The sequence below is a fragment of the Paenibacillus bovis genome, from assembly GCF_001421015.2.
Lineage (GTDB): Bacteria > Bacillota > Bacilli > Paenibacillales > Paenibacillaceae > Saccharibacillus > Saccharibacillus bovis.
The window spans coordinates 4,644,777-4,700,000 of the sequence record NZ_CP013023.1 but is presented as its reverse complement, the minus strand read 5'-3'; the positions used below and the strand labels follow the sequence as shown (position 1 = coordinate 4,700,000).

At 48.4% G+C, this 55,224-nt stretch carries 45 protein-coding genes, 10 tRNA genes, 2 rRNA genes and 1 riboswitch (2 of these 58 running past the window's edge); of the genes, 53 read left to right on the top strand and 4 right to left on the bottom strand.

What is annotated here, in order from left to right; translation table 11 throughout:
• The 29 genes from AR543_RS20005 to AR543_RS19865 all read left to right on the top strand — a co-directional run.
• Window positions 1-1,985 (top strand): 23S ribosomal RNA (locus tag AR543_RS20005); it begins 939 nt to the left of the window's first position.
• Between the two features lie 72 nt (window positions 1,986-2,057).
• Window positions 2,058-2,174: ribosomal RNA gene (rrf, locus tag AR543_RS20000) — 5S ribosomal RNA — on the top strand.
• Window positions 2,175-2,213: 39 nt separating this feature from the next.
• Window positions 2,214-2,289, top strand: a tRNA-Asn gene (locus AR543_RS19995).
• A 3-nt stretch (window positions 2,290-2,292) separates the two neighbouring features.
• A tRNA-Ser gene (locus tag AR543_RS19990) sits at window positions 2,293-2,384 on the top strand.
• A gap of 85 nt (window positions 2,385-2,469) precedes the next feature.
• Window positions 2,470-2,541: transfer RNA gene (locus AR543_RS19985), tRNA-Glu, on the top strand.
• Between the two features lie 11 nt (window positions 2,542-2,552).
• Window positions 2,553-2,628 (top strand) — tRNA-Val (locus AR543_RS19980).
• 19 nt (window positions 2,629-2,647) lie between these two features.
• Window positions 2,648-2,721, top strand: a tRNA-Met gene (locus AR543_RS19975).
• Between the two features lie 7 nt (window positions 2,722-2,728).
• A tRNA-Asp gene (locus tag AR543_RS19970) sits at window positions 2,729-2,804 on the top strand.
• Between the two features lie 99 nt (window positions 2,805-2,903).
• Window positions 2,904-2,978 (top strand) — tRNA-Gly (locus tag AR543_RS19965).
• Between the two features lie 4 nt (window positions 2,979-2,982).
• A tRNA-Arg gene (locus AR543_RS19960) sits at window positions 2,983-3,059 on the top strand.
• Between the two features lie 26 nt (window positions 3,060-3,085).
• A tRNA-Leu gene (locus tag AR543_RS19955) sits at window positions 3,086-3,165 on the top strand.
• Between the two features lie 6 nt (window positions 3,166-3,171).
• Window positions 3,172-3,245 (top strand) — tRNA-Pro (locus tag AR543_RS19950).
• Window positions 3,246-3,504: 259 nt separating this feature from the next.
• Window positions 3,505-4,008 (top strand): crossover junction endodeoxyribonuclease RuvC, encoded by a 504-nt coding sequence (gene ruvC / locus AR543_RS19945; protein ID WP_017813427.1) that lies wholly within the window; start codon window positions 3,505-3,507, stop codon window positions 4,006-4,008.
• Window positions 4,005-4,625, top strand: a complete 621-nt coding sequence (gene ruvA, locus AR543_RS19940) for a Holliday junction branch migration protein RuvA (protein WP_060536127.1) — start codon at window positions 4,005-4,007, stop codon at window positions 4,623-4,625. The genes ruvC and ruvA overlap by 4 nt, the downstream gene beginning before the upstream one ends.
• An 88-nt stretch (window positions 4,626-4,713) precedes the next feature.
• The gene (locus AR543_RS19935; RefSeq protein ID WP_227871790.1) at window positions 4,714-4,971 is read left to right on the top strand and encodes a DUF1720 domain-containing protein; all 258 of its coding nucleotides are present in this window, start codon (window positions 4,714-4,716) and stop codon (window positions 4,969-4,971) included.
• 87 nt (window positions 4,972-5,058) lie between these two features.
• On the top strand, window positions 5,059-6,075 hold the full coding sequence (gene ruvB, locus AR543_RS19930) for a Holliday junction branch migration DNA helicase RuvB (RefSeq protein ID WP_017813430.1): 1,017 nt from the start codon (window positions 5,059-5,061) through the stop codon (window positions 6,073-6,075).
• Between the two features lie 819 nt (window positions 6,076-6,894).
• Window positions 6,895-9,051, top strand: a complete 2,157-nt coding sequence (locus AR543_RS19925) for a SpoIID/LytB domain-containing protein (RefSeq protein WP_227871789.1) — start codon at window positions 6,895-6,897, stop codon at window positions 9,049-9,051.
• 6 nt (window positions 9,052-9,057) lie between these two features.
• Window positions 9,058-10,086 carry a tRNA preQ1(34) S-adenosylmethionine ribosyltransferase-isomerase QueA gene (queA, locus tag AR543_RS19920; RefSeq protein WP_060536126.1) on the top strand — a complete coding sequence of 343 codons (1,029 nt, stop codon included), beginning with the start codon at window positions 9,058-9,060 and terminating at the stop codon, window positions 10,084-10,086.
• Between the two features lie 163 nt (window positions 10,087-10,249).
• Entirely contained in the window at window positions 10,250-11,389 is a 1,140-nt protein-coding gene (tgt, locus tag AR543_RS19915; protein WP_060536125.1) for a tRNA guanosine(34) transglycosylase Tgt, read from the top strand.
• A 132-nt stretch (window positions 11,390-11,521) separates the two neighbouring features.
• The gene (gene yajC, locus AR543_RS19910; protein ID WP_060536124.1) at window positions 11,522-11,839 is read left to right on the top strand and encodes a preprotein translocase subunit YajC; all 318 of its coding nucleotides are present in this window, start codon (window positions 11,522-11,524) and stop codon (window positions 11,837-11,839) included.
• A 217-nt stretch (window positions 11,840-12,056) separates the two neighbouring features.
• Window positions 12,057-13,361: an ArsB/NhaD family transporter gene (locus tag AR543_RS19905; RefSeq protein ID WP_064505698.1), complete on the top strand. Its 1,305-nt coding sequence runs from the start codon at window positions 12,057-12,059 to the stop codon at window positions 13,359-13,361.
• Between the two features lie 154 nt (window positions 13,362-13,515).
• Window positions 13,516-13,800: a post-transcriptional regulator gene (locus tag AR543_RS19900; RefSeq protein WP_060536122.1), complete on the top strand. Its 285-nt coding sequence runs from the start codon at window positions 13,516-13,518 to the stop codon at window positions 13,798-13,800.
• 215 nt (window positions 13,801-14,015) lie between these two features.
• The gene (gene secD, locus AR543_RS19895; protein WP_060536121.1) at window positions 14,016-15,485 is read left to right on the top strand and encodes a protein translocase subunit SecD; all 1,470 of its coding nucleotides are present in this window, start codon (window positions 14,016-14,018) and stop codon (window positions 15,483-15,485) included.
• Entirely contained in the window at window positions 15,475-16,386 is a 912-nt protein-coding gene (gene secF, locus AR543_RS19890; protein ID WP_060536120.1) for a protein translocase subunit SecF, read from the top strand. Before secD ends, secF begins: the two co-directional genes overlap by 11 nt.
• A 76-nt stretch (window positions 16,387-16,462) precedes the next feature.
• Window positions 16,463-17,446, top strand: a complete 984-nt coding sequence (locus tag AR543_RS19885; RefSeq protein WP_060536119.1) for a cation diffusion facilitator family transporter — start codon at window positions 16,463-16,465, stop codon at window positions 17,444-17,446.
• Between the two features lie 11 nt (window positions 17,447-17,457).
• Window positions 17,458-19,872, top strand: coding sequence for a single-stranded-DNA-specific exonuclease RecJ (recJ, locus tag AR543_RS19880; RefSeq protein ID WP_060536118.1), 2,415 nt, complete (start codon window positions 17,458-17,460; stop codon window positions 19,870-19,872).
• A gap of 27 nt (window positions 19,873-19,899) precedes the next feature.
• On the top strand, window positions 19,900-20,418 hold the full coding sequence (locus AR543_RS19875; protein ID WP_060536117.1) for an adenine phosphoribosyltransferase: 519 nt from the start codon (window positions 19,900-19,902) through the stop codon (window positions 20,416-20,418).
• A gap of 499 nt (window positions 20,419-20,917) precedes the next feature.
• Complete coding sequence (locus tag AR543_RS19870; protein ID WP_060536116.1) at window positions 20,918-21,412, top strand: cation:proton antiporter regulatory subunit; 495 nt, start codon at window positions 20,918-20,920, stop codon at window positions 21,410-21,412.
• Between the two features lie 2 nt (window positions 21,413-21,414).
• Window positions 21,415-22,608 carry a cation:proton antiporter gene (locus tag AR543_RS19865; RefSeq protein ID WP_060536115.1) on the top strand — a complete coding sequence of 398 codons (1,194 nt, stop codon included), beginning with the start codon at window positions 21,415-21,417 and terminating at the stop codon, window positions 22,606-22,608.
• Window positions 22,609-22,894: 286 nt separating this feature from the next.
• On the opposite strand, the gene uraA is transcribed toward AR543_RS19865, so the two are convergent.
• Entirely contained in the window at window positions 22,895-24,214 is a 1,320-nt protein-coding gene (uraA, locus tag AR543_RS19860) for a uracil permease (RefSeq protein ID WP_060536114.1), read from the bottom strand.
• 432 nt (window positions 24,215-24,646) lie between these two features.
• Here uraA and AR543_RS19855 point away from each other — a divergent pair, with 432 nt between their 5' ends.
• Both AR543_RS19855 and dtd read left to right on the top strand, forming a co-directional pair.
• The gene (locus AR543_RS19855) at window positions 24,647-26,827 is read left to right on the top strand and encodes a RelA/SpoT family protein (protein WP_060536113.1); all 2,181 of its coding nucleotides are present in this window, start codon (window positions 24,647-24,649) and stop codon (window positions 26,825-26,827) included.
• Between the two features lie 104 nt (window positions 26,828-26,931).
• The gene (gene dtd, locus AR543_RS19850) at window positions 26,932-27,387 is read left to right on the top strand and encodes a D-aminoacyl-tRNA deacylase (protein WP_060536112.1); all 456 of its coding nucleotides are present in this window, start codon (window positions 26,932-26,934) and stop codon (window positions 27,385-27,387) included.
• A gap of 190 nt (window positions 27,388-27,577) precedes the next feature.
• Here the strand turns inward: dtd and AR543_RS19845 are convergent, their stop codons facing one another.
• The gene (locus AR543_RS19845) at window positions 27,578-27,805 is read right to left on the bottom strand and encodes a DUF378 domain-containing protein (protein WP_060536111.1); all 228 of its coding nucleotides are present in this window, start codon (window positions 27,803-27,805) and stop codon (window positions 27,578-27,580) included.
• A 200-nt stretch (window positions 27,806-28,005) separates the two neighbouring features.
• On the opposite strand from AR543_RS19845, the gene AR543_RS19840 reads away from it, so the two are divergent.
• From AR543_RS19840 to crcB (AR543_RS19795), 10 genes are all read left to right on the top strand, one after another.
• Window positions 28,006-28,512, top strand: a complete 507-nt coding sequence (locus AR543_RS19840; RefSeq protein WP_017813448.1) for a type 1 glutamine amidotransferase domain-containing protein — start codon at window positions 28,006-28,008, stop codon at window positions 28,510-28,512.
• Between the two features lie 142 nt (window positions 28,513-28,654).
• Complete coding sequence (locus tag AR543_RS19835) at window positions 28,655-29,113, top strand: hypothetical protein (protein WP_060536110.1); 459 nt, start codon at window positions 28,655-28,657, stop codon at window positions 29,111-29,113.
• A gap of 893 nt (window positions 29,114-30,006) precedes the next feature.
• A complete protein-coding gene (hisS, locus tag AR543_RS19830; protein ID WP_060536109.1) occupies window positions 30,007-31,251 on the top strand; it encodes a histidine--tRNA ligase in 1,245 nt (414 codons plus the stop codon).
• 97 nt (window positions 31,252-31,348) lie between these two features.
• Window positions 31,349-33,130: an aspartate--tRNA ligase gene (gene aspS, locus AR543_RS19825; RefSeq protein WP_060536108.1), complete on the top strand. Its 1,782-nt coding sequence runs from the start codon at window positions 31,349-31,351 to the stop codon at window positions 33,128-33,130.
• A gap of 132 nt (window positions 33,131-33,262) precedes the next feature.
• Window positions 33,263-34,018, top strand: coding sequence for a tRNA threonylcarbamoyladenosine dehydratase (locus AR543_RS19820; protein ID WP_060536107.1), 756 nt, complete (start codon window positions 33,263-33,265; stop codon window positions 34,016-34,018).
• A gap of 307 nt (window positions 34,019-34,325) precedes the next feature.
• A complete protein-coding gene (locus tag AR543_RS19815) occupies window positions 34,326-35,621 on the top strand; it encodes an NCS2 family permease (protein ID WP_060536106.1) in 1,296 nt (431 codons plus the stop codon).
• Window positions 35,622-35,878: 257 nt separating this feature from the next.
• Window positions 35,879-38,035 carry a HelD family protein gene (locus AR543_RS19810; RefSeq protein ID WP_060536105.1) on the top strand — a complete coding sequence of 719 codons (2,157 nt, stop codon included), beginning with the start codon at window positions 35,879-35,881 and terminating at the stop codon, window positions 38,033-38,035.
• A 469-nt stretch (window positions 38,036-38,504) separates the two neighbouring features.
• On the top strand, window positions 38,505-39,824 hold the full coding sequence (locus AR543_RS19805) for a replication-associated recombination protein A (protein ID WP_060536104.1): 1,320 nt from the start codon (window positions 38,505-38,507) through the stop codon (window positions 39,822-39,824).
• A 52-nt stretch (window positions 39,825-39,876) separates the two neighbouring features.
• Window positions 39,877-39,945, top strand: a riboswitch (Fluoride riboswitch).
• 67 nt (window positions 39,946-40,012) lie between these two features.
• Complete coding sequence (gene crcB, locus AR543_RS19800) at window positions 40,013-40,405, top strand: fluoride efflux transporter CrcB (RefSeq protein ID WP_060536103.1); 393 nt, start codon at window positions 40,013-40,015, stop codon at window positions 40,403-40,405.
• Window positions 40,395-40,760, top strand: coding sequence for a fluoride efflux transporter CrcB (crcB, locus tag AR543_RS19795; protein ID WP_060536102.1), 366 nt, complete (start codon window positions 40,395-40,397; stop codon window positions 40,758-40,760). The genes crcB (AR543_RS19800) and crcB (AR543_RS19795) overlap by 11 nt, the downstream gene beginning before the upstream one ends.
• 311 nt (window positions 40,761-41,071) lie before the next feature.
• Here crcB (AR543_RS19795) and eno read toward each other — a convergent pair whose 3' ends face one another.
• A complete protein-coding gene (gene eno, locus AR543_RS19790; RefSeq protein WP_060536101.1) occupies window positions 41,072-42,343 on the bottom strand; it encodes a phosphopyruvate hydratase in 1,272 nt (423 codons plus the stop codon).
• 449 nt (window positions 42,344-42,792) lie between these two features.
• Entirely contained in the window at window positions 42,793-43,917 is a 1,125-nt protein-coding gene (gene mnmA / locus AR543_RS19785) for a tRNA 2-thiouridine(34) synthase MnmA (RefSeq protein WP_060536100.1), read from the bottom strand.
• A gap of 248 nt (window positions 43,918-44,165) precedes the next feature.
• Between mnmA and cymR the strand changes: the two genes are divergently transcribed.
• The 12 genes from cymR to AR543_RS19725 all read left to right on the top strand — a co-directional run.
• Window positions 44,166-44,585 (top strand): cysteine metabolism transcriptional regulator CymR, encoded by a 420-nt coding sequence (cymR, locus tag AR543_RS19780; RefSeq protein WP_060536099.1) that lies wholly within the window; start codon window positions 44,166-44,168, stop codon window positions 44,583-44,585.
• Window positions 44,586-44,833: 248 nt separating this feature from the next.
• Complete coding sequence (locus tag AR543_RS19775; RefSeq protein ID WP_060536098.1) at window positions 44,834-45,979, top strand: cysteine desulfurase family protein; 1,146 nt, start codon at window positions 44,834-44,836, stop codon at window positions 45,977-45,979.
• A 123-nt stretch (window positions 45,980-46,102) separates the two neighbouring features.
• The gene (locus AR543_RS19770; protein WP_060536857.1) at window positions 46,103-46,609 is read left to right on the top strand and encodes a PRC-barrel domain-containing protein; all 507 of its coding nucleotides are present in this window, start codon (window positions 46,103-46,105) and stop codon (window positions 46,607-46,609) included.
• Window positions 46,610-46,753: 144 nt separating this feature from the next.
• Window positions 46,754-46,960, top strand: coding sequence for a hypothetical protein (locus AR543_RS19765; protein WP_017813463.1), 207 nt, complete (start codon window positions 46,754-46,756; stop codon window positions 46,958-46,960).
• Between the two features lie 495 nt (window positions 46,961-47,455).
• Window positions 47,456-50,083, top strand: coding sequence for an alanine--tRNA ligase (gene alaS / locus AR543_RS19760; RefSeq protein WP_060536097.1), 2,628 nt, complete (start codon window positions 47,456-47,458; stop codon window positions 50,081-50,083).
• Window positions 50,084-50,596: 513 nt separating this feature from the next.
• On the top strand, window positions 50,597-50,857 hold the full coding sequence (locus AR543_RS19755; RefSeq protein WP_017813465.1) for an IreB family regulatory phosphoprotein: 261 nt from the start codon (window positions 50,597-50,599) through the stop codon (window positions 50,855-50,857).
• Between the two features lie 16 nt (window positions 50,858-50,873).
• Window positions 50,874-51,290 (top strand): Holliday junction resolvase RuvX, encoded by a 417-nt coding sequence (gene ruvX, locus AR543_RS19750; RefSeq protein ID WP_017813466.1) that lies wholly within the window; start codon window positions 50,874-50,876, stop codon window positions 51,288-51,290.
• A gap of 11 nt (window positions 51,291-51,301) precedes the next feature.
• Entirely contained in the window at window positions 51,302-51,598 is a 297-nt protein-coding gene (locus tag AR543_RS19745) for a DUF1292 domain-containing protein (protein WP_017813467.1), read from the top strand.
• Window positions 51,599-51,602: 4 nt separating this feature from the next.
• Window positions 51,603-51,911 carry a DUF1292 domain-containing protein gene (locus tag AR543_RS19740; RefSeq protein ID WP_060536096.1) on the top strand — a complete coding sequence of 103 codons (309 nt, stop codon included), beginning with the start codon at window positions 51,603-51,605 and terminating at the stop codon, window positions 51,909-51,911.
• 98 nt (window positions 51,912-52,009) lie between these two features.
• Window positions 52,010-53,083 (top strand): endolytic transglycosylase MltG, encoded by a 1,074-nt coding sequence (mltG, locus tag AR543_RS19735; protein ID WP_060536095.1) that lies wholly within the window; start codon window positions 52,010-52,012, stop codon window positions 53,081-53,083.
• A gap of 215 nt (window positions 53,084-53,298) precedes the next feature.
• Window positions 53,299-54,228: a peptidase U32 family protein gene (locus AR543_RS19730; RefSeq protein ID WP_060536094.1), complete on the top strand. Its 930-nt coding sequence runs from the start codon at window positions 53,299-53,301 to the stop codon at window positions 54,226-54,228.
• A 130-nt stretch (window positions 54,229-54,358) separates the two neighbouring features.
• A protein-coding gene (locus AR543_RS19725) for a peptidase U32 family protein (RefSeq protein ID WP_060536093.1) crosses the window boundary here: on the top strand, window positions 54,359-55,224 show its 5' portion. 493 nt of this gene lie beyond the right edge of the window; only the first 866 of its 1,359 coding nucleotides appear in the window; it begins with the start codon at window positions 54,359-54,361; its stop codon lies off the right edge, out of view.

Below are 55,224 nucleotides of genomic sequence, written 5' to 3'. Positions count from 1 at the left end.
GTTACCAAGTTCAGTCAAACTCCGAATGCCGCAGACTTTATTCCGGGAGTCAGACAGTGGGTGCTAAGGTCCATTGTCAAAAGGGAAACAGCCCAGACCATCAGCTAAGGTCCCCAAGTGTGTGTTAAGTGGGAAAGGATGTGGAGTTGCTTAGACAACCAGGATGTTGGCTTAGAAGCAGCCACCATTGAAAGAGTGCGTAATAGCTCACTGGTCGAGTGACTCTGCGCCGAAAATGTAACGGGGCTAAACACACCACCGAAGCTATGGCTTGATACATTCGTATCAGGGGTAGGGGAGCGTTGAATTTAGGTTGAAGGTGTACCGTAAGGAGCGCTGGACAGAATTCAAGTGAGAATGCCGGTATGAGTAACGAAAAGATCAGTGAGAATCTGATCCGCCGAAAGCCCAAGGGTTCCTGAGGAAGGCTCGTCCTCTCAGGGTAAGTCGGGACCTAAGGCGAGGCCGAAAGGCGTAGTCGACGGACAACAGGTTGAAATTCCTGTACCACCGAAAGCCGTTATGAGCAATGGGGTGACGCAGGAGGGTAGTGACGCGGACTGATGGATGTCCGTCTAAGCAGTGAGGCTTGCATGTAGGTAAATCCGCATGCTCCAAGGCCAGGCTGTGATGGGGAGCGAAAATTGTAGTAGCGAAGGTCATGATCTCACACTGCCAAGAAAAGCCTCTAGCCAGGAAGCAGGTGCCCGTACCGCAAACCGACACAGGTGGGCGAGAAGAGAATTCTAAGGCGCGCGGAAGAACTCTCGTTAAGGAACTCGGCAAAATGACCCCGTAACTTCGGGAGAAGGGGTGCCCCGGTAGTGTGAATAGCACGAGGGGGCCGCAGTGAAAAGGCCCAAGCGACTGTTTAGCAAAAACACAGGTCTGTGCGAAGCCGCAAGGCGAAGTATACGGGCTGACGCCTGCCCGGTGCTGGAAGGTTAAGGGGAGTGGTTAGCGCAAGCGAAGCTATGAACCGAAGCCCCAGTAAACGGCGGCCGTAACTATAACGGTCCTAAGGTAGCGAAATTCCTTGTCAGGTAAATTCTGACCCGCACGAATGGCGTAACGATTTGGGCGCTGTCTCAACGAGAGATCCGGTGAAATTTTAATACCTGTGAAGATGCAGGTTACCCGCGACAAGACGGAAAGACCCCATGGAGCTTTACTGCAGCTTGATATTGAACTGGGGTGCGATTTGTACAGGATAGGTGGGAGCCTACGAAGAGGGAGCGCAAGCTTCCTTGGAGGCGCCGTTGGGATACCACCCTGATCGCATCTGAGTTCTAACCTGGTACCGTGATCCGGTACAGGGACCGTGTCAGGTGGGCAGTTTGACTGGGGCGGTCGCCTCCTAAAATGTAACGGAGGCGCCCTAAGGTTCCCTCAGAATGGTTGGAAATCATTCGAAGAGTGTAAAGGCATAAGGGAGCTTGACTGCGAGACCTACAAGTCGAGCAGGGACGAAAGTCGGGCTTAGTGATCCGGTGGTACCGCATGGAAGGGCCATCGCTCAACGGATAAAAGCTACCCTGGGGATAACAGGCTTATCTCCCCCAAGAGTCCACATCGACGGGGAGGTTTGGCACCTCGATGTCGGCTCATCGCATCCTGGGGCTGAAGTAGGTCCCAAGGGTTGGGCTGTTCGCCCATTAAAGCGGTACGCGAGCTGGGTTCAGAACGTCGTGAGACAGTTCGGTCCCTATCTGTCGTGGGCGCAGGAAATTTGAGAGGAGCTGTCCTTAGTACGAGAGGACCGGGATGGACGCACCGCTGGTGTACCAGTTGTTCCGCCAGGAGCATCGCTGGGTAGCTACGTGCGGACGGGATAAGCGCTGAAAGCATCTAAGCGTGAAGCCCCCCTCAAGATGAGATTTCCCAACTAGTAAGACCCCTTGAAGACGACGAGGTAGATAGGTTGGGGGTGGAAGTGCAGCAATGCATGGAGCTGACCAATACTAATCGGTCGAGGGCTTATCCAAATAAAGCTTTCTAAAGCAGCGGTGTTTCGTTTCGGATTCAGTTTTCAGGTGATCAACCTGGTAAGCAAGACGTTTGGTGATGATGGCGGAGGGGTTCCACACGTACCCATCCCGAACACGACCGTTAAGCCCTCCAGCGCCGATGGTACTTGGACCGCAGGGTCCTGGGAGAGTAGGACGTTGCCAAGCGAAAACAGCAAGACTTCCGCTCACACGAGCGGGTATTATTCCCTGATAGCTCAGTTGGTAGAGCACTCGACTGTTAATCGAGTTGTCACAGGTTCGAGTCCTGTTCGGGGAGCCATATGGAGAGGTGTCCGAGTTGGCCGAAGGAGCACGATTGGAAATCGTGTAGGCGTCACAAGCGTCTCGAGGGTTCGAATCCCTCTCTCTCCGCCAGAAAGATTATTTAATTTTAAATATGCAAAATTGGTTGTTGATTTGTAAATTACATGTTAGTATAAAATATATTGCTTATTATCAAGGCCCGTTGGTCAAGGGGTTAAGACACCTCCCTTTCACGGAGGTAACAGGGGTTCGAATCCCCTACGGGTCATCTACATTTATGGAGACTTAGCTCAGCTGGGAGAGCATCTGCCTTACAAGCAGAGGGTCGGGGGTTCGATCCCCTCAGTCTCCACCATAGATGTTTTATATGACGACGCGGGGTGGAGCAGTCCGGTAGCTCGTCGGGCTCATAACCCGAAGGTCACAGGTTCAAATCCTGTCCCCGCAATATCTTTGGAACCGTGGTGTAGGGGTTAACATGCCTGCCTGTCACGCAGGAGATCGCGGGTTCAAATCCCGTCGGTTCCGCCATTTTTTCTGAATTATTCTTCATAGAATAATTTGAGGAAATTATGATAATCAGTTTGATTATCGGTACAGCATATTCAAGTTGGTTAAAAAGTTTAGTTTGCGGACGTGGCTCAGCGGTAGAGCATCGCCTTGCCAAGGCGAGGGTCGCGGGTTCGATTCCCGTCGTCCGCTCCAATATGCGCCCTTAGCTCAGCTGGATAGAGCGTTTGACTACGAATCAAAAGGTCAGGAGTTCGAATCTCTTAGGGCGCGCCATTTTTACTTTGAAAGTCCACATACTTGCCGGTGTGGCGGAATTGGCAGACGCGCGCGACTCAAAATCGTGAGGGAAACCGTGGGGGTTCGAGTCCCTTCACCGGCATATCATCGGGATGTAGCTCAGCTTGGTAGAGCACCTGGTTTGGGACCAGGGGGTCGCATGTTCAAATCGTGTCATCCCGATATGTAAAAGCATCACTCTTTATGGAGTGGTGCTTTTTTATTTTATTAATATGTTTTTAAGTAGCGACTATTCCTTTTAATATAACAAAAAAATGATACATATGTTCGCCTATTTGCCCTATCATGTAGTATGATAAATGGAAGAGATGTACTTGTAATATTGAATAATAGATACAGATATAATGGAATATATAAATATGAAGGTACACAGATAACAAACAGGCAGATCATAGATGTGCAGAATGAGGGAGAGATCGGTTTGCGTATATTGGGGATTGACCCGGGGATTGCAATTGTTGGTTTTGGATTTATTGATAAGAATGGAAGCAAGCTGACACCTGTTCAGTATGGATGTATCCAGACAGAGGCGCACACGCCCGAAGAAGAACGCCTGATGCATGTATATGAGGGGATGGTACAGTTGATCGATAAGTACAAACCCGACGCCGTTGCCTTTGAAAAATTGTTTTTTAGTCGGAATGTGACTACTGCCATGTCCGTCAGTCAGGCGCGTGGCGTATCGATTCTAGCAGCTGCGCAGCGTGGCCTACCTATAGGGGAATATACACCAATGCAGGTTAAGCAGGCAATTGTAGGGTATGGTAAAGCAGAAAAACGACAGGTTCAAGAAATGGTGCGCATGTTTTTGAATCTGCAAAAAGTTCCAAAGCCGGATGATGTAGCCGATGCCCTGGCTGTTGCTGTTTGTCATGCTCACTCTTATGTATTAAATTCTAAATTAAATGAGGTACTCAAAAAATGATCGATTATTTGCGCGGGCCTCTGGTCCACTTGGAGAATGAATACATTGTAATGGATGTTAATGGTATTGGATATCGTGTATTTTGCCCCAATCCTTTTGCCTGGGCGAAGCATACAGGAGAGATTACGGTCTATACCCATCATCATGTCCGTGAGGATGCAATACAGCTATTTGGGTTCCCCAGCCGTGATGAACAGAAGCTGTTTCGTAAATTGATTGAAGTATCCGGAATCGGTCCACGGGTAGCCCTTGGGATTCTAAGTGGTGGCAGTCCGGAAGGGGTAATCACAGCTATTTATCAGGAGAATATTACCTTCCTGACCAAGCTACCTGGAATCGGCAAAAAAACAGCTCAACGCATGATTCTGGATCTCAAGGATAAGCTGGATGGGATCGGAGATGCACTTATTGCTACAGGTTTATTTGCCCAGACGGAACTGCCAATGGCAGCCTCTGGAGATGTATGGCCGGAAGTGCGCGAGGGTCTCAAAGCTCTTGGTTACACCGAATCAGAGCTGGATCGCATGTGGCAAACGCTCAAGCATGAAGTCTTTCCGGAAGATACAGCAGATTCTGTTATGAAACGGGCTTTGAAAATGCTGTATACTGGATCATAAGTATAAGTCATGATGTACGGGAGATAATCTGTAAATAAAATAAATTTTCGTAATATAGATTCAAACATATGGCTTGAACGGGCTGTAGTTGATACAGGATACAGGATACAGGATACAGGATACAGGATACAGGATACAGGATACAGGATACAGGATACAGGATACAGGATACAGGATACAGGATACAGGATACAGGATACAGGATACAGGATACAGGATACAGGATACAGGATACAGGATACAGGATACAGGATACAGGATACAGGATACAGGATACAGGATACAGGATACAGGATACAGGATACAGGATACAGGATACAGGATACCAATAGTGTGCGTATACTAGTGCTGATTAAAATAAAGATATACACACGGGGTATCAGGCATTGGGGCCCTAACAAGATATGAATTGTAATGAAAGGAAGCGATAAAGATGACGGATGACCGCATCATATCGGCTAACTTGATGATGGAAGACCAAGCGGTGGAACTCAGTCTGCGTCCCCGCTATCTGGCGGAATACATCGGTCAAAGCCGGGTAAAAGAAAACCTGAAAATTTATATTGAAGCGGCCAAAATGCGTGGTGAGGCACTGGATCACGTTCTGCTTTACGGTCCACCGGGACTCGGTAAAACGACGCTCGCTAATATTATTGCCAATGAGCTCGGAGTTAATCTTCGTACTACTTCTGGACCGGCGATTGAACGGCCTGGTGATCTCGCAGCATTGCTGACCAATTTGCAGGATGGAGACGTTCTATTTATAGATGAAATTCATCGATTGAACCGTTCGGTAGAAGAAGTATTATATCCGGCAATGGAGGATTCAGCGCTGGATATTATGATTGGCAAAGGGCCGAGTGCGCGCTCAGTGCGTCTGGATTTGCCTCCGTTTACATTGATTGGAGCAACGACAAGAGCGGGTCTGCTGTCAGCTCCACTACGCGACCGATTTGGCGTCGTTAGTCGTCTGGAATTCTACACAGTGGATGAATTGACCTTTATCGTCAGTCGTGGTGCGGATATTCTCGGAATTGAGATACTGGGAGACGCTGCCGAGGAGATTGCACTGCGTGGAAGAGGGACTCCGCGGATTGCAAATCGTTTGCTCAAACGGGTAAGGGATTATGCACAGGTACGTGGAGATGGTATTATCACACCGGAGATTGCTGAAGAATCACTGAATATGCTGCAGGTTGATCCGTGCGGATTGGATCAGATTGACCATAAAATGCTGGAAGCGATGATTCATAGTTTCCGTGGGGGGCCGGTAGGTTTGGATACAATCGCGGCTACCATTGGCGAAGAAGGGCAAACGATCGAAGATGTATACGAGCCTTACCTGCTACAGCTGGGGTTCTTGCAGCGTACTCCACGCGGACGTGTGGTTACGCCAAAAGCTTATAGTCACCTTGGAATTCCCATGCCGGAAGACTTGAAAGGTAAATAAGCACAAGTCATGTTATAATAGAGGCTCTGATACGTAGATAGAACCTCTGAATAGCGCAAAGCCTGTTATTTATAGAGTGTCATCTTCTATAAATAACAGGCTTTTTTATCATGTGAATCTGGATAAATCGCTTCTATAGATAGCTAAATATTGCATAATATCAAGAGTTTTGCTAGGCTTTCGAAGTCTTGAAGTCTTGAAGTCTTGAAGTCTTGAAGTCTTGAAGTCTTGAAGTCTTGAAGTCTTGAAGTCTTGAAGTCTTGAAGTCTTGAAGTCTTGGTGTTTTATTGTATGGATACTATAAAAGTATTCATTCCGAGATACAAACGAGTTGATACCCTGTTAGGAGCCAAGGGGAAGGCGAACTGAACTTTAGCCAAAATCATTTGGATTTTTGCAAAAATAGATATTGTCTTATCTATTGTATTCCTATTCTGTCTGATTTCTTTGTATTTAAGAAGTCGATTATATGGAAATAAAATAGATAAGACAAGCAGCAAGTCATTTAAATAGTTTATGCGTATAAAGAATAATGATCTTTCAAAAGTAATTACTTTAGTGAACAGCGAGAGGAAGGTAGCAATGAGGAAATTTGCAATGCTGCGAAGACGGAATCGGGAAAAAGCTGCTGTGGAGAATCATAATTACTATAATGGACAGCAGAATACAGATTTCAAATCAGTAAACCATCATATAATAGGTGCTAATCATGTAATAGGGTGTGAACATGTAATAGGATCTGAACATGGTTCGAGTCTGCACAGTATAATCATAGAATCGTCTGGGTGCACTGTTTTGCAACGGAGACAGGATAAACAAATGAAAAGTGCACAAAACAAATTAAAAGCAGCAGTGTTGGAGTCAACGAGCAAGAAGCAGGTGAATGCTCCATTTATGCTTCGCAAGCGGGTTGTACGTACTGCAGGTGCATTGGCACTGGCAGCCCTACTGATGACGGGGTATGCTATGCCTTCCTATGCGGCTGGATCATCGGATGAAGAGATTCGGGTCGGAATATTTTTTAATGGAGGCAGTACGTATACATCGATCGTACCTGTAGTTAATGTAAAATCAGCAAGTGATCTGGAACTCGGTGAAATGAGCGGACAGATATTTGATTCCTGGCTGTCGATTGGCAAGCAGGCCAGCTTTGGTATTGATGGATATCGCGTCAAAGTGATGGAAACGACAGATTTTGCTACCGCGGCGGCAGGCATCAAGCTACTGCAGCCAACCAGCGACAAACCGATCGTACTGACTTCTTCCAAAAATGGCAGTACGATCTACCAGCTATATACCGGCATGTATGCTACCGAAGCAAATGCCACTACAGCCGCTGCTCGCGTAAGCTCTACCGTACGCTCTCTGTTGAGTGGTCAGGCACCTTCTGTCAAAGGGAGCATGCATTTGTCTGCAGGCAGCTATGCAAATGAATCCCAGGCCCAGTCTGCGCTGATGACTGCGCAAAATGCCGGTCTGGATGCTTTTATAGCATTGACACATAGCGGCGGTCAGCTGACCTATAATGTATGGGTAGGCGAGGAAGCGAATAGTGCCGGTCTGGCTGCTGTAAAAGCGGCCGCTGCTACTGCACTGCCTGATGTGACTTTAACCACGGTAAACAGTACGGAATCGGCACTTATTGTCCGGCAAAATGCCACATCAAGCATTACAAGTCCTGCTCCGATTGATCATTATATTGTGAGCGGCAGCAAAGCCGTGATGCGTCTCAAAGGAAGCGATGCCGGAACCCAGGTGACCGAGAGGTCCGCCCGTTCCTATCGTGGAGACTTTGAAATTAGCAACTATAATGGTCAGCTGGCCTGGATTAATGTGCTGCCGATGGAAGACTATCTCTATTCTGTAGTAGGCGGTGAAGTATCGGCTTCCTGGCCTGCCGAAGCGCTCAAAGCGCAGGCTGTAGCAGCACGCAGCTATGCAAGATCGCAGGAAGGTACCTCCCGTTTCAAAATAGCGGATGTCGTCGATGGAACACTCAGCCAGGCTTATAACGGAGTCAGTGCCGAAGACAAGCGCATTATCAAAGCGGTAGACGATACTGCCGGTGAAGTCGTCATGAAAAATAATAAGGTGCTGGAGACCATATTCTCCGCCAATGCTGGTGGGATGAGTGCCGATAATTCGGAAGTGTGGAAAGGCAGCGGAGATGCTTATGTTAGTGTCGTCTCGGACGGAGATGCAGCTGCCCAGGCCAACCTCAAAAAATGGTATCATGTCCTGCTCGATAACGGCGAATCCGGCTATATCCGTGAAGATAATGCCAAACTCGCAGGCAAGCAGACAGAAGCAGGACTGGACTATATGACGGTAACTACCAAAAACACCAATGTGCGTGCACTGCCTGTTGTACAAAACAGTGTCAAAGCGGTTGCCCAATTGAATCCGGGAGATCAGGCGGTTGTGCTGGAGATTGTACCGGAATCGAATAGCTATGAATGGATTCGCGGACCGTATACGTCTGCCCAGCTGCTCTCTGCCCTCAAAGGCAAAACGACATCCAGTCTGCCATCGACGATCACCTCGATTCAGGTAACCGAACGTGGACCATCCGGACGTGTAACCGAGATCAAGGTCAATGGCAGTGTAGTCAGTGTCAAATATCCGGATATTTTCCGTTCGGCGCTAAATGGTCTGCCTAGCACGCTGTTTGATGTAGTTCAGACCGAGAAGTACACTGTGATCGGAGCAGGCAGCAGTCAGGACGAACTGCCTGCAGCAGGAGTCGTTATTTTGGGTGCTTCTGGACAAGGTAAAGGATCTTCCTCTACTGTTATCATGAATGGGGAAGGCAATGCGCGGGTTACCGAGCCGGGAGGCTTCCTGTTTACCGGACGCGGCAATGGCCATGGACTAGGGATGTCCCAATGGGGGGCCAAAGGAATGGCGGATAAAGGCTCCACGTACAAAGAAATTTTACAGCATTACTTTAAAGGTGCAGTAATTACGAAAGGATAAATGAAAATGAAAGTAGATATGTATGATTTTAACCTGCCGGAGCATCTGATTGCGCAGGTACCGCTCAAAGAACGTACAGCGTCCCGTCTGTTGACGCTAAATAAAACAACCGGTGAAATACAGCATGAGCATTTTGCCGATATTATTAACTATTTCCATGAAGGAGATACTCTGATTCTGAATGATACACGCGTTATTCCTGCGCGCCTGTTCGGAACAAAAAAAGATACAGGAGCCAAAGCGGAAATTCTGCTGCTCACTCAACTGGAAGGTGATCGCTGGGAAGCACTCGTAAAACCGGGCAAAAAAATCAAAGCCGGCGCGGTGATTCATTTTAGCGATGAGCTTGAAGCGGTCATTGAAGAAGAAGGCGATATGGGGATGCGTGTGCTTTCTTTCCGGTACGAAGGCATTTTCCAGGAGATTCTGGATCGTCTGGGCGAAATGCCACTGCCTCCTTACATCAAGGAAACGCTGGATGATCGCGAACGCTATCAAACGGTCTATGCCAAAAATGAAGGATCGGCGGCCGCTCCGACAGCTGGCCTGCATTTCACTACAGAACTGCTGGATCAGATTCGTGCCAAAGGCGTACAGATCGGCTTTGTCACACTGCATGTCGGTCTGGGGACATTCCGGCCAATGAGTGCGGAGACGATCGAAGAGCATGTTATGCATGAAGAGTATTATTCACTGCCTGCGGAGACGGCAGCGCTGCTGAATGAGACTAAGGCACGCGGTGGCCGCGTAATCGCAGTAGGGACTACTTCGGCACGTACCCTGGAGACAGTCGCTCGCGATTTCCAGGATCGTCCGCTGGAAGCAGCAAGTGGATGGACGCAGATCTTTATTTACCCTGGACATACCTTTGGATTGGTCGATGCGATGATCACTAATTTCCATCTGCCCAAGTCAACGCTGGTGATGCTGGTCAGTGCACTGGCTGGACGTGAGCATATTATGGCAGCGTATCACGAAGCGATTGAACGGGAATACCGCTTCTTCAGCTTTGGCGATGCGATGTTTATCTACTAATAGATGGATAAATACCTGTAAATAATAAATATATCAGTACGAACATATATTGTGCTTGATAGGGTTGCTCCGTTATAATTAAATGTCGGTTGATTGCAGGACCGGTTCTGCCGGTCCTTTCTGTTTTGCCTATTAAATGACCAGAAGGATGAGAATAAATACTATGTCTGGACCTATAACGTACGAACACATCAAAACCTGTAAACAGTCAGGAGCCCGGCTTGGACGGGTTCACACTCCACACGGTATTATCGAGACACCCGCTTTTATGCCTGTCGGCACCCTGGCAACTGTTAAAACCATGAGTCCCGAAGAACTCAAGGAAATGGATGCCCATATTATTCTGAGCAATACGTATCATCTGTTCCTGCGTCCCGGTCATGATCTGATCAAGGAAGCTGGCGGACTGCACAAATTCATGAACTGGGATCGCCCGATTCTGACAGACAGCGGCGGTTTTCAGGTATTTAGTCTTAGCGAAATGCGCAAGATTACCGAAGAAGGCGTACATTTCCGTTCCCATCTGAATGGAGACAAGCTGTTCCTGTCACCGGAAGTAGCCATGGAAATCCAGAATGCGCTCGGTTCCGATATTATGATGGCATTTGATGAATGTCCACCGTATCCGGCAGAATATGATTATGTCAAAAAATCGCTGGAACGTACGACCCGCTGGGCGGAACGTTGCCTGAACAGCCATGCCCGTCCACAGGATCAGGGATTGTTCGCTATCGTGCAGGGTGGTATGCATGAAGACCTGCGCCGCCAGAGTGCACTTGATTTGACTTCAATGGATTTCCCGGGGTATGCTATTGGTGGACTGAGTGTAGGAGAGCCCAAGCATTTGATGTATGAAGCTCTGGAATATACCATGCCATTTTTGCCAAGTAACAAGCCTCGTTATCTGATGGGTGTCGGTTCTCCCGATGCACTGCTCGAGGGTTCGATTCGTGGTGTGGATATGTTTGATTGTGTACTTCCTACACGTATTGCGCGTAATGGTACGACAATGACCAGCGAAGGCCGTGTTGTTGTACGTAATGCCAAGTATGCCAGAGACTTTGGACCGCTTGATCCCAATTGCGACTGCTACACCTGCCGCAATTATTCCCGTGCATATTTGCGCCATCTGATCAAAGCGGATGAGACTTTTGGTCTGCGCCTGACTACGTATCACAATCTGCACTTTCTGCTTAACCTGATGAAAAATGTACGCCAGGCGATCATGGATGACCGTCTGCTTGATTTCCGTGATGAATTCTTCGATCAATATGGACTGCATGATAATGATAAAGGCTTCTAAGCCGAATACTGCATCATAAAGAACATTGAATGATGTACCGGATCATCGTTGTATATTTGCCGAACAACAGCTGGAAACACTTCGGGTACCGGAACTCCGGTCCCCGGTTTATATTAAAAAGGGGGCAATACCATGTTTAATTTAGCAGCAGCCGCTGGTGGCGGCACCGGGATTTTGGGGGCTATCGTTCCATTTGTATTGATGTTTGTTGTATTCTATTTCCTGCTGATTCGTCCTCAGCAAAAGAAACAAAAACAACGCAATATGATGCTGAACACACTCGGTAAAGGCGATAAAGTGGTAACGATCGGTGGTCTTCACGGCACGATCACTGAGATTACAGATGATATTGTTGTTCTGCGTGTAAACGATGTCACCAAGCTGACATTTGATCGTTCGGCAATCAGCCATTCTACTGCGAAGGATACAGCTCCGGCTGCCAAAGTCTAAGCGAATCCCGAGCAACCGTAACGATATACGAAATAATACAGAAGCGGACCTGCCTGCAGGTTCGCTTTTTTGTTGTTGCAATGCCGATTTAAGCTTTGCTATCCGCGGGGAATTTCATTATGATAGGAAATTGAGCCGGAACATCATAGGAAGCCGCACAGTAGATAAACCGGATAATTAGTTTGGAGAAAGGATGTGTACCGTGCAAGTATCGGAGATGATGACATGGCAGCCGACAGCAGCTATCGTTATTTTTCTAATTATATATGCCATATGGATCACGGATCAGCTGAACCGGGCGATGATCGCAGTGATTGGTGCTGTACTGTTTCTGCTGCTCGGTCTTGTACACTGGCAAAATGCCTATACCACCCATATCAATTGGGACACACTGCTGCTCTGGATGAGCATGCTGGTGATAGCCGGTGTGATGAGTCGCAGCGGTCTTGTGCATTATGCAGTGCTGCAAAGTCTAAAATGGACACGCAGCAGTCCGCTGCTTCTTTTCATCGTTCTGACGATATGGACAGCTGTAGGAGCTGCACTGCTTGATCATGTAACGATTATTATTTTGATGGTGCCTGTTATTTTTATTGTGACGAATCTGCTGAAAATGAATGCTGCTCCGTGGTTGATAGCAGCGATCATGACCAGCAATATTGGAGGTACAGCAACACTGATCGGCAATCCGGCCAATATCTGGATCGGTACCGCCAATCCGCAGCTGACTTTTGTATCTTTTATTGCGATGATCGGACCATTAATGCTTATTCTGCTGGCAGTAAATCTGCTGCTGATTGTCCTCTTTTACTGGAAAAGTTTCCGTACTGCAAGTCATACGGCGAGAACATTAAAGCTTGAACACGAAATAACAAGTTCTATCGAGAACCGCAGACTGGCTTTTGTAGTGCTGATGGTATTTGTACTGGTGATAGCCGGACTAGTGATCGGATCCTGGCTGGATCTTCGTTTATCTCTGATGGCAGCAGCCGGAGCAGTAGTTATGATGCTGGCAGCAATAATAACCGGAGCCAAGCCGATATCGGTAGTGCGTCATCTGGAATGGGATACTTTACTGTTTTTTGCCGGATTATTTATTCTGGCTGGAGGACTTGCCGAGACTGGCTGGATTCAGGCAGGAGCCCGTTATCTGATTGAACTGACGAATGGCAATATGTCGTGGATTGCTCTGATCCTGCTGTGGACAACCGGGCTATTGTCTTCGGTTATGGATCATATGCCATGGGTTGCAGTCATGATTCCGCTTATTCAGGAGACCGCTGTACAAATGGATGCTTCTACGCCGGCAGTGATCAATCCATTGTGGTGGGCATTATCTGTAGGTGCAGGCGTAGGAGGAAGTGGAACCCTACTGGGCTCAGCTGCCGGATTGATCGCTGCATCGATGGCAGACCGCCGCCAGCAGCGTCTGGGTTATCTGGAATTTCTGAGAGTGGGTCTACCGCTTACGCTTATTTCGTTGCTGATTGCCTCCTGGTATATGTATGTTATGGTGCTGTAGCCAGAAATTTCCCCATTATTATGCACATTATACTAGGCGGCTGGCAGGAATTAGGGTACAGTTGAAGAATGTGTAACCTGTATAGGTCAGAAAACAGCAATAAGGACAGTTCAATACAAGGTAGTCATAAGCAACAGGAAGGTAGCTGGTGGACATGGACGAATTAAGCAATGCGGAATTGACCGAACTGATTGACTCGCTCTGCCAGAGCAAAATAGAAGAATTTGCGATGCTGGGATATGAGCAGCTGACTTCGGAAGAACTTTGGGACTGCCTGAACAACAAGTACGAAAAGCAGGGCATGCCCCGACTGTACGAGCTGGTCAATGATATTTTATCAATGAAACCCAATCAGCTGATGCATTATCTGACGATGTCTTCCTATAAGAAAATGGAAAGCACGGATATGCAGGAATTCAGGCCTCCATATGGCGGATAATTGGTTTGTGAGAAATACGGTATTGCGCAGATCGTCTGCCAGATGGTAAGGTGTGTTCGCAGGTGAATTTGATTGACTCATTGGACCAAGACCAAGCTGGGCCGGTGTCGGACAGGCATCAGCCTGTTTGTTTTGCCGACCACTGGTAAATTGACTGTCATTTGCCGCATCGCTATAATAGGAATATTGAGAATGAAAGGGGAACCACATACGGGATGAACAGAATCATCAGCTTCGTAGTCGTCATACTTGTCGTGGCCGGTATTATCGGTACAACGACCCCGCTATTTAAAGATGTCCGTCTGGGACTCGATCTTAAAGGCGGTTTTGAAATCTTGTATCAGGCTACGCCAACCACGCAGGGGGAAGCAGTTACCAGAGAATCTCTGACGCAGACTGCAAGAAGTCTGGAACAACGCGCCAATGCCCTTGGTACAAGTGAACCGGAAATTACAACAGAGGGTACGGATCGTATTCGTCTGAGAATTGCCGGTGTTACAGATGAAGCAACAGTCCGCAAAACTATGAAAGAACCTGCTGAATTGACTTTCCGTAGTATGGACGGTTGTTCAACAGATGCTTCAAAACAATCGGGAATCCCATCTGCCGAGAAGCAGGGCCAGGATACCAGCAAGTCCAAAGCTGCAGACAAAACCAGCAGCACTGATAGCAAATCTTCGGACAGCAATGCAGTATCTGCACAGACCGAAGGATTGCCGCAGGGAGTGACCGTAACTCCTGACACAGGAGCCGCCGGCACTACAGCTACAGAAAATACTTATGCCAATGAAGATCCGGCAAAACTTTACTGTAAAATAGAATTGACTGGTGATGACTTCAAGGAAAATGGGGCATCGGTAGTGTATAACTCACTGCAGCAGCCTGAAATTACTATCGAAGTCAAAGATGCCAAAAAATTCGGAGAGATTACCAAACGTCTGATCAATCAGCCGCTCGGAATCTTCCTGAATGGCCAACTGTTGTCCGCACCAACTGTAAGAGCTGAACTGACAGATGGCAAAGCCAGCATTTCCGGCAGCTACACCGTTCAGGAAGCACAGCAGCTCAAAGACCAGATCAATCTGGGTGCACTGCCGCTGAAACTGAACGAAATCTATTCCCAGAGTGTAGGAGCTTCCCTGGGACAGCAGTCTCTGAACGAGACACTGAAAGCCGGTGTAGTAGCTTCTATTATCATTCTGATCTTTATGATTCTGGTATACCGTATTCCGGGACTGATCGCCGGATTCAGTATTATCACTTATGTATGGCTCACAGTTATGATCTTCGTTGCAGGTGATTTCACATTGACATTGCCGGGTATCGCAGCCTTTATTCTGGGTGTAGGTATGGCAGTCGATTCCAATATCATCACCTATGAGCGTATCAAGGACGAGATTCGTAACGGTAAGAGTATCTCGTCTGCTTTCAAAGCAGGAAGCAGAAGTTCATTCGGTACCATTATGGATGCCCAGTTAACTACCATTATTGCTGCTGCCGTAATGTTTGCTCTGGGTACAGGTGCTGTAAGAGGCTTTGCATTGGTACTGATTTTCAATATTCTTGTAAGTATCGTTACCAACGTGTTCTTCTCTCGCTTTTTACTGTCCCTGCTTGTTAAAGGGAGACTGGTTAACAAACCGGAGTATTTTGGCGTAAAGGAGAGTGAACGCGATGCGCTTTAAGTGGAATTATGACTTTGTAAAGCTGAGTAAGTATTTTTATACATTCTCTATTATTCTGACGATTGCCGGTATTATCTCCTTAGCAGTTGCAGGATTGAATTATGGCGTTGATTTCCGTTCAGGTTCCAATGTCGATGTGACACTGACCAAGCCACTGACAGAAGCGCAGGTAGCTCCTGTAGTGGAAAGTCTTAATTTGAGCAAGGATCCAAGTATCAGTGTGGGCGGTGACGGACGCATGTCGATCCGTTTCGAAACCGTACTGACCGATACACAGGAAAATCAGCTGAAACAGGCATTTAACAAACAGCTGGACAGCGGTGCTTCATTCGAAGTGAATACTGTTGATCCAACTATTGCCAAAGAGCTGGAACGTAACGCGCTATGGGCAGTATTGCTCGCCAGTCTCGGAATTATCATTTACGTAACGATCCGGTTTGAATGGCGTTTTGCGGTAGCTTCTGTTGTAGCGCTGCTGCATGATGCATTCCTGGTCATCTCGGTCTTCTCTATTTTCCGTCTGGAAGTAGATCTGACCTTTATCACTGCTGTATTGACGATTATCGGTTATTCCCTGAATGATACGATCGTTATCTTTGACCGTATCCGGAGTAATCTGCGTTTTGCCAAACAGAGAAAACGCGGAGATGTTGCCGATATTGTGAACAAGAGTATTTCTCAGACAATGACACGCTCCCTGAATACGGTATTGACTGTATTTATCGCCTGTCTGCTGTTATTCATTATGGGTAGTGAGTCCATCCGTATGTTCTCACTGGCTATGATGATCGGTCTTGCTTTCGGAGCTTACTCTTCGATCTTCATCGCAAGTCCGCTGTGGTTGGTACTCAAAAACAGACAGAAACCAAAAGCGAAAGCACCGTCGAAGACGACGGCCTAACATCGCAAGCTAACCTGCCTGAAGCCGCGTCCTGGTCCTCATACCGACGCGGCTTCATCTTGTCTTAGGAGGAAGTATGGTGAGAAACAACGATATCCGTCAGCAGGAAAAAGTATTCTGGACATCCATACTGGCTGGATTGATACTGGCTATAGTGAAAGCAGTCACTGCCTATGCAGCCAGCAACAAAGCACTGATGGGCGATGCGCTCTATACGGCTTCCAGTGCAGTCAGCAGTCTGGCAGAACGACTGTCCAAAAAATATCGGCGTTCACGTACCCGGACAGAGGAAGATCGTACAGCAGCCAAAGAACGCTACAATAAAACGGCTGCTCCATTTACGAATCTGCTGCTGACGGTGTTGCTGCTGCTCGGTGGTCTGGAAATTGCCATATCTGCGGTACGTGATCTGATGTCCGAGCATACTCCCGATCCCAAGCCCTACGCGATTGTAGTTGTTTTTCTGGCAATGGCAGTCAATGAAGCGCTATTCCGCTATCGCTATCGTTATACGAATAAACAGAGATCTGCAAAGCTGGCCGAGGAGATCGATACGCATCGGTATTCGCTGTATTCCTCGATTCTGGTACTGGCAGGTATGCTCGGTACGATTGCGGCGCTGGAACTGCAAATGGATAAGCTGTATTATATAGAGCCGGTCTCTGCGATTCTGGTAGCTGCGATTCTGTGGCGTCAGGGCTACCAGATAGCCAGGCAGACGGTGTATGGTTCGCTGGTACAGGATCTGGAGCGTGAAGATGCAGCAGCTTTTATGGAGACTGTGCAGCGCGTACGAGGCGTGATCACGATTGAAGATCTCAAAGCGCAGGAGTACAGTGACGGTATCCGTATTCATTTGAAAATAGGGGTCAATCCCCAGATCAGTGTACAGGCTGCAGCTGAAATTGCAGACTATGCCAAAAATCTGCTGCTTACCCGGTTTGCTCATGTAAGCAGTGTAGAAGTACAGGTTCTGCCGTATACGGGAGGCTATCCGTACAAGTCCAATTACGAGTGGACACAGAGCCGTGAACAATCCGGCGACGGCATGATTCATTAAGGAGGCACATCATGATTCATTCACAATATCACTGGAATGTACATTATCCCGATCCGGCTGAAGCCCAGAGGCTCAGTGCAAAGCTGGGGATCTCGGAGCTAACGGCTTCGCTGCTGGCTGGCAGAGGATATACGGGAGAAATGGAAGCGGCCGAATTCCTGTCGGGCAGCCGCAGTACATCGCATGATCCTTATCTGCTGGCCGGTATGAAGGAAGCGGTAGAGCGGATACGCCAGGCTTTGTCGGCAGGCGAGAAGATATGGATCTATGGCGATTATGATGCTGACGGTGTATCCAGTACATCACTGATGATTCAGTTGATGCGTCATCTGAACGCCGATTACGATATTTATATTCCCCATCGCTCCAAAGAGGGCTATGGTCTGCATAACCATGCGATTGATCAGGCACATGCACAGGGAGTGACGCTGATTGTTACGGTCGACACCGGGATCAGTGCAGTGTCCCAGATTGCCCATGCTGCAGCGCTCGGAATCGATGTGGTCGTAACCGATCATCATGAGCCGCCGGCAGAGCTGCCTGCTGCCTGTGCGCTCGTGAATCCGAAGCTTGAATACTGCACGTATCCTTTTAAAGGATTGGCTGGTGTAGGTGTGGCCTACAAGCTGGCACAGGCACTGCTCGGCAAGGACCAGGTACCGGAAGAGTGGCTGGAGATCGTCTCGATCGGTACAGTGGCCGATTTGATGCCGCTGGAAGATGAGAACCGGATGATGGTGCGTACGGGTGTAGAGCGGATGAAGCACAGTGCATTTGCCGGTGTACGCGCACTGATGAATATTGCAGCGATCGATCCGGCGCAGATGTCGGCGACCCATATTGCTTTTGCTATGGCACCGCGCATTAATGCCAGTGGACGCATGGAGCATGCCAAACGCGCAGTGGAGCTGCTCACGACTACCAACCAGGCAGAAGCCGATCAGATCTCTTTTGAACTGGATCAGCTGAATAAAGAACGGCAGGATCTGGTAAACCGGATGGTACAGGAGGCCATTATCATGCTGGAAGCCGAGAAAGACATGAACAATGGCAGCATTCCGCATGTAATTGTCGTAGCTGGCGAAGGCTGGAATCCCGGGGTTGTCGGTATAGTGGCATCCAAACTGCTAGATCGTTATTACCGGCCTACGATTGTGCTCGGTACCGACCCGCAGACAGGCATGAGTAAAGGCTCCGCACGTTCTATCCCCGGCTATGATATCTATAAGGCACTGCTGGATTGCGAGGATGTGATGGATCATTTTGGCGGTCATCCATCGGCAGCAGGTATGAGTCTGCACCGGGATCAGCTGAACGAATTCCGGCGGCGGCTGAATGAACGGGCAGCAGGCATGCTGACCGAAGAAGATCTGGTTCCCCAGACAGCAGCGGATCATGAATGCACGCTGGATCAACTCACCCTGTCTGCGATCGAGGAGCTGGATCAGCTGGCTCCCTTTGGCATGTCCAATCCTTTGCCGCGTATTGTTCTGCGCGGTGTGACCGTGACCCAGGCCAAAGCCATCGGCAAGACGCTGGATCATCTGCGGCTCGTTGTAGAGCAGGATGGAACCATGATGGAAGGCATTGCTTTTGGCAAAGGCGAACTGGCTGAGCTGCTGTCCGAGGGTGACCGGATTGATATACTGGCCGAGACCAGCATTAACGAATGGCGTGGCAATCGCAAGCCGCAGCTGATGGTACAGGATCTGGCTGTGCCTGGACTTCAGGTCTGGGATCGGCGCAGTTCCGGTCAGTGGGAGCAGCATCTGAAGACCATCCGGCAGAAATGGTCGCGTTATATGGGCGTGGAAGGTGGCCAGCTGGGTGTGCTGTGCAGCGAAAATCGGGTGGAAACTTTAAAAACCCAATTGTCGGATGTATCCCTTTGGGGTTATGATAGAAAAGTTGATATCGCAGCTTGCAATCATGTCTCCACACAGTATGGGGCAGAAGCTATACGCACATTATGTCTGTTATCATTACCGGCGCATATCGAGCAGCTGGATACTATTTTCGAACAGTTCACTTCTCTTGAAAATATCGTCCTGCTTCATGATCGGCCGCAGCAGCAGGAACGTCTGCAGATACCCGACCGGGACCGTTTTAAACTGATATACGGGTGGCTTGTCAAATCCAGCGAGACGATCGCGGAGGAAGCGAAGCTGGTTCCCTATCTAAGTCAAAAAACCTCCAGCTCGGTAAGAATGGTACAGATGATGCTGGAAGTGTTCGAGGAACTGGAGTTTATTATCCGTCGGGATGGACAGGTTATGCTGAATAACGCTCCGGTAAAACGTCCGCTCGACAGCTCACAGCTGTACCGGGAACTTGGCGAACTGGCTGAAATGGAATATATGTTATGTGAAAGTGATCTGCCGCAATTAACTTCATGGATGATTTCCCGCATGCAAGGCGCATCATAACCGATCTATTTTTAGGAGGAGATTTTTTTGGATTTTAAAGAGCATATTCGTGTGATTCCGGATTTTCCGCAGGAAGGAATCAGTTTTAAAGATATTACAACCCTGCTGCAAAATGGTGAAGCTTACAAGGAGTCTATCGATGAGCTGAAAAAGCTGGTGAAAGAACTGAAAATCGATGTGATTGCCGGACCGGAAGCACGTGGATTCGTAGTAGGTGCACCACTTGCTTATGCGCTGGGTGTAGGCTTTATTCCGATTCGCAAAACAGGTAAACTGCCTTACAAAACGATCCAGGCTGAATACGCGCTGGAATACGGCAAAGATGTACTGGCTATGCATGTGGACGCAATTACAGAAGGTCAGAACGTACTGATCGCCGATGACCTGCTCGCTACAGGCGGCACAATCGCAACCTGTGTAGACCTGATTCGTCAGGTGGGCGGTAATGTAGTAGGTGCAGCATTTATGATCGAGCTGCAGGATCTAAACGGCCGTGAAAAACTGCCGGATGTGGAAGTATTCACGCTGACACAATATCCTTTCTGATTTCAGCAACAGTCTGAACGGATACAGACCATACAAAGAGCATGGGGAGCAGGACTCCTCGTGCTCTTTTTTATTTTCTTCGATGGGGTTGGATAGAAAACCAAAGAGATTTTCTCTGCAAGGAGATCCTTTTCGTTTCGCATAGGAAGTAAAGTGAATATACAAATATACAGATTTGGTCTTGTCATATTTTCCGCATAGGGAGAAATGCAAAAATATACATATTTAGCGTTAATAAAGTCTGTAAAATGCATATTTTATTAAAATATGCATTTTGGGTTTCATCGGAATCATCTTTAGATCTACTCACCATGAAGAACGTCATTTTATGAAAATCGCCTTTTTTGGCGTTTTTTGAACAAAAAAGGCAGAAAATCGCCTTTTTATTGAAACCATCCGGCCCCGGCCCCGTATAGTGTAGAGAGGCATGCTGGGAGTGTGGCATTATGCATACACTGTATATGGCAATGTTAACCTATACAAAAAAGGAGGGGGAAGTATGGCTATTATTCGTGAGACGGACTTGCCCGGTATTGGAAGGAAATTTATGGTGGAGACGGATGATCGCGAGAAGGTGGCGATTGTAGTCCATGAAGATGGCAAGCGCGAGGTGTATCACAGTTCACCGGCAGCTCCGGATGATCATGAGCTGGTGATGACGCTGAATGATCGTGAAGCCCGTCAGGTTGCCAGCATTATCGGTGGTATGAGTTATCAGCCGACTGCACTGGAGCAGGTAGAGTTTTCTATTTCCAAGCTAAGTATTGAATGGTACAAACTTCGTAAAGGCATGCACTGTATTGGCAAAAGTATCGGTGAGCTCGCCATTCGCGAGAACACAGGAACCGTCATTATTGCCAGTCTGGAATCGGCACAGCAAAAGATCAGCCCGGGACCGGAATATGTACTGCAGGATGGATATACACTGGTTATTGCCGGAGAACGCAATGATATTCACTCGCTGAAAATGCTGCTTGAGAGAGGGGGCAGCTGAGGATGGATTATATTGTATTTGAGATTGGAATTGCTGTACTGCTGGTCGCTCTCGCTGGCCTGCTCGCTTCGAAGCTGCGCTTTTCGGTCGTTCCTTTTTACATTCTGGCAGGGATGGCGGTCGGTCCGCATGCTCCTGTATTCGGGATTGTGGACTTCCGGTTTATCCAGAGTGCGGAACTGATCGAATTTATGGGCAAAATCGGTGTCATTTTCCTGCTGTTCTATCTGGGACTCGAATTCTCGGTAGGCCGGCTGGTCAAAGCAGGGCGCTCAATCGCTCTGGGCGGTACCATATATATCGGTATTAACTTTACACTGGGTCTGTTGTATGGATGGGCGACCGGATTTGAACTCAAGGAGATTCTGGTTATTGCAGGTATTACGACGATTTCCTCCAGTGCGATTGTAGCCAAGGTACTGGTCGATCTGAAGCGTACAGCCAACCCGGAGACCGAGATGATTCTGGGTATTATCATGTTCGAAGATGTATTCCTCGCTGTTTATCTATCCGTACTATCTGGACTGCTGCTTAGTGGAGCAACTTCTATTGGTGGTATTCTCATATCGGCAGGTATTGCACTCGGTTATATGCTGCTCATCCTTATTATTGGCCGCAAAGCAGTACCGCTGCTCAACCGGCTGCTGAATATTCCGTCCAATGAAATATTCATGTGCGTGATCTTCGCTGCACTGTTCATGATTGCCGGTTTCTCCGAAACGATCCACGTAGCCGAAGCGATTGGCGCGCTGCTGGTCGGACTGGTACTGGCAGAGACATCGCATATGCACCGGATAGAAAAGATTATTTTACCGTTCCGTGATTTCTTCGGCGCACTGTTTTTCTTTAGCTTTGGATTAACGATTGATCCATTGTCGCTCGGAGGCAATGCGGTATGGCTGGCTATTGGGGCTGTGATTCTGACCATGATCGGCAATTATACAGCCGGCATGATGGCAGGCAAAACCGCCAATCTCTCGCCGCAGGCTTCAGCCAATGTAGGGTTAACGATTATGTCGCGTGGAGAATTCTCTATTATCGTTGCCAATCTGGGTGCAGCAGGAGCATTATCTGCCATATTGCAGCCATTTGCCGCAATTTATGTACTGATACTGGCTATTCTCGGTCCACTACTGACCAAAGAATCCAAATGGATATACAAAGGAATCGCCAAAGTATTCCGACTGAACAAATAATATTTCCATGACCAAAGACAGAAGCAAATTATTTTCCTATAATGCGTACGCCGTACACTATTTCCATGAATCGGCACAGACTATTCTGGGACGATCGTATTATAAGAAAATCACTTGCTCGGGATGGTTCGGATGAACCAGGATATCCCAGGGGGAAATACAAAGTGTTTATATTCAGGACAGAACAGTCTGGCTATAGACAAAAAAAATCACCAAAAAAGGTGCCTGCGCATTTAGTCGCGAGGCACCTTTTTCAGTGATAAGCAGAATCTATATTTTTTTCTGATTAATCCGGAATCTTGGCAGGCGGAGCTTCGTCGTTTTTGTCATTGGACAAGCCCGTCACCTGTAAAATGCGGAAGAACAGACTGAGCAGAATACCTACGATAGTCGCCAGAGCCATTCCTTTGAGCTGTACAGAGCCCAGGGTAATAGTAGCGCCGCTCAGACCGGTGATCAGCACGACAGTCGTTAGCAGCATATTCTGCGCTTTGGAGTAATCGACCTTTTGCTCGACCAGAATACGCAGACCCGAGGCTGCAATAACACCGAACAGCAGCAGTGACACACCACCCATGACCGGGGCCGGAATCGCAGCTACCGTACCGGTAAACGTACCGGAAAAGGAAAGCAGAATCGCGATAATCGCCGCGCCGCCAATTACATAGACTGAGTAAACGCGAGTTAATGCCATAACGCCTATATTCTCGCCGTACGTAGTATTCGGGGTAGAACCGACAAAGCCGGACAGAATCGTGGATACGCCGTTACCCATCAGGGAGCGATGCAGTCCAGGGTCTTTGGACAGATTCTTGCCGACGATATTGCCAGTCACGAGCAGATGCCCGATATGCTCGACAATAACGACGAGCGCAACCGGTATGATCGTCAGAATCACGGACCAGTTAAATGAAGGAGTTACCACATGCGGTACCTGCAGCAGACTGGCTGTGCGGATCGCTGTAGTATCGATCAGTCCAAGCGGGAAAGAAAGGGCGTAGCCCACCACAATACCGATCAGAATATGTATGATTTTGGGGAAACCACGGAAGGTGACGGCACCGATCAGCGTCACACCGAGTGTCACCAGAGACAGTGTAATGACTTTTTTATTGGGCATCCATGTTGCGGCATCTACGCCTGCAGGAGCGATAAATCCGGCCATCTGGGCAGCTACAGGAATCAGCTCCAGACCGATCAGAGCGACAATCGCTCCCATCGCTGCCGGTGGGAATACGATATCAATCCAGCGCGTACCAGCGAATTTGACGATTAATGCTACGATTATAAAGATAATCCCTGTCACAATAAAGGCACCGAGTGCCAGCGAATACCCCTGATCATTATAACCGTGCTGTGTCAGTACAAGGGATACTGGTGCAATAAAAGCAAAGCTGGAACCCAGATAGGCAGGGATTTTCCCCCGGCAGATCCAGATATACAGCAGTGTCCCGATTCCGTTCATTAACAGAATCATTCCCGGATCGACCTTGAACAGATTGGGAACAAGTACGGTACTTCCGAACATGGCAAAAAGATGCTGCAAGCTTAACAGCAACCCTGGCCCAAGCGGCAATTTCTCATTAACCTGAATTTCACGCTGCAATGTATCCACTCCTTCGTCTCTATACTTTCGATTCTCTTCGTTGCATCCTTAATAGCTTAATGAGTTTGCATCGTTTTTTCAATAACGATTTTCAAAAGGGGCTGAATTCTTTATGAACCCTTCATTTAATACGGTTGACGCGGCTATGCGCAAGAGGCATAATTATAGGAAACCCCTTTTAGGGACCTGTTGCCGCAGTAGGATGAACAGGTTCCATTTTGAATTTGTAGGCGGCAGAAGTATTAATATAGAAGCCAAAATTTACAAGAATCCTTATGGTAGCGTACGAAGCTGTCCAAAAAAGCGTTCTACAGGTGTAGAGATAGACTCGTTCTACCATTCATTTTAATAGATATAGACCACTTTCATTACATTTAAGAGAAACACGGCTTAGATGTTATTCATGAATAGAAAGGATACGACAACGATTCCATGGGCATAGAGCGATTACTTGAAAAGGCGTCCGCCTACATTAAAGAGAAGGATCTTGAGCGTATCAAAGAAGCCTATGAGTTTGCCGATCAGGCCCATCATGGACAGGTGCGCAAATCAGGAGAACCTTATATTTTGCATCCATTGGCAGTTGCAGATATCGTCGTTGGTATGGAGATGGATACCATCTCGATCATCGCTGCGCTTCTGCATGATGTTGTTGAAGATACAACCGTATCCCTGGAGGAAATCCGCAGTCGCTTTGGTGATAACTGTGCGATGCTCGTTGACGGCCTGACCAAGCTGGAGCGGATCAAATTCCGTTCCAAGGAAGAACAGCAGAACGAGAACTATCGTAAAATGTTTATCGCCATGGCGCAGGATATTCGCGTTATTGTAATCAAGCTGGCAGACCGTCTGCATAATATGCGTACGCTCAAATACCAGTCCGAAGAAAGCCAGCGCCGTATCGCGTATGAGACACTGGAGATTTTCTGTCCGGTCGCTCATCGCCTCGGTATTTCCGCGATCAAATGGGAAATGGAAGATATCGCACTTCGTTACCTCAATCCCCAGCAGTATTACCGTATTGCCAACCTGATGCACAAGAAACGTGCAGAGCGTGAGCAGTATATCGATAATGTTATTGATCGTATTCGCGAGAAGCTCAAAGAAATGGGCATCGATGCGGATTTGTCCGGACGCCCGAAGCATATTTACAGCGTCTACCAGAAAATGACAACCAAAAACAAGCAGTTTAATGAAATCTATGATCTGCTGGCGATCCGGATTATCGTTGATAATATCAAGGATTGTTATGCAACACTCGGCATTATTCATACATTATGGAAGCCAATGCCGGGCCGGTTCAAAGACTATATTGCAATGCCCAAAACAAATATGTACCAGTCTCTTCATACGACGGTGGTTGGTCCTACCGGAGAACCGACCGAAGTACAAATCCGTACGTGGGATATGCACCGTACAGCAGAGTTTGGTATCGCTGCTCACTGGGCATACAAGGAAGGCTCTACAGGTGGTAATATCGAGAACAAAGTTCCTTTTTTCAAAGAGATTCTGGAGCTTCAGCATGAAGCACAGGATGCATCCGAGTTCGTCGAATCGTTGAAAATGGACTTTTTCTCGGATCTGGTCTTTGTATTTACACCAAAAGGCGAGGTAATCGAGCTGCCAAATGGCTCGGTTCCGCTGGATTTTGCCTACCGGATTCATACCGAAGTTGGTAACCGGACGATTGGAGCCAAGGTTAACGGCCGTATCGTACCGCTGGATCATCGCCTCAAAACCGGTGATATTATCGAAATTCTGACCTCCAAGCATTCTTATGGACCAAGTCAGGACTGGCTGAAAATTGCCCAGTCCTCCCATGCCCGCAGCAAAATCAAGCAGTGGTTCAAAAAGGAAAAACGCGAAGAGAATGTACAAAAAGGCCGGGATGCTCTCGAACGCGAGATGAAGCGTCTCAACCTGGAAGCTTCGGTCTGGCTGACCGATGACAAGCTGTCCGAAGTCGGCAAAAAATTCGCTTTCCATGATATCGAGGATATGCTGTCCGCGATCGGTTTTGGCGGAATTACCGCTGCCCAGATCTGTACGCGTCTCACGGAAAAGATGCGCAGAGAGCAGGAGGAAGCCAGCATTATCGAGTTGACTTCCCAGGTCAAAGAAGTTAAAACAGCGCCGGAACAGCAGAAGCGCAGCCGTCCAACCCATGGTATCAGTATCAAGGGTGTAGACAATCTGCTCGTTCGCTTTGCACGGTGTTGTAATCCGGTACCGGGTGATGATATCGTCGGCTATGTTACACGCGGCCGTGGTGTCTCTATTCACCGTAGCGATTGCACCAATGTACCGGATGTGAGTGACAACAGCGAAGCAGCACGGATCATTGAAGTGGAATGGGAATCTGCTGTGGAAGCGAACTACAACGTGGATATCGAGATTACCGGTCATGATCGCCGCGGCCTGCTGAACGAAGTGCTGCAGACCGTAGCTGAGAGCAAGACCAATATCTCTGCCGTATCCGGACGTTCCGACAAAAATAAAATGGCCATGATTCATATGACTATTATGATTCGCAATACCGATCATTTGCAGTCGGTTGTAGACAAAATCAAGCGCGTGCAGGATGTATATACCGTGCACCGTATTATGCAGTAGAGCAGTTTGGCAAAATGGTTTGATCAGAGGAGCCAATCCCGGTGATACGCGGTGATTGGCTTCTTTGCTACATATTCATCTATACCGAAAAGGAGACAGGAAATATGAGAGTAGTCATCCAGCGCTGCAAGCAGGCATCTGTAACGGTGAACGAAGAGATTGTAGGTCAGATTGGCAAAGGGTTAATGGTACTGGTAGGTGTAACACATGGAGATACGGTGGAAGATGCCCGTTATCTGGCAGGCAAAGTAGCCGGCATACGCATTTTCGAAGATGATCAGGGCAAAATGAATCTGGGTCTGTCCGATATTGGTGGACAGGTACTGTCGGTATCGCAGTTCACCCTGTATGGAGATTGCCGCAAAGGCAAGCGCCCGAGCTTTATCGAAGCTGCACGGCCGGAAGCAGCTATTCCTGTGTACGAAGCGTTCAACCAAGCGCTGCAAGAGCAGGGACTGGATGTAGAGACAGGCATATTCGGCGCAGATATGGATGTGTCGCTGACCAACTGGGGACCGGTTACACTGATTGTTGACAGTCCAGCCAGAATGACCGAATAATAAACAAGTTCAGACATAGAATTAATAAATATCAGCAAAATGAAAAATAACTGCACACAACAACTATGTTCCCAAAAAAACGCAGCAAAAAAGGTCTCTCTGAATGTTTTGTGTTCAGCGGGACCTTTTTTGTATGGATTGCTCTGTATAAGTAGTTTGCAGTTTGACCAAATAGCTCATTCCTTTTACATTATACTCTTGTTGTAGTGTTATCTGTTCTTGTATTTCGGGAAGAAGACAAGAATTTCAGACAGTACAGGGCACACAAACCTACGACAACATAGATGATTCGGGACAGGATGGAATCTTGCCCTCCGAAAATGGAAGCAACGAGGTCGAATTGGAAAAGACCTACCAGCAGCCAGTTAATACCACCCACGATCAGCAGAATCAGCGCAACAATGTCCAGAGTTCTCATTAGACTTCACCTCCTATTATGTTAAATGTTAGCAGTCGTTGACAATGTTAATATACCCTATTGCAGAGCTCCGAATCATTTCTGTATAACTGTTTAGATCAGCCTTGAAACCGGGTAATAACAGAGCGATCACCTCTATCCAGTACAAAAATAGAGGAACTGAAAATACTATGCATAAGCCTTGAAAGGAGAACTATCCCATGAGTAAAATCGCCTTTTTATTAGCAAATGAATTCGAAGACTCCGAAATGCAGGTGCCTTATGATGAATTGAAAAAAGCAGGCCACGAAGCCGATATCATCGGTCTTGAAAAAGGCCAAAAGGTAACCGGCAAAAATGGCAAAGCCGAATATACAATTGAAAAAGCTATTACCGAAGTAAGTGCATCCGATTATGATGCGCTGGTGATTCCAGGTGGTTCTTCACCGGAAGCGCTGCGTCTGGACCCGAATGTACTGAACTTTGTTACCGAAATCAACAACGCCAAAAAAACAATCGGTGCGATCTGCCACGGTCCACAAATCCTGGCAAGTGCCAATCTACTGGAAGGCCGTACGATTACTTCATATCCACCGCTTAAAGTGGATATGATCAACGCTGGCGCTACTTTCAAAGACGGAGAAGCGATTGTAGACGGCAACTTCATTACATCGCGTACTCCGGATGATGAACCTGCCTTTGTACGTGAATTGTTGAAAGTACTGTAAAAGGACTAACTGGTGCTATTTATATAGTGTCCACAGTCACAAAGCAGTCAGTCTGTGATGAAGATCATCCGCATTTTGTAAGCCTATCAAATAAAATACTGGGCAGAATTACGATTCTGCATACAGTAAGGAGGCCATTATTATGACCAAACATATTCAGGCTTATTTCCGTACCGAAGATCAGGCAGAGAGTGCCAGAACATCGATTCAGACGTTTGATGCCAAAAATCTGGAAGTCGGTCGTCTGGACAAGCAAATCAGTCAGGGAAGCCGGGTAATGGTTCCACTGCTGCCGCTTAATGCAGGAGCAGGTGGAGTAACCGGTAATTCCGCAGGTGTATCCGGTGGAGCGGGCCCGGGAACGATTATCCCGCCAACTGCTATTATCGACAATGACGGCAAGCGTAACGAAGTCACAGATGACGATACTGCGGTGCGTCATGATAATGATGACACAGACGCATGGAGTGCCATCAATGCGACTGACAAAGATTATGATGATCTGAAGTATGTATTGTCCGCTACCGTTATGGAATCGGATGTAGAGAATGTTGTACAAAAGCTGCGTACCAATAATGCTTTTGTCGAGATTCTCGAATAGTCGGAGAAACCGAACAGACATTGTATGAACAGAGGGATTTACAGCGGCAATAACCAGGTAATGGGGAATGAGAAGCTGTGAGAAAACAATCGGTATACGCCGTTTTTACACAGGTTTTACCTATTGTAATAGAACTGTAATATAGGAAACATCTTTTCTTAATAATCAGCCTCTATAATGAACCTATGACCCCCTTTTAACATACTATGTTGGCCTGCAGCCCGTTGCTGCAGGTTTTTTTCTGTGCTTCTGGCAGCTTACTTGTACGAAAGGTATTGACTTTAACACAGCGGTTCATTAAAATCGTTAAATATAACATCGTGCTGACTTTGTGATCAACATAGCAGAGGACGATGATTGTGCAATTGAATGAATGATTCATGGACGGGAAAAGTATCATCGGTACTGTACAGTTCCTTTACCGGAAAAGAGAGGCATTCCCTTGGGCTGCAAGGAATCCCTGGACAACGATGTGAAAAGACCTCCCCGAGAACATGATGTGAAAGATGGAAAAGCGTATCCTGCCTGCAGCAGATTCTGCTCATGGTACCGAGACATTCCGTAATTTCGGAAAAGCTCGATCCGCTTTTGGAATCCAAGTAACTTCATGCGTAGTCAGCGGGCGTTAACCGCTTAATGAAGCGAATGTATACCGGTAAAGTCATTTGAAATACCGGACTGCCGCTGTACTTGCTGCCTGATTTCGATCGTATAGGTGCATACAGCAAAAGTAAAGGCAGCTGCATTCGAAATGTGGGTGGCACCACGGGTGAATGGTATATCCAGTCCCTCGTCCCTGTTTGTTTACGAACAGTGACGTGGGGCTTTTTTGTGCTTTTTTATAAAGTCAGTATCCGCAGTCACTGGATGAGTCGAATGAAGGAGGAGATCGTATGGCATTTCAAAAACCAACAGGCACACAGGACTTCTTGCCAGGCAAGGTAGAAAAGTGGCAGTATGTCGAAGAGAAAGCAAGAGATTTGTGCAGAAGATTCAATTATCGCGAGATCCGCACACCATTGTTCGAACAAACCGAGCTGTTCCAGCGCGGTGTGGGCGAGACGACGGATGTCGTACAAAAGGAAATGTATACCTTTGAAGATAAAGGCGGCCGTAGCATGACGCTTCGTCCGGAAGGTACCGCCGGCGTTGTACGTGCTTATGCAGAGAATAAACTGTACGGCGAGCCGGATGTTACCAAGCTGTATTACATGGGGCCTATGTTCCGTTACGAGCGTCCGCAGGCTGGTCGTTACCGTCAGTTCCACCAGTTCGGAGTGGAAGCATTCGGTTCGGTTGATCCGGCGATCGATGTAGAGATTATCGCGCTCGGTCTGCAATTTTTCAAAGAGCTGGGTCTGCAGGGCGTATCGGTCGAGATTAACTCGGTAGGTACATCGGAGACACGCGCAGCCTATAATGAAGCGCTGCTGGGCTTCCTTCGTCCAATGAAAGATACACTGTGCAGAGACTGTCAGCAGCGGATGGAACGTAATCCAATGCGCGTGCTTGACTGCAAAGTGGATCAGGATAAATTTGTCGGTGCACCGTCTATTCTGGACAGTCTGGATGAAGAGAGCAGCTCTTACTTCCAGCGTGTACAGGATTACCTGACAGCGATGGACGTGGAATTTACAGTGAATGAGCGTCTGGTACGCGGCCTGGATTACTACACGCATACGGCTTTTGAGTACAAAGCGCAGGGAATCGGCGCGATTGATACCATCGGCGGCGGTGGACGGTATAACAAGCTGGTATCCGAAGTTGGCGGACCGGAACAGCCGGGAATCGGCTTCGGTATTGGGCTGGAGCGTCTGCAGTTGATTCTGGAAAGTCAGGGCGTGGAAGTGCCTGCCATCAAGCGTCTGGATATTTATCTGGTGGCACTGGGTGAAGCGGCAGAGCAGGAGACCGTTCGTCAGCTGTTCAAGTTGCGTACACTGGGCTTCTCGGCGGAACGGGATTATCTGGGACGCAAGATGAAAGCACAGATGAAATCGGCCGATCGCTTCCAGGCGCGTTATACGGCTATTCTCGGCGAGGATGAGCTGGCTAACGGCGAGATTGCACTGAAATCGATGGATACCGGAGAGCAGCAAAATGTGAAGCTGGACGAGCTGGCGGATCATTTGAAATAAAAAAAGCACAGAATGAGCTATCGCTGTACCAGGGCATACGCTCTGCTGCAGTGATAGTGTCCATACTTAATTATTTACAATCAAAGGAGACGATAACATGCTAAGGACTCATAAATGCGGTCAACTGACTGCAGCGAACATCGGCGAGACAGTAACACTGAACGGTTGGGTACAGACCCGTCGTGACCTGGGAGGCGTACTGTTTATTGATCTGCGCGACCGCAGCGGATTGGTACAGATCGTATTTAACCCATCCTTCTCCGGGGATGCCCTGCAGGTAGCAGACCGTGTACGCAGTGAATATGTACTGGCTGTCAAAGGTGAAGTTGTACGCCGCGAAGAAGAAACGATCAACCCGAATATGGAAAATGGTGATATTGAAGTACGTATTACCGAAATCGAAGTCATGAACGCCGCCAAAACACCTCCATTCTTTATTGAAGATGGCGTGGAAGTAGACGAATCCCTGCGTCTGAAATATCGTTATCTGGATCTGCGTCGTCCGGAAATGCAAAAAACACTGATGCTGCGCTCCAAAGCAACCAAGATTTTCCGTGACTTCCTGGACGAGAACGGCTTTATCGATGTCGAAACACCGATTCTGACCAAGAGTACTCCGGAAGGCGCCCGCGACTATCTGGTACCAAGCCGTGTGCACGAAGGTGAATTCTATGCGCTGCCACAGTCTCCGCAGATCTACAAGCAGCTGCTGATGGTGAGCGGACTGGAGCGTTACTACCAGATCGCCCGTTGTTTCCGTGATGAGGATCTTCGTTCCGACCGTCAGCCGGAATTTACCCAGGTCGATATCGAGACTGCCTTTATGGATCGTGACGAGCTGCTGGGCATGATGGAGCAGCTGATGGTGAAGCTGTTCAAAGAAACAATCAATGTAGATATCCCGGTACCGTTCCAGCGTATTACCCATGCGGAAGCGATGGACAAATACGGTTCGGACAAACCGGATCTGCGCTTTGGCCTGGAACTGGTCAATGTCAGCCATATCGTAGCAAGCAGCGGTGCCAAAGTATTCGCATCCGTAATCGAAAAAGGCGGCGAAGTCAAAGTACTGAACGCCAAAGGCTGCGGTACATGGACTCGTAAAGAGATCGACAGCCTGGAGCCTTATGCGAAGCGCTACGGTGCCAAAGGTCTGGCATGGATTCAGATCAAAGAAGGCGAATTTAAAGGCCCTATCGTGAAATTCCTGAGCGAAGGCGAAATTCAGCAAATTCGCGAAGCCACCAATGCAGAAGAAGGCGATCTGCTGCTATTCTCCGCCGATACCAAACAGGTTGTCGCTGATGTACTCGGCGCAATGCGCGTGAAAATCGGACGTGATCTGGGTCTGATCGATGACAATGTATACAAATTTGCATGGGTCGTAGACTTCCCGCTGTTCGGTTACGACGAAGATGCCAAACGTTATGTGGCTGAACATCATCCGTTCACACGTCCTTACGAAGAAGATCTGGAACTGTTCAACACCGATCCAGGCAAAATTCGTGCCCAGGCGTACGATATCGTTCTGAACGGTTATGAAGTGGGCGGCGGTTCCCAGCGTATCTACAAACGCGAACTGCAAGAGCAAATGTTCGAAATGCTCGGATTCACACCGGAATCCGCGCGTGAGCAGTTTGGTTTCCTGATGGATGCATTCGAATACGGTACGCCTCCACACGGTGGTATTGCATTCGGTCTGGACCGTCTGATCATGCTGCTGGCAGGACGCACCAACCTGCGTGAGACTATCGCATTCCCGAAAACAGCCAGCGCTACCGATCTGCTGATGAACGCTCCCGCACCGGTAGATGGAGCACAGCTGGATCAGCTGCATATCCGTTTGGCACCGCCAAAGCCAGTGGTAGATAAAAACTGAGGCAGGTAAATACCCTTTAAGCACGACCACCAGAATGATCTTCTGCTGCAAAGGTGTGTGATGCACCATTTGCAGCAGTTGTTTTGTGTAGGGAGTCGAAGACAGTACAGAAGGTGAAAGGAGCGAATCATGATGTTGAATCAATTTTCACGTACCGAGCTGGCTTTTGGACCGGAAGGTATTGAAGTTATGAAAAACAGTACAGTCGCTGTACTCGGTATTGGCGGCGTGGGTTCTATTGCCGTAGAAGCACTGGCGCGTACCGGTGTCGGCAAAATTATCCTGATTGACAAGGATGTTGTTGATATTACCAATATCAATCGCCAGATCCATGCCCTGACCACTACTGTGGGACAGAAAAAAGCAGATCTGATGGTCGATCGGGTAAAACTGATTAATCCGGAATGTGAAGCGATTGCCCTGAATATGTTTTACACCGAAGAAACGTATGAAGAGCTGTTCAAATATGACCTGGATTATGTGGTGGATGCTTCGGATACGATCATTTACAAAGTGCATTTGATCAAAGAATGTCTGCGTCGCAAAATTCCGATTATCTCCAGTATGGGAGCTGCCAACAAAGTCGATCCGACACTGTTCCAGGTAGCCGATATTTCCAAAACCCATATGGACCCGATTGCCCGCGTCGTACGTACCAAGCTACGCAAAGATGGTATCCATAAAGGTGTTAAAGTCGTCTTCTCGACCGAGCAGCCTAAAAAGCCGCGTCAGGATGTCACCGAGAAGATCGTTCCCGAGAATGCACCGGAAATCCGTAAAGCACAGCAGCCACCAGCAAGTAATGCTTTTGTGCCGCCTGTGGCAGGACTGATTATGGTGAGTGTAGTCGTCAAGGAAATGCTGGCCAAGCACGGTATTGAAATTTAATGTAATGGCAGTGGATACACTTACTGCCCCAGGTTATCAGAGCGTGCCTGTCCATTCGCGGAAGGCACGTTTTTTTGGGCTGGAAGTCATTCGTAAATTCCTGTGTGGGCAGATGTGGATAAAAATCTATTGCATCTGGCTATAAAGTCCGGCGATTCACAACCGAAGATTATTCATATACATGCAAAAAGTTATACATTAGAAAATGTCTGCAAGCCCTGGTCGTTGGCTTGACTTGGCTTAGCTTGGCTTGGCAGACAGATTATCTCTGTTACAGGGGCTAATCATACAGAGAGGGAGTTATATGATGCGTGAGAAGTTACAGCGGATGCTGGGCTTTATGCCGGCCCGTGATGTGCTGCGCAAAGAAATACTGGCCGGTGTCGTCGCTTATTTTGCCGTCGTCTATATTGTACTGGTCAATGCCACGATTCTGTCCGACGCAGGCATTCCGCTCAAGGCAGGAATGGCAGCGACGCTATTGATTTCCATTATCAGCTGTTTGGTAATCGCTTTCCTCGGCAAGTCGCCAATTATTGTTGTTCCGGGTATGGGAGTCAATGCCTTTTTCACCTATACGCTAGTACGATCGATGGGACTCAGCTGGCAGGAAGCGCTGATGGTTGTCACGGTGTCGGGCTTGTTATTTGCCATAGTGGCGTTTACATCCCTGCACCGGCTAATCAGTCAGGCGATTCCGGCTATGCTGCAGCTGGGAATCACAGTAGGGATTGGATTGTTCCTGACTTTTGTCGGTCTGCAAAAAAGCGGTATTGTAATCGCGCACCAGACGACCTTTGTCACGATTGGTCATTTTAATGATCCACAGGTTATCGTATCCTGTGTAACTCTGCTGGTCGCTGTAGTACTTGTTATTCGCAATGTTCCCGGTGGACTGCTGATCAGTATTCTGTTCGGGACGATTATGGCACATCTGCTCGGTGTGGGCAGTGCGGCGAATATCGGAGACGGCAGTGTAATCTCGGCGTATACGCCTTTATTCGGTGCGTTTACGCTGGAAGGAATGCTTCGTTTGCCGTTCTGGATCGCCGTATTCCTGCTGCTGCTGATTCTTGTATTTGAAAACATCGGGTTAATAGGTGCGCAGACCGATATGGCCAAACGTCCGGAGACGTTCAAGGGCAGTCTGCGGGCATTGTCCATCTCCAATATCCTGGCGGGTCTGATCGGCTCCAGTCCGACAGTCGCAGCTGCAGAATCCACTGCCGGTATCGCAGCAGGCGGACGCACGGGTATTACACCGCTGATCACGGCCGTATTGTTCGGCGCGACTTTCTTCTTTATTCCGTGGCTTGGCTATATTCCGGACAGTGCACTGGCACCGGTGCTGATCGTAATTGGAGCAATGATGACGCAGGCGATCCAGGAGATCAAGTTCAGCAATTTTGCTGACTCGTTCCCGGCGTTTCTGATCATCGTCATGATTCCGTTTACGTACAGTATTGTCGACGGTATGGCATTTGGCTTTATTGCTTATCCGGTGGTGAAGTTAGCACAGGGTAAAGGCAGAGAAGTACCAAAGATTCTGTACGGTATCGCAATTTTGTTCCTGGCCAATTTTGTGGTCAATGCGCTGCTCTAGGCAAAAATAAGGATTGGGCGAAAGGATGGAATACATCGGATAGATGGTATTTCCACGTATTTTTGCTGGTATTTCCATTCTTGCTGTGATATATTGAAATTCCTTTGTTCATGGTAAAAACTATAAACAGAAGCGCTAACATACAAGAGTACATCAGGCACAGCCCGGTCATATCGAAGACCGGGAATGACTGGTGTGCTCTTTGCTTGTTATTGCCGGACAAAGAGACCCAAGCATTTCTTAGGAGGTAACTGAAATTGGAAAAGGATTTTCAAAGTGCCTATCAAGAAGAGAAGCACAAGCTGCAGCATACACTGGATGAGGTCGATGCACAGCTGAACCGGCTGCAGCAGATTCCCGTCTATACCGGACATGACTTTACCGAACAGGTACTCGAAGCCGGACGTGAAGAGCAGCGGAAGACTCTGGCAAAAAGCGCACGTGAACCTTATTTTGGACGGCTTGATTTTGCGGAAAATGGCAGCGGTGAACGTCAGCCGCTCTATATCGGCAAAGTAGGTGTTGGCAAATCGGAGATTGATGACCAGCCGCTGGTAGTGGACTGGCGCGCACCGGTTGCCAGCCTGTTTTATTCCTTTACCGGTGGCGAAGAAATGGCGGAATATGAGTCACCGGAAGGTCTGATCGAAGGCCTGGTGTATCTGAAACGCAATATCGTAATTCGTCAACGTCTGCTGGAACGGCTGGCTGATACCTATGACCGGGAAAGTACAGAGCCGGTCGTGACGGACGAATTCCTCGTCTACCGGCTCGGTGAAAACAAAGACAACAAACTGCGGGATATCGTCTCTACGATTCAGGCCGAACAGGACCGGATTATCCGGGCAGTGAAAAATACTGCCCTGGTTATTCAGGGCGTCGCCGGCAGCGGGAAGACGACTGTCGCGCTGCACCGGCTGGCTTTTCTGCTGTATCAGTATCAGGAGCAGGTATCCGCAGAGAAAATGATTATTTTTGCACCGAATAATATGTTCCTTGATTATATCTCGGAAGTACTGCCGGAGCTGGGAGTAGGCGATATCCAGCAGAGTACATTTGCCGATTGGGCGCAGAGTATTCTGGACAGTGATATCCGGCTCATCCCTGCTTCGGAGACGTATGAATACTGGTTCGAATCGCCAGACCGACCGGAAGTCAGCGAAGAGACGCCATCGCGATTCAAAGGTTCGATTGGCTTTATGAAGCTGGTTCGGGAATTTGTCGAGCGGCTGGAAAGGACAGCCGTGCCGGAAATGGACTTCAGTCCATGGGATGGTGCGGTACTGAGCAGGGATGAGATTATGGACTGGTTCAGTAATGAATACCGCCATTATCCACTCGCCAAGCGCAAAGAGCGGGTGATCGCCCGTATTCATCGCTGGGTAGAGATGAGACTCAAAAAGGCCCCTTCTGAAGCGATTCGCAAAGAGCGCAAGAAAAAAGCATCCCAGCGCGAGAAATCGTACGGTAATAAATGGCCCAAATACGAACCGCTGGCACTGTACAAGCAGCTGTTCAAAACCGGCAAAATTACCGGCGATGCCGAAAGTCTGGCAGCCGTATGGGAACAGATTCCAGCTCCGATTCTCAAAAGCGTATCCGCCGAGCTCAAAAAAGACCGGATTCGGGATGAAGATCTGCCGGCGCTCGTCTATATTCATACCCTGCTGAATGAAATGGATGGCAGCCGTCGATTCGACCATGTGGTTATCGATGAAGCCCAGGATTTCTCGCCATTTCATGTGGCACTGCTGGATCTGTATGTACGCGGCAGTTCCTTTACGATTCTGGGCGATCTGTCCCAGGGAATCCATGCTTACCGCGGAGTACAGGCATGGGAAGAAATGAGCAGTCTGTTCCCGGAAGAAAATACCGACTATTTCCCACTGACCCGAAGCTACCGGTCAACGATGGAAATTATCGAATTTGCCAATATCATTCTGGAACGCGGGGTACGTAACGGCATTACGGCTGTACCAGTCTTCCGCAGCGGCGATCCGGTTCGTATGCTGGAATGTACGCCGGACAATCGCCCGGCAGTTATTGCCGATTACTGGCAGCAGCTTCAGGCGAAGGATTATCGCACAACCGCAATCCTGACCCGTACCCTGCATGAAGCGCAAGCGCTGCATGAACAGCTTACCGCAGCCGGTCTTGATATCCATCTGATCGACGGCGGCAAAGCTGCTTATCAGGGGGGACACTCGATCCTGCCGGTCTATCTGTCCAAAGGGTTGGAATTCGATGCGGTTATCGTTACCGATGTAGACACCGACCATTACCGGAATGACTCCTGGGATGCCAAGCTGCTCTATGTCGGCTGCACCCGTGCACTGCACGAACTGTGGCTGCTGCATGGAGAACAGCTGCCGGAGTATGTGACTGCCGAAGCGGATCAGTCAGCAGCCCAATAATTCGTCATTAGCATTCACTAAGCGTTTTGTCGATATTGCTTTTCTACATTATCTCATCCTACAAATAGAAATAAATAATATTTCCCTGATTGTGCGTAACAGCCGAGAGGTTCCAGTGTTTACTGGAGCCTCTTCTTTTTCATTTATACACTTCAGTGGTAAAATATATAGGTTGATCTTTATAACTATCATACAAATATCTCTGAACAGGTAATCGATTCTAAATGATGTCTGTCTACCTGATAAAACAAATTCGTATCTACAAAGTATACCCAGGAGCATAGCGCAGAGAAGAGAATTTTATCCAGGATCGACCTTTGTGAATAAAGACGCATCGCTGTAAGCAGTTGTTCCAGATCTCTATTCTTAACGGGAAGGCGTGATAGAGTCTCTTCCCGGAGCGATTGAAATATACACTGATAATTTATCAAGCCAATCATACACTAACCAAAGACAGGATGTGATCCTTATGGATTTGTTTTCCTTTAACGAGAATAGCAATACCGGCTCGGACGGAATGGGCGTGCTCGCCGACCGGGTACGTCCACAATCGCTGGACGAATATATCGGTCAGGAAGATATCGTAGGACCGGGCAAGCTGCTGCGCCGTGCGATCGAAGCGGATCAGGTCACTTCCATTATCCTCTACGGGCCACCGGGCTGCGGCAAGACTACACTCGCTCATATCATATCCAAACATACCAAGGGCGAATTTGTCCGTCTCAATGCAGTCGATGCGACAGTCAAAGAAGTACGCGAAGTGATTGAGCGTGCCCAGACGAACAAGTCGCTGTATGGCACCAAAACGATCCTGTTTCTGGATGAGGTGCACCGGTTCAACAGCTCCCGTCAGGATGCACTGCTGCCGGCTGTAGAGAAAGGTACGATTATTTTTATCGGGGCGACGACCGAGAATCCTTTTCATTATGTAAATGGTGCCCTGATGAGCCGCTCGACGCTGTTCCAGCTGCATCCCCTCACCAAGGAGCATTCCCTGATCGCTATGCGCCGTGCTCTGGATGATCCGGAAAAAGGCTTGGGCTTTATGAAGCTGCAGGTGGATGAAGCTGCACTGGATCATATCGCTTCAATGGCGAATGGAGATATCCGCCGTGCGCTGAATGCACTGGAACTGGCAGCACTCACTACACCGCCAGAGGTAGACGGCACGATTCATCTGACGCTGGACGTAGCGGAAGAGTCGATCCGCCGTCCGACCGTGCGTGCGGATGAATCAACCCAGTATGATGTATTGTCCGCTTTTCATAAAAGTATCCGCGGTTCCAGTGATGCGGCGTTGTTCTGGTTCCTGTATGCGGTAGAGAAGCTGGGTATGGACCCAATGACCTTTATCCGGCGCCTGATTGCTGCCAGCAGCGAAGATATTGGGCTGGCCAATCCGCAGGCGATGGTGCAGGCACTAGGCGCACTGGATGCTTACCGGACCAATGGCTGGCCGGAAGCCAAGCTGAATATTGCACAGGCCATTCTATTTGCGGTCGAGAGTCCCAAGTCCAATGCTGTCTATACGGCGATCTCCCGCGCGATGTCTGCCATGGATGAGATCAAATCTGCCGAGGTGCCGCTGCATCTGCGCGATACCCATTACAAAGGCTCTGCCCAGCTCGGTCACGAAGGATACAAATATCCGCATAATTTCCCGAATCATTATGTAGAGCAGGAATACCTTCCCAAAAATCTGTCCCGGCGTGTATTCTACAAAGCGACCGATCAGGGCAATGAATCCAAAATCCGGCTGAATCAAGAACGGCGCAGAGGAACTACCTAAGCACTTCTGGAGAGGCATTTACACCGGTACCGGAATAGGCTATATTGTAAATAATTGAATCGGTGATGGAGTTCGCCGTTAACCGCTGGCATAATAATCAGCTGATGACTCCTACCTGTTGAGCCAACGTATGATACGGCTCTATTCAGGTAGGAGTCATTTTTTGTGGAAAAGGAGAATGAAAAATCATGCTTTATGTACTTGTAGCTCTGTTTGGCGTACTGGGCGCGGTATGCCGCTATCTGATCAGCGTGCTAATCCCGAATCATGGATTTCCGCTGGCGACACTGCTGATCAATCTGGCAGGCTCTTTTCTGCTGGCTGTAATCATGAAGTATCTATCCCGGCTGCCCCGGTTCTCACCCATGCTTATTACAGCGATAGGAACAGGCTTTGTCGGTTCATTTACCACGTTCTCGACATTCAGTGTAGAGAGTATCCAGATGATCGAGAAGCAGTGGTACGGATTCGCTGCGCTGTATATTATGATCAGTCTGGTTGGTGGCCTGCTGGCTTCCCGGCTGGGCTTTTACCTGAGTGAACGCTGGTTGAAGCGGGAGGAGGCACCGCATGTTCGTTAATATTGTACTGGTTGCGTGCGGAGCCGTATTGGGTGTACTGACCCGGCTGCTCTTGTCCAATTGGATCAAGCGTAAATGGCCGATGGATTTTCCGCTGGCGACATTTCTGATCAATCTCACCGGGTCCTTTTTGCTGGGATTGCTGGTTGGGTCTGGTGCAGACAGCCATATACAGCTGCTGATCGGCACCGGGTTTATAGGCAGCTATACCACATTTTCCACCTTCAAACTGGAAAGTATCGAACTGCATCTCAAAAAGAAGCACACTACGCTGTTCAGCTACCTGGGGCTATCCTACGTGTGCGGTATTCTACTGGCAGGACTGGGTATCCTGCTTGGTCATCTTTATTTATAAAATAGAACAAAGCCAGTTCGTCAGACCGCCTATCCAACTGCGCATAGCAAAAAAAACGCATACCAAAAGCTTCCTTATCCATAACCGGAGAGGAAGCTTTTTAATAATCATGTAAATGTTAAAATGAAATAAGTAAAATAAACAGGATTTTTCAGGGAAAGAAATTTTGTTCAAGCGCTTTGCAGACAGTCTGTTCTCACGTCATATGATGCGACCTGTTTAGGCTATCTTCATTTGTAAGCAGCAATAAAGTGTCCGTCAATCTATAGAAAAAATCGATTCTGTTCGTCTTATTCTATCCTGACTGCTGTTTACTGCCCCGGATAAACAAAAGAAGCCATTCGTGCGTATTTGCTCAACTCTTCCTCGATCCGCAGGAACTGATTGTACTTGGCTACGCCTTCGGTACGTGCTACAGCGCCGGTCTTGATCTGTCCTGCACTCATACCGGTAGCAAAATCAGCGATAAAAGTATCTTCTGTATCCCCGGAGCGGTGAGAGATCATCGTCGTATAGCCGGCCTGTCTTGCTATTTTGATCGCTTCCATAGATTGGGATACGGTGCCAATTTGATTCGGTTTGATCAGAATAGAGTTGCCGATTCGCTTGCGGATGCCTTCACGGAAAATCGATGGGTTGGTAACGAAAATATCATCGCCGACCAGCTGCACACGCTGTCCGAGGCGCTGGGTCATCGCCTGCCAGCCGCTTTCATCCTTTTCCGACATGCCATCCTCTATAGAAATCACCGGGTATTTCTCTATCAGCTGTTCATAATAATCACTCATCTCACTGCCGGTCCACTGGTTTCCTTCAAAATGATATAGCCCGTCCCGGTAAAATTCACTTGCTGCCGGATCAAGTGCAATCGCAATATCTTTGCCCGGTTCATAACCTGCCTGCTGAATAGCTTCTACCATCAACTGAACAGCTTCTTCGCTGGAATTCAGCTGGGGCGCGAATCCACCTTCGTCGCCTACCGAAGTAGCGAGTCCGCGAGCAGACAGGAGAGAGCCAAGCATATGATACGTCTCAACGACCCGTTCCATCGCTTCACGAAAATGCACAGCACCTATCGGCGTAATCATAAATTCCTGAATCGCGATGCCGGTCTTTGCATGCTTGCCACCATTTATAATATTGAAAAAAGGAAGCGGCAGTTCGCTGTCCACTCCGCCCAGATAACGGTAAAGAGGCATTCGCTGCGATTGCGCTGCTGCGCGACATACCGCCATCGATACACCGAGAATCGTATTGGCACCGAGCCGCGATTTATTCGGCGTTCCGTCCAGATCGATCATCACCTGATCGACAGCCGCCTGATCAAAAGGTGAGTGGCCTTTGAGCGCTTCGGCAATCGTTTCATTTACATGGCGCACCGCCTGAAGCACACCTTTACCGCCAAGCCGTTTGCCGCCGTCCCGCAGTTCTACCGCTTCATGTTCACCTGTGGATACACCGGAAGGAACCGCTGCCCGTCCCCAGGTACCGTCACCGAGCAGTACATCCACTTCCAGAGTAGGATTACCGCGAGAATCAAATATTTCCCTTCCTTGCATCGCGCAGATTGTAGCATTGGGCATAATGGGAAACCTCCTGTAGATAGGATGCTGGAGCTGGAACAACGAATGATAAACGAATGTTTAATCAAAGGAGAGAGTGGAAGAAAAGTAATCCGATCCATATACATAATAATTATCCCGAAAAAGGTTTATGCCTATCACGACAAAAACGTTAATCCGTAAAAGTAAAAGTAAAATTTAGAAGTAACTACGTCAATAAATACAAAACGCTCCCTGAACTGTACACCAATCTCCAAAATCAGAGCATGGTATCAGCAGGGAGCGCTGTTTTCAATACAAGGTATATCTCAGGAATACATTCTGTCCAACCAACAATCAACCGTTACTCTCCCTGTATTTGTTTTACACGATCTATCTCCATGCCAAACGATAAAACAGGAAAAAAATGGATTTGATTACGGTTTTGCCAAGCAGCATTTTGGAAATGCACTGCAACTGTCGAAATACAATTACACAAGCGCCTCATAAGGCACTTTTTCCACAACATCAATTGTACCGCCACCCAGACACAGATCGCCGTCATAGAATACGACTGCCTGTCCCGGTGTGATAGCTTTTTGCTGTACATCGAATTGTACATGCACGGTTCCGTCTTCCTGCCAGGTCAGGGTTACGCCCTGATCCGGTTGGCGGTAACGGAATTTGGCAGCACATGTAACTGTAGTGCCGGCTGCCGGTGTAGAGCCGTCGATCCAGTTCACGCCGGAAGCGATCAGACCGGTCGAGTAGAGGCTTGGATGAGCGTCACCCTGTACGACGTACAAAATGTTCTTTTCCAGATCCTTGTCGGCCACGAACCATGGATTACCATTGCCCGAACCGCCGATTCCCAGTCCCTGACGCTGTCCGAGTGTGTAGTACATCAGACCGTCATGTCTGCCTTTGACTTCACCAGTAGCGATATCGACCATTTCGCCAGATTTGGCAGGCAGATAATTGCTCAGGAATTCACGGAAATTGCGTTCCCCGATAAAGCAGACACCGGTGCTGTCTTTTTTCTTGGCGGTATACAGATTGGCTTCGGCTGCGATACGGCGTACTTCCGGTTTCGGCAGATGGCCGATCGGGAACATCGCTTTGGATAGCTGCTGCTGGCTGAGTGCATTGAGGAAATACGTTTGATCCTTGTTGTTATCCACGCCACGCAGCAGTTTGTATTGTCCGTCTTCTTCAATAACACGCGCATAATGGCCTGTCGCTACATAATCGGCGCCCAGATCCATCGCCTTGTTCAGGAATTCGCCGAACTTGATTTCACGGTTGCACATAACGTCTGGATTCGGCGTGCGTCCGCGCTTGTACTCATCCAAGAAATAGGAGAATACTTTGTCAAAGTATTCCTTTTCAAAATTCACGGTGTAATAAGGAATGCCGATTTGTTCGCAGACACGGCGTACATCTTCTGCATCGTCCTCAGCGGTACAATTCCCGAATTCATCGGTATCATCCCAGTTTTTCATAAAAATACCGATTACGTCGTAGCCCTGCTCCTTGAGCAGCAGCGCAGTGACGGAAGAGTCGACGCCGCCGGACATACCGACGACGACACGTGTATCTGATATTGCTTTGGTCATGGCTGATCACTTCCCTGATAAAAGAATTGGGCTGTCTCCCGGACAGCTCTATATGTCGTTAAAACTCGAATAATGAATAATTTCCCATACCCTGCATATCTATGTTACGATAGGTAAGAATAAAGATCGGAATACACTGAATTATTGAAAGTGCGTAACGGATATGCAACTGCTAATTATAATTCCTCTTACTAAATAAAGCAATAATCTTTCGTGATTTTGGTCAAATCTAAGATGAGGTGTTCTTAATGAAAATTTCAACCAAAGGACGTTATGGTCTGACAATTATGATGGAGCTGGCCGGCCGTTTTGGCGAAGGTCCAACTTCCCTCAAAAGTATCGCCGAGAAAAACCAGCTGTCCGAGCATTATCTGGAGCAATTGATTGCACCGCTACGTAATGCCGGTCTGGTCAAAAGTATCCGTGGTGCCTACGGCGGCTATATTTTGTCCCGCGAACCGGAACAGATTACAGCCGGTGAAGTTATCCGCGTACTGGAAGGTCCGATTTCGGTCGTTGACTTTACCGATGAGGATGTAGCGGCCAAGCGTCATCTGTGGATGCAGATTCGCGATGCTATTGCAGGCGTTATCGATTCCACGACCCTGCAGGACCTGATCACTTACCGTGAACAGGGGCAGGAAGACAACTACATGTTCTACATCTAAAGCCAGTCATATCCTGACCGGTAACGAGATACCCTGCCGGATGCACCGGAGCGCTGAATAGAGGCGGCTTCGGACATTCGGCAGCTGTAGCATAACGGATAACGGAAGGGTACATTGCCTAATCAGGCTACCCCTTCCGTTTTTTGTCGTTCTGCTGAATACTACCGACGTTATTGATTTAATTAATATATATTTAAGTGTTTGTTCCTAAATTTACCATCTCCCATGAAAGTTCAGGTGACTATATAATGAAATCTATTTATCTTGATCATGCCGCTTCAACCCCGGTTCATCCGGAGGTAGCTCAGACGATGGTGGAAGTAATGACAGGAACGCATGGCAATGCATCCAGCGTGCACTCTTTTGGCCGCGCAGCCAAGCGGATTGTCAGCAGTGCGCGCGACAATATCGCTGCCCGTTTGGGGTGTCATCCCAACGAACTGGTATTCACTGCCGGTGGCACCGAGAGTGATAATATGGCGCTGTTTGGAACTGCCGAAGCTCTCAGAGAGCAGGGACGTCATATTATTACTTCACAGATCGAGCACCATGCTGTTCTGCATGCGTGCGCAGCACTGGAGAGCCGCGGTTATGAAGTGACCTATCTGCCTGTAGATGCGACCGGTCGCGTAAATCCCGATGATGTACAGGCCGCGATTCGCCCGGATACCATTTTGATCAGTATTATGTTCGGCAATAATGAAGTCGGTACACTGCAGCCGATTACCGAGATTGGTAATATGGCACGAGAGCACGGTGTTGTATTTCATACTGATGCGGTGCAGGCATTGGGCGCTGTACCGATCAACTGCAGCGAACTGCCGGTGGATCTGATCAGCTTTTCTTCCCACAAAATCAACGGTCCACAGGGAATTGGCGCGCTGTATGTACGTCAGGGAACCAAGCTGGAGCCACTGCTACATGGTGGATTACAGGAACGCAAACGCCGTGCCGGTACCGAGAATCTCGCAGGAATCGCCGGATTTGGCAAAGCGGTCGAACTGGCGACCGATCAGCTGGAAGCTCGTCAGGAGCAACTGGATGGTCTGCGCAGACTCATGATCGAGATGCTGGAGCAGGAAGCAGGCGTCGATGCTTTTGTTATCAATACGCCACTGACTCATTCCCTGCCGCATATCCTGAATATCAGCTTCCCAGGCGTAAACAGCGAGACGATGCTGATGAATCTGGATATGGAATCTATTGCGGCGGCGAGCGGATCGGCTTGTACCTCCGGTTCGTTGGAGATTTCCCATGTGCTGCAGGCGATGAATCTCTCGGAAAATGTACTGCATTCGGCGATTCGCTTCAGCTTTGGCATGGGTAATACTAGGGAAGAAATAGAACGCACCGCCCAAAAAATTGCAACCATTCTAAAACGCGTACGTAAATAATGATCAGGGCTCCCCTGTATGGTGACTAAGGGAGGGAAGAGGTCAGACGACGCCAACAGCCGGGCAGGAAGGAATGCATATTCTCACCTGCGCAATTTGTGCGATAAGGAGGTCCTGCCAGTGTTGAAGATGCAAGGAATGATCGGGCTTGCCGTATTTGATATTGAGGATGGCAAACAGCTTGGCAAGGTTCATGATTTCATCTTAGGGGAAGACTGGTCTGTCCAGGGCTTTGAGCTGGAAGGCAAAGGGTTATTTTCACTGCAGGTGCGTACCATTCTTTGGGAGGATATTGTGTCCCATGGAGAGGACGCTATTATGATTCGTAATCAACAGGCAGTACGCCAGGTGGCGGCTGACGATATCAAGCATACATTTCTTCTCGGAGACAGCAAAATCAAGGACATGCCTGTTTTGACCAGTGAAGGGGCAAGACTGGGCTATGTCTCGGATGTTTACTTTAATCCGGAACTGGGTAAAAGCATTACCGGGATTGAAATTAGTGACGGTTTTATCTCGGATTTGATTGGCGGCCGAAAATGGCTCCCTGTCAGCAGCCAGATTGCTTTCGGTGAAAGCGCCATATTGGCGCCGATGGCCAGTGATCAGCGGCTGGAGGAATGCCTTTGATTTGCAGTTGATACTGTATGGACGGTGAATTCTGATTATAGCAGACACAGGATACCTGGTATTTTGCGGTGTGGGACAATCAGGACAGGCGCCAGAAGGATGGGTCAACTGCCCAAACTTTTAGACGGATAGGGTGAGCGCGGAGTGAAATGTCCAAACTGTAGTTCCAAAGATATCGGCAAGATCGGTTCCCACCAGTTCTATTGCTGGGGCTGCTTTATTGAGCTGACGGTGAACGGCGGCAAAATGTCAGTGTATCAGGTGGAAGAGGATGGCACGCTCAGTTCGCTGGACGATCTGTTCATTGAGAAGCCGGTAGCTGCATCTGCTCACGCGCAGATGTCCTCGTGAACATTTACACATGATGACAGATAGTGGTCATGGCCGCAGCTATGCAATCTTAGCAGGATACATACCCTTTATATAGCAGCAGGCTAATGACACAGGCCCCGGCAGATTGCGTACCTCCATAGTGATGTACAGCGAATCGGCCGGAGGCCTTTTTGTACCACGGCGTTATGAATAACAGGGATGATGATAAGATAAAGGATGCTGTGCGGTGTACGATTGACAGACTTTCGCACGCTGGATATACTGATATAGGTTGTTGAAAAAGCCGTGAAATCCCGGATCATGCCAATAAATTTGTGTAATTTGGATATACAGTGGGTTAATGCCTGTTGTTCACCAGCCTTTGCATAATAAAAAAGGGTTGCAGGGATACACCGCTGTACGGAATACAAGAATACCGTCCCTGATCTTTGACAGGGGCGTTTTTTAGATTTTAAGGCTGTTACATAGCATTTTGCGAAATGCTGTCCATACCCCCAAGGAGGCTCATTACTTATGAAAGCAAGTGAAATTCGTTCCAAATGGCTCGCTTTTTTTGAAAGCAAAGGACATAACGTTGAGCCGAGTGCACCGCTCGTGCCAAACAACGATCCCTCTCTGTTGTGGATCAACGCCGGTATGGCTCCACTCAAAGCGTATTTTGACGGTCGCGTCAAACCGGAAAATCCGCGTATTACGAACTCGCAAAAATGTATTCGTACCAATGATATTGAAAACGTGGGTAAAACCCGTCGTCACCATACGTTCTTCGAGATGCTGGGTAACTTCTCCATCGGCGATTATTTCAAAGAGGAAGCGATTACCTGGGCATGGGAATTCCTGACCGGCAAAGAGTGGATCGGCTTCGATCCGGAGCGCCTGTCTGTAACGGTATACCCGGAAGACGAAGAAGCATTCAAACTGTGGAATGAGAAAATCGGTCTGCCTGCAGAGCGCATCATCAAGCTGGAAGACAACTTCTGGGATATCGGTGAAGGCCCATGTGGTCCTTGTACCGAGATTTTCTATGATCGCGGCGATGCCTATGGCAAGCTGGACCCAAGTGATCCGGAAATGTATCCGGGCGGCGAGAATGAGCGTTTCCTGGAAGTATGGAACCTTGTATTCTCCCAGTTTAACCATAACAAAGACGGCAGCTATACACCGCTGCCTAACAAAAATATCGATACAGGTGCAGGTCTGGAGCGTTTTGCTTCCATTATCCAGGATGTGGATTCCAACTTTGACACGGATCTGTTCCAGCCGATGATTCAGGAAACGGCTCAAATCGCCGGTGTAACCTACAAGCAAAATGAAGAGACCGATGTAGCACTCAAAGTTATTGCTGACCATGTGCGTACGGTAACTTTTGCTGTCGGTGATGGCGTACTGCCTTCCAATGAAGGACGCGGTTATGTAATCCGCCGTCTGCTGCGTCGTGCGGTTCGGTACGGTAAAGTAATCGGTCTGGACAAGCCATTCCTGTTCAGTCTCGTCAAAACCGTTGGGGATGTAATGGGTGTATACTATCCAACCGTTGTCGAGCAGCGTGAATATATCGAGAAAATTATTCGTACCGAGGAAGAGCGTTTCCACGAGACACTGTCCGATGGTCTGAATATTCTGGCTGAACTGGCAGAGCAGGCCAAACAGCAGGGACAAAATGTAATTAGCGGTGCAGATGCATTCAAATTGTATGATACGTACGGTTTCCCGTTCGATCTGACAGAAGACTATGCACTGGAAAATGGCCTGACCGTCGATCGTGAAGGATTCGATGCATCCATGCAGGAGCAGCGTACCCGTGCACGTGCAGCCCGTCAGGATAGCGGCAGCATGAAAGTACAGGGCGGCGTATTGTCCGACTTTGAAGGCAAGAGCGAATTTATCGGTTATGAGCAGCTGACCGTACAATCTACAGTAGCAGCCATTATCAAAGACGATGCTTTTGTAGAAAAAGCAGGTGCAGGTGAATCGGTCCAGGTTATTCTCGATGTGACTCCTTTCTATGCAGAGAGTGGCGGTCAGGTCAGCGATCTTGGTCTGCTGAGCAGTGACAAGGTAGAAGCTTCGGTAGAAACCCTGTTCAAGGCACCACGTGGACAATCGGTTCATATCGTAACAGTAAGCTCCGGCGAACTGGCTGTCGGTGACGTGGTTACCGCTCAGGTCGATGCACCGAACCGCAATGATATTATCAAAAACCATACAGCGACTCACCTGATGCACAAAGCACTCAAAGAAGTGCTGGGTAACCATGCCAACCAGGCAGGTTCCCTGGTCGAAGCCGAGCGTCTGCGCTTTGACTTCTCCCACTTCAGCAGCATTACACCGGAAGAGTTGGCTGATGTAGAGCGTCGTGTCAACCAGGAAATCTGGAAAGCATTGGACGTAGAGATTAACTATATGGGTATCGATGAAGCCAAAGAACTGGGCGCTATGGCCTTGTTCGGCGAGAAATACGGCGATATCGTACGTGTCGTCAAAATCGGCGATTACAGCATCGAGCTGTGCGGAGGTTGTCACGTACTGAATACCTCGCAGATCGGTCTGTTCAAAATCGTATCCGAGAGCGGTATCGGCTCTGGTGTACGCCGGATCGAAGCGGTAACCGGACGTCTGGCGTATATGTTCCTGGACAGCCAGCTGGATCTGCTCAAGCAGGCTGCTGTACAGCTGAAATCCAATGTGCATGATGTACCAAAACGGGTAGAAGCACTGAACCAGCAGCTGCGTGAGCTGGGCCGTGAGAACGAATCCCTGCAAAGCAAGCTGAGCCTGATCGAAGCCGGACAGCTGACCGACAAAGCCGAAATGATCGGCGAGACACAATTGCTGGCAACAGCAGTCAGCGTATCCAGCATGGACGCTCTGCGCGGTCTGGCCGACGAACTCAAAGGCAAACTGCCGGAAGCTGTACTCGTACTGGGCGCAGCGATCGACGATAAAGTCAACTTTGTCGTTGTCGTACCAAAATCCGGTATCGAGCGCGGACTGCATGCCGGCAAACTGGTCAAAGAAGTCGCAGCTATCTGCGGCGGTGGTGGCGGCGGCCGTCCGGATATGGCTCAAGCCGGCGGTAAAGATGCTTCCAAGCTGAACGAAGCTATCGAAGCAGCCAAAAAACACGTTGCATCGATCTAATTTATAAGTTCTGCAATCTGCCATATAATCATCCCAAAGTACAGATATCCAATCTGTCACCAGTGATTATGGGAGCAGGTTTACAAATGATCTTGTAAATGCCTAAAACATTTGAATATCGGAACGACCTATCATGTTGTATGCTTTACCTACAATTCAATTTAAAAATCTGTTGTACTACCGGCTGATGCAATAAGCGCAGAGCGAAGACAAGGGAATAGGGCAAAGGACGATATTGGAGCACAGGAATCTTCATTTCCCTCTGCTCCAAAGATTCCTGTGCTCCCCCTGAGGACGTGCCCTATCCCTTTCCGCAGCGCTTGCTGCACCTAGCCGCATTTCTCTACACAGACTTTTCAAAAAATTGTAACTTTTTGATTTGTTTTAGCGTAAATATTTCTTGTATATCCCTTGATGTGTTATGATGAGGAAGAATCAACATGAACATCAGGGGATTCCATTTTGAGGAAGCGTGTGAGCAAACACTTTTTCCGAAAAGCGAGGTGTCAGCGAGTGGACTCCATGGACAAAACAGTCAAGTTTAGCGTGAAGGGCGATGAGCACGAGAGCTCCTCACAGGAAATACTACTCACCGTGTACGATGCACTGGTTGAGAAAGAGTACAATCCGATCAATCAGATTGTCGGCTATCTTATTTCGGGGGACCCCGCTTATATTCCCCGTCATAACAATGCACGAAGCCTGATCGGCAAAAAAGAGCGGGATGAATTAATAGAAGAACTGGTCCGTTCCTACCTGGCCAGTCATCGGTAGAAGCGGAGCGTACGCAATGAAAATATTAGGACTGGATTATGGAGACCGCCGGATCGGTGTCGCTGTCAGCGACGCATTCGGTTGGACCGCTCAGGGAGTCGAAGTCATCGACCGTCAGCGCAATCCCCAGGTTGACGAGCGTATCGCCGAACTCATACAGGAATATGAGATCAGCGAGATTGTGGTTGGACTTCCCAAGAATATGAACGGTTCTGTCGGTCCCCGTGGTCAAATATGTATCGATTTTGCAGAACATCTTCGGGAATCTGTGCAGCTGCCTGTTCACCTATGGGATGAGAGGCTTACAACGATGTCAGCCGAGCGCACATTGATTGAGGCTGATGTAAGTCGCAAGAAACGCAAGCAGGTCGTTGATAAAATGGCCGCAAGCTTGATACTACAAAATTACTTGGATTCTAAAAGTAAAAGGTGAGGGTGGTTAATATGGCGAAGGATCAAAATTTGCTTGAGGACGAACCAGAAATTATTTACATTCCTGATGATGAGGGTAATGAAGAAGAATTTGAAGTCATCATGAAATTCGAAGTCGACGGTTCGGACGCCAAATATATGATGGTCGTGCCTATGGAAGCCACAGAGGACGATACCGATGAAGTATATGCGTTCCGATATGAAGAGGAAGAAGACGATCTGAAGCTGTACATCATTGAAGATGAAGCGGAATGGCAGATTGTTGAAGAAACCTTCAATACATTAGTTGCTGAATTGGATGGTGAATAAACCGATGAGTGATCTTTCTGCGAGTAGCGTCAAGTTAACAACAAGACTGCTGGAAGCCTATGGTGTGCTGATCGAATTGACAGATGAGCAGGACCAGACCACAGTTTATCGTCTAATCAGCGAATTTGAGACGGAGACCGGTGCTTATGCTGTATTGCAAAAAGACAATGGTCTGCCGGAGGACGAAGTAGAAATCCTCAAAATTATCGACTCCACCGAAGGACGTCCGGAGCTGGTAACAATCGATGATGACGATGAATGGGAAGATGTAGCCGAGCTGTATGACGAACTGACATTACCGTTTGAAGATTAATCACGGCAGGTTACAGCACGCAGTCCGATCAAGTGCTCAACTCATGTACTTACCTGAAAAGAGCGGAATCTTTCCGCTCTTTTTGGCTGTCAAAGGAGATGTTATATCTATTGCGTAGGCGAGCTGGCAAATTAGGTTGTCTGTTTTTGATCATTATCATCATTATTGTGGGAATCGTAGTATACGGCTGGAGAGAGATGCAGCCAACTACTGCATCGGAGCAACCTGTCGCTTATACACTGGCACAGGGAACTTCCAGTGAAACACTGGCCAATCAGCTGGAAGAGAAAGGTCTGATCCGGAATGCAACAGCATTCAGGCTGTATCTGAAAATGAACAGTCAAGGCAGTCAGTTCAAAGCAGGCGATTATGAATTCACACCAGGAATGACATACGAACAGATTATTACCAAGCTGAATAATGCAGAGGTTGTTGTACCGAAAACGATGAAGTTTACGATTCCGGAAGGATACACCGTCACCCAGATTGCCGACAAGCTGAGCGGTGAAGGATTCGTGGATCGTGCCAAGTTTATGGCACTGGTCGATGACCCTTCCCAGTTCAAGCAGGCACGTGAATGGAATGTACCTACCGGCAAAGGCATTCTTCATCCGCTGGAAGGCTATTTGTTCCCGGCAACGTACAATCTTCCGATCGAGAGTACAGAGGAAGACGTAATTGCCAATATGCTGGCAGGTACACGTACTAATCTGAACAGCATTAAAGATCTCGATACCAAACTCAAGGCACGCAAAATGACACTGCATGAGCTGCTGACCGAAGCTTCTCTGGTCGAGCGCGAAGTCGTCGTACCGGAAGAACGCGCCGAAGTAGCCGGAGTGATCGATAATCGTCTTCAAAAGAAAATGAGACTGCAGATAGATGCGACTGTCCAGTATGCACTGGGCAAGCAAAAATCACGTCTGTTATACTCGGATCTGGAAATCGACAGTCCGTACAATACGTACCGGAATGAAGGGCTTCCGCCGGGACCGATTGCCAATCCAGGGATTGAAGCGATCCGGGCAGCTCTGGAGCCGAAGACCTCCGAATACTTGTATTATGTGACCAAAAAGGATGGCTCGGGTAGTCATCTGTTTGCCAAAACCTATCAGGAACATTTGAAAAATATCGAGACCAGCAAAGCAACCAGCTCCACCAGCGGTGGATAAAGCAGCAAAGCTTCAGAATACACATACACAGGGATATAGTCCGGCAGGTCCGGGATATATCCCTGTCTGTCCGTTCTTTATTAAAAATAGACAATATATATTCACTCTACAGCAGTCTGAACTGTAGAATTACTGGTACAATGAACAATGTAGCAAGACAGGGAAACCGCAGATAGGATGAATATACAGCCGTACAGGCTGGGAGGTGGCTTTACATGAGTAACAAACCTGAGCTGTTGGTGACAGTCTCTTCGATGGAAGAGCTGCGCCGTCTGGCAGAAGCAGGAGCCGACGCTTTTCTGGTTGGTGAAGAGCGTTATGGCATGCGTATGCCGGGGAAATTTACACGAGAACATATTGCGGAAGCGGCAGCCTATGTGCATGCACAGGGCAAGCGAATCTACGTAGCTGTCAATAATCTGATGACTAATGATGTGCTGGATGAGCTGCCTGCTTATATTACCGCTCTGCGTGAAGCGGGAGTAGACGGAATTGAATTTGGCGATCCATCGGTATTGTCGGTCGTGCGTGAACTGGCGCCGGAGATGGCGCTGCACTGGAATGCCGAGATGACCTCGACCAATTCATCTACAGCCAATTACTGGGGCCGTAAGGGGGCAACCCGGGCCGTACTGGCACGTGAACTGAATATGGACGAGATTACCGGTATGATGGACAAAATGGAAGTCGAAGCGCAGGTACAGGTACATGGCATGACGAATATTTATCATTCCAAACGCCGCCTCGTACAGAGTTACATGGAACATCAGGGTAAAAAGGTCACGGGTGATCTGGGACTGCAGCGGGGATTGTTCCTGATCGAAGCAGAACGCCGCGACGAGAAATTCCCGATCTATGAAGATACCAATGGTACTCATATTATGAGTTCAGAAGATATCTGTATACTGGAAGATCTACATCTGCTCATGGAAGCCGGTGTACAGAGCTTCAAAATCGAAGGTATACTGAAGCCGATCGCGTACAATGAAGCGGTAGTACGTGCTTACCGGCTGGCGATAGATACGTATTTTGCCGATCCGGACAGCTACGAATTCCAGGAAGACTGGCTGGATGAAGTCAGACAGCTGCAGGACCCGGAACGTGAACTGGCATTTGGATTCTTTTATAAAGAGCAGGTATTTTAAGCTGCTATTGTCGGATTGTAGGAGTGCATCATACCTCTGTCTGCCTATGGGAGATAGAACGGGATAAGCTGCAGTCACAACCGTAGACTGACAGACAGCATCAAGCAACAAGATCAAGGGGGAGATCTCCATGAGTACCATGGATAAACCAAAATATTTCGGAAAACGTCATCGTCTGGACAAGCCGGAACTGCTTGCACCTGCAGGCAATCTGGAGAAGCTCAAATTCGCTATCCACTACGGTGCAGACGCTGTATATATTGGCGGACAAAAATACGGCCTTCGGTCCAACGCGGATAACTTCAGTTTTGAAGAGATGCGGGAAGGCGTTGAGTTTGCCAACAAATATGGAGCCAAAGTATTCGTAGCCACGAATATTTATGCCCATGATGAAGATATTGAAGGTATCGAAGAGTATCTGCGCAATCTGGAAGATGCCGGAATCTCGGCGATCATCGCAGCCGATCCAACGATCATCGAGATCGCTCTGCGCTGTGCGCCGAAGCTGGAAGTTCACCTGAGCACCCAGCAGTCGACGATCAACTGGCAAGCCGTGAAGTTCTGGAAAGAAGAAGGACTGCCGCGCGTGGTACTGGGACGCGAGACCAGCCTCGAAGAGATCGCCGAGATCAAAAAGCATGTGGATGTAGAGATCGAAGCATTTATTCATGGCGCGATGTGTTCTTCCTTCTCGGGACGCTGTGTATTGTCCAATCACTTTACCGACCGTGATTCCAACCGTGGTGGCTGCTGTCAGTCGTGCCGCTGGAAATACGATCTGTTCGAGGATGCACGCTCGCAGGAAGAATGGATCTCCGAAGAGGAAGCCGCAGACAATCGTGTACTGGAGCAGTTCCGTCTTGGTGTGAACCAGAAGCCGATGTATGAAGAGAATGACAATCCATTCTCTATGGGCTCCAAGGATCTGTGTATGCTGGAAGCGATCCCCGATCTGATCGAAGTCGGTATCGACAGCTTCAAGATCGAAGGCCGGAT

Bases quoted from the DNA above. Each gene is read 5' to 3' on its own strand.
- ruvA (WP_060536127.1), top strand. From the start codon at position 4,005: ATGATCGATTATTTGCGCGGGCCTCTGGTCCACTTGGAGAATGAATAC.
- ruvB (WP_017813430.1), top strand. From the start codon at position 5,059: ATGACGGATGACCGCATCATATCGGCTAACTTGATGATGGAAGACCAA.
- AR543_RS19925 (WP_227871789.1), top strand. From the start codon at position 6,895: ATGAAAAGTGCACAAAACAAATTAAAAGCAGCAGTGTTGGAGTCAACG.
- queA (WP_060536126.1), top strand. From the start codon at position 9,058: ATGAAAGTAGATATGTATGATTTTAACCTGCCGGAGCATCTGATTGCG.
- tgt (WP_060536125.1), top strand. From the start codon at position 10,250: ATGTCTGGACCTATAACGTACGAACACATCAAAACCTGTAAACAGTCA.
- yajC (WP_060536124.1), top strand. From the start codon at position 11,522: ATGTTTAATTTAGCAGCAGCCGCTGGTGGCGGCACCGGGATTTTGGGG.
- AR543_RS19905 (WP_064505698.1), top strand. From the start codon at position 12,057: ATGATGACATGGCAGCCGACAGCAGCTATCGTTATTTTTCTAATTATA.
- AR543_RS19900 (WP_060536122.1), top strand. From the start codon at position 13,516: ATGGACGAATTAAGCAATGCGGAATTGACCGAACTGATTGACTCGCTC.
- secD (WP_060536121.1), top strand. From the start codon at position 14,016: ATGAACAGAATCATCAGCTTCGTAGTCGTCATACTTGTCGTGGCCGGT.
- secF (WP_060536120.1), top strand. From the start codon at position 15,475: ATGCGCTTTAAGTGGAATTATGACTTTGTAAAGCTGAGTAAGTATTTT.
- AR543_RS19885 (WP_060536119.1), top strand. From the start codon at position 16,463: ATGGTGAGAAACAACGATATCCGTCAGCAGGAAAAAGTATTCTGGACA.
- recJ (WP_060536118.1), top strand. From the start codon at position 17,458: ATGATTCATTCACAATATCACTGGAATGTACATTATCCCGATCCGGCT.
- AR543_RS19870 (WP_060536116.1), top strand. From the start codon at position 20,918: ATGGCTATTATTCGTGAGACGGACTTGCCCGGTATTGGAAGGAAATTT.
- AR543_RS19865 (WP_060536115.1), top strand. From the start codon at position 21,415: ATGGATTATATTGTATTTGAGATTGGAATTGCTGTACTGCTGGTCGCT.
- AR543_RS19855 (WP_060536113.1), top strand. From the start codon at position 24,647: ATGGGCATAGAGCGATTACTTGAAAAGGCGTCCGCCTACATTAAAGAG.
- dtd (WP_060536112.1), top strand. From the start codon at position 26,932: ATGAGAGTAGTCATCCAGCGCTGCAAGCAGGCATCTGTAACGGTGAAC.
- AR543_RS19845 (WP_060536111.1), bottom strand. From the start codon at position 27,805: ATGAGAACTCTGGACATTGTTGCGCTGATTCTGCTGATCGTGGGTGGT.
- AR543_RS19840 (WP_017813448.1), top strand. From the start codon at position 28,006: ATGAGTAAAATCGCCTTTTTATTAGCAAATGAATTCGAAGACTCCGAA.
- AR543_RS19835 (WP_060536110.1), top strand. From the start codon at position 28,655: ATGACCAAACATATTCAGGCTTATTTCCGTACCGAAGATCAGGCAGAG.
- hisS (WP_060536109.1), top strand. From the start codon at position 30,007: ATGGCATTTCAAAAACCAACAGGCACACAGGACTTCTTGCCAGGCAAG.
- aspS (WP_060536108.1), top strand. From the start codon at position 31,349: ATGCTAAGGACTCATAAATGCGGTCAACTGACTGCAGCGAACATCGGC.
- AR543_RS19820 (WP_060536107.1), top strand. From the start codon at position 33,263: ATGTTGAATCAATTTTCACGTACCGAGCTGGCTTTTGGACCGGAAGGT.
- AR543_RS19815 (WP_060536106.1), top strand. From the start codon at position 34,326: ATGCGTGAGAAGTTACAGCGGATGCTGGGCTTTATGCCGGCCCGTGAT.
- AR543_RS19805 (WP_060536104.1), top strand. From the start codon at position 38,505: ATGGATTTGTTTTCCTTTAACGAGAATAGCAATACCGGCTCGGACGGA.
- crcB (WP_060536103.1), top strand. From the start codon at position 40,013: ATGCTTTATGTACTTGTAGCTCTGTTTGGCGTACTGGGCGCGGTATGC.
- crcB (WP_060536102.1), top strand. From the start codon at position 40,395: ATGTTCGTTAATATTGTACTGGTTGCGTGCGGAGCCGTATTGGGTGTA.
- eno (WP_060536101.1), bottom strand. From the start codon at position 42,343: ATGCCCAATGCTACAATCTGCGCGATGCAAGGAAGGGAAATATTTGAT.
- mnmA (WP_060536100.1), bottom strand. From the start codon at position 43,917: ATGACCAAAGCAATATCAGATACACGTGTCGTCGTCGGTATGTCCGGC.
- cymR (WP_060536099.1), top strand. From the start codon at position 44,166: ATGAAAATTTCAACCAAAGGACGTTATGGTCTGACAATTATGATGGAG.
- AR543_RS19775 (WP_060536098.1), top strand. From the start codon at position 44,834: ATGAAATCTATTTATCTTGATCATGCCGCTTCAACCCCGGTTCATCCG.
- alaS (WP_060536097.1), top strand. From the start codon at position 47,456: ATGAAAGCAAGTGAAATTCGTTCCAAATGGCTCGCTTTTTTTGAAAGC.
- ruvX (WP_017813466.1), top strand. From the start codon at position 50,874: ATGAAAATATTAGGACTGGATTATGGAGACCGCCGGATCGGTGTCGCT.
- AR543_RS19745 (WP_017813467.1), top strand. From the start codon at position 51,302: ATGGCGAAGGATCAAAATTTGCTTGAGGACGAACCAGAAATTATTTAC.
- AR543_RS19740 (WP_060536096.1), top strand. From the start codon at position 51,603: ATGAGTGATCTTTCTGCGAGTAGCGTCAAGTTAACAACAAGACTGCTG.
- mltG (WP_060536095.1), top strand. From the start codon at position 52,010: ATGTTATATCTATTGCGTAGGCGAGCTGGCAAATTAGGTTGTCTGTTT.
- AR543_RS19730 (WP_060536094.1), top strand. From the start codon at position 53,299: ATGAGTAACAAACCTGAGCTGTTGGTGACAGTCTCTTCGATGGAAGAG.